Source organism: Exiguobacterium sp. s138, assembly GCF_018618775.1.
Lineage (GTDB): Bacteria > Bacillota > Bacilli > Exiguobacteriales > Exiguobacteriaceae > Exiguobacterium_A > Exiguobacterium_A artemiae.
The window spans coordinates 115,344-173,014 of sequence record NZ_JACSMW010000005.1 but is presented as its reverse complement, the minus strand read 5'-3'; the positions used below and the strand labels follow the sequence as shown (position 1 = coordinate 173,014).

Below are 57,671 nucleotides of genomic sequence, written 5' to 3'. Positions count from 1 at the left end.
CATCGATTTCGTCGAGTTGACGGCTAATTTTTCAGCGTGCTCGCCGAAGACCGTATGGATTGCTTTCGTCTCTAACACATCATTCATCGGTGTACTCGTTCCGTGTGCATTGATGTATTGAACGGCAGCCGGTTCGATACCTGCATCTTTAATCGCCATCGCCATTGCGCGCGCTCCGCCGTCGCCGTCTGGATCTGGTGCTGTGATATGGTAAGCATCGGCTGTTAATCCGTATCCGCTGACTTCTGCATAGATTTTGGCACCACGGGCGACCGCATGTTCATACTCTTCCAGTACCAGGATTCCGGCACCCTCTCCCATGACGAATCCGTCACGCCCTTCATCAAACGGACGGCTTGCCGTGTTTGGATCATGGTTCGTCGACATCGCTTTATTGGCACAAAAACCAGCAAATGCAAGATTGGTAATCGGTGCTTCTGCTCCACCGGCGATCATGACGTCCGCGTCACCGCGTTCAATGACACGTAACGCTTCACCAATCGCGTTTGTACCGGAAGCACATGCAGTGACGGAACAGTTATTCGGTCCTTTTGCGCCTGTATAAATCGAAACTTGGCCACTGGCCATGTTGGGAATCATCATTGGGATGAAGAATGGGCTGACACGACGATGGCCCCGTTCAAAATAGATTTTCGCCTGTTTTTCAATCGTCTCGACGCCGCCGATACCGGATCCGATCCAGACGCCGATACGTTCAGCATTGGCTTTAACATCCAAATCAGCATTTTTGACGGCTTCCATACTTGCGACGAGCGAATAATGAACGAAACGGTCCATTTTCCGGGCTTCCTTGGCTTCAATGAATTCCGTGACATCAAAATTCTGTAATTCTCCCGTTACTTTCGTCGGATACTCATCGATATCAAGACGTTCCATCGGACGAATCCCGTTTTCACCGGCTTTTAAGGCATTCCAGAATGTATCGACACCATTACCGATTGGCGTCAGTGCGCCCATACCTGTTACTACTACACGTTTTCTCATCATTTTATGTGTTCTCCCCTTTAGTCCAAGTAATGTAAGCTGCTCCCCATGTCAAACCTGCGCCGAATCCGGCGAGGACAAGTGTCGTCCCCGGTGACAATCTTCCTTGTCGCCGTGCCTCTTCTAGTGCAAGTGGTATTGACGCAGCAGATGTATTCGCATGTTCGTCAATCGTCACGATCACTTTCTCTTCTGCAATCCCAAGCCGTTCACGTGCTGCATCAATAATCCGTAAATTCGCTTGATGCGGAATCAGTAAATCAAGTTCGTCCAGGGTTCCGTCCACTTTTTGAATGACTTTCTCCACGATGTCCGGTAACTTGCGGACTGCGAACTTAAAGACTTCCCGACCGTTCATTTCAATCGGACCATCCAAGTTTTTAAATAACAGATGTGCTCCGCGGCCATCCGTGCCCAGTTCAAAGGCATTCAATCCTTGTTGCTCGGTTGGACCGAGGACAACTGCCCCGGCACCATCACCAAACAAGATAGCCGTCGACCGGTCTGACCAGTCAACGATGCTTGACATCTTCTCTGCTCCGATGACGAGTGCGTGTTTCGATCCCGTTGCCGTCATCATACTCGAAGCCGTCTGTAGGGCAAAAATGAATCCGCTGCAGGCTGCGCTGATATCAAAAGCTGTCGCACCGAGTGCACCGATCCGTTCCTGGACGATACAGGCAGTCGACGGGAAGGCACGTCCGGTTGCCGTTCCGACAACAATCAATCCGATGTCGTCTGCTGTCAGGTTAGCATCTGCTAATGCTTTTTGTGCTGCTTCCGTCGCTAAATCCGTGACATCAACTGCATCATCTGCAATCCGACGTGCGCCGATTCCTGTACGTGACCGAATCCATTCATCACTCGTATCGAGTGTCGCTGCTAAATCATCATTTGTCATCCGATGTTCGGGTAATGATGTACCGAGTCCTACAATTCCGATATTCATATGATTGCTCCTTTGAAATTAGTATCTGGTACTAATATAAAGCGTTAAACACATTTTGTCAAAGAGAAAAGAAGGCCTCCCGTTGAGAGACCTTCTTTTACGTAATCCAGATTACTCTGAATCAGCTAATGTGCGGACGACTTCCATGACCATCTTCGCTGAATTAATCGAAGCAATCTCCAAGAATTCATCAAATGAAAGGGACGCTTCTTCATCGGCACTGTCAGAAATCGAACGTGTCACGACGAACGGGACATCGAATTGATGGCAAACTTGTGCAATCGGTGCTGCTTCCATCTCAACTGCCGCGACATCCGGGAAGTTCGTTTTAATGAGGTTTGAACGCTCCGTATCATGGATGAACGAATCACCCGTCACGATTAAACCATGGACAACCCGAATCGCATCCATTCGTTCAATGACAGCTTCCGCTGTTGCAATCAATTTTGGATCCGCTGTATAGGCAGCCGGCATTCCCGGTACTTGACCATACTCGTAACCGAATGCTGTCACATCGACGTCGTGATGACGGACTTCCGTCGAAACGACGACATCACCGACTTTCAGACCGGCTCTGAATCCGCCGGCTGATCCGGTATTGATAACGGCACTTGGCTTGAAATGATCGAGTAACAACGTCGTTCCGATTGCCGCATTGACTTTTCCGATACCGGATTTCAAGATGACGACCGGTACACTGTTCAACAGCCCTTCATAAAAATGATAGTTGGCAATGACCGTATCTTTTCGTTCCGATAATTCATTTCGAAGTAAGTTTACTTCTTCTTCCATTGCTCCGATAATTGCGATCGGCATCTCTTTTTCCCCCGTTCAAACAGAAAACCGGATTGCTCCGGCTGCTGTTCATTCGTATTTACTTGATTGATGTAATTTTTACAGCAAAATCTCCGCCTGGTGCTTGAACGGAAACTTGCTCGCCAACACTGTGGCCGAACAGGCTTTTGGCAATCGGTGATTCGTTCGAGATTTTCCCGGTGAACGGATCTGCTTCTGCACTACCAACAATCGTATACGTTTCTTCTTCGTTGTCTTCAAGGATCAAGAATGTAACTGTCGTTCCGATACCAACTACCGAGATATCCTTCTCATCTTCCGAGATGATGGCAACGTTGCGTAACATCTCTTCCAGTTGAGCAATCCGGCCTTCGACCATTGCTTGTTCTTCTTTCGCTGAATCATATTCCGCGTTTTCCGACAAGTCACCAAATGAACGGGCGATTTTAATATTTTCGACAACTTCTTTACGGCGGACTGACTTCAGTTCGTTTAATTCGTTTTCAACATTCGCTTTACCTTCAAGCGTCATGTAATACTGTTTTTCTGCCATTTTTGTCACGCTCCTTTTTATTCCACTAGTATAGTATATTCACATCTTTTTTGGAATCAATATCCTCTTTGATCAAGAGAAGACCGATAATCGAGAATCGCACGGATCTTCGTGACGAGTAAGTCAATCGCCACGTGGTTTTCGCCACCTTCAGGAACAATGATGTCTGCATACCGTTTTGTCGGTTCACAAAACTGGAGATGCATCGGACGGACGACTTTCGTATACTGCTCGACAACGGAATCAATCGACCGTCCCCGTTCATTCATATCACGTTGCATCCGGCGTAGAATCCGAACATCGGCATCTGTATCAACGAAGACTTTAATATCCATCAATTCCCGTAAACGTTCGTCTTCAAGCGCCAAAATACCTTCGACGATGATGACGTCACGTGGATCAAGCGGAATCGTTTCCGTTGCACGTGTATGGGCAACGTAATCATAGACCGGTTTTTCAACCGCCTGGTTTTCGCGCAACGCTTTGATATGCTCGATCAGCAAATCATTGTCAAAAGCAAACGGATGATCATAGTTTGTTTGATAGCGCTCTTCCATCGATAATTCACTTTGGTCCTTATAGTAAGCATCCTGCTCGATCATGACGATGGATTCACTCGGGAATGCGTCGACAAGTGAACGTGCGACCGTCGTCTTTCCTGAACCTGTTCCTCCAGCCACACCAATTACAACCGGTTTTTGCATTGAATTCGTACCTCCATCATTCATTCCGACTTCACTTTCCGGCTGACGGACACACCGTCTCCAAGCGGGAAAATCGTCGTATCATATTGGTCTTGCTCCATCATCCATGCCGTAAATTCTTTGACCAGACGGACAAGCCGCCGTCTTCTCCGGTCAAACGTCTTCGGATCCGTCTCTAGGACATCCCCGTGCAAAAACAGGTTATCCGTATATAAAACTCCGCCTATTGGCACCAATCGCCCATAACCGTTAAAGAATTTTTTATACTGCCCTTTGGCCGCATCGATGAACACGGCATCAAATTGCTCGTCAAGGGTTTCGGCTAATTCTACTGCATCCGCAAAAACGATGTCAATTCGGTCCGCAACGTCCGAACGTTCAATGAACATCTTGGCCTCGGCGTATCGTTTCGCATTTCGTTCAACGGTCGTAATTCGGGCATCCGGCAAGGCGCGAGCCATCCGAATTGCACTGTACCCAATCGCTGTGCCGAGTTCGAGAATTCGTTTCGGTTGTTGTAACGTCAACAACGATAATAAAACTTCCGATCCCGTCAGTTCGATGATTGGAATATGGTGCTCTTTCGCGTATGCTTCCATTTCCTGTAACAAGGGATCACGTGGCCGAATCATCCCTTCGACATACGCTGTAAAATCATTCATTCGGAATTCACTCCTTCTGCGCATAAACAGGTTGACCGGGAACGAACATACCGTTCCCGATCAACCTCCTGTTCATTGCTCTTTACTTGCTTCGTATTCGACCCATTCCGGTTTGTACTTCACAACATTACGTTGATGTTCCTCATAAGTTTCCTCATAAAGAATCTGACCGCGTGGATTTTTATCACTTGGTGGTCGGGCAAAGAAATAAACGTATTTCGTCTTTTTAGGATTAAGGACGGCAAGAATTGAATCTTCACTGACGGTTGAAATCGGACCGATCGGAATACCCTCATACTTGTACGTATTGTATTTCGAATTGTTCTCAAGATCCTTTAATGTCGTCAATGCTGTATTCTCCCCTGTACCGTACCAGACCGTTGGATCCGATTGGAGTTTCATCCCGTCGTTCAGTCGGTTCGTAAAGACACCGGCAATCTCACGACGATCGTCTGGTGTCGCGGCTTCCCGCTCCACCATGGATCCGAGACTCAGCACTTCATGGAAAGTCATGCCTGATTTCTTAATGGCATCGGCATTCGCATCATAAATCTTTTCCATCTCATCTAACATCGTTTCGGCAATTTGATTGATGCTTTTTCCTTTGTCGAATTCGTATGTCGCCGGGAAGAGATAGCCTTCGAGTGAATAGAGGACGCCCTGCTTCGTCACTTCATCCGTCAACATCGGATACTTTTCAATCAATGTTTTAATATATACCTCATCTGTCAGGGATTTACGGATGGAGTCAGCTTTAAAACCGGTTGCTTTCGCGATGATGGCAATTTGACGATCCATTGTGATTCCTTCAGGGAGCGTGATTTTGACATCTGCTGCTTTCATGACTGTTCCGGTCTTCAATTCATTGATGATTTCGTCCGGTGTCATCGCTTGAGTCAACGTGTATGTCCCGGCTTGGAATGACGATTCATTCTTATAGCGGACATAATAGCGGAAAATCGTTTCGTTCGCGATTAAATCTTTTTCTTTAAGAATGCTTGAAATCGTACTTGTACCGGCGCCTAAAGGAATCTCAACCTTGACAGACTTCGTCGCCTCTTCGTTGACCGGTTCGAGTGAACTCTTTAAAAAGATGTAGATGGCTGCTCCTGCTACTAAGAAAATCGTGAACAATACTGAAAGGATGATTAACGTTATCCGGCGCGATGTCCGGCGACGTTTCTGTTCGATTTCAGCATTTTTCTTCCATTCATTCTCCATCGGTTCCTCCTTCTTCTCTTAAAACAAGGTGATATCGAAAGAGCCATTGCTCTGACGACACCACCTTATACACGAGTCGGTTTAGTCAAGCTCGTCTTCTAATGTATTAAAGACTTCTTCAATTTCATCCCAAGTTTCTGCATCGTCTTCTGCGATTGGAACGAGGTTGAAATCATCATCACCTTCACCGTACTCTTCTAACTCATAAACGAAGATGTCGACTTCTTCTGCTTCATCATAATCCGCGCCGACCGGCTCAAGGAAAATGTAAGTTTTGCTTGAGCGTGGGCTTTCATACCGTAAACGCTCGGCAAATTTAAATTCGTTGCCTTCCCCATCGGGAATTACGTAATGTGTAGGTTCATTCTGTTGCATCATTCATCCGCTCCTTTAATGCAGCCTCAAGTTCATCCCAAGTCTGCTCATCGTTTTCATCAATCAGGCTCAATTCAAAATCATCTTCGCCTTCGCCAAACTCGTCGATTTCGCAAATGATTAAATCATCTGCGCCCTCTTCCGGATGACCGATCATTTCGAGAAATAAATAGGTCTTGCCGGTTCGCTCACTGACATAACGGTACCATTCTTCGAAAAGATGTTCGCCACCGTCTTCATCAGGAAAGAGATACTGCCGTTTTTCTTCAGACATCTCATTTCCTCCTTATCGATTTGCCCGATCCAAATAAGATTGCAGGATCATGACTGCTGCCATCTTATCGATGACTTGTTTCCGTTTTTTCCGACTGACATCGGCATCGATCAGCATACGTTCTGCCTGCATCGTCGTCAGTCTCTCGTCGACAAGAACAGTCGAAAGGCCCGTCTGGGTTTCGATTTCACGCGCGAACGCTTCACTCGCCTCAGCTCTGGGACCAATTGATCCATTCATGTTTTTCGGATGTCCAATGACGATGATTTCGACACCGTATTCCTTAATAATTGCCTCGAGTCGTTTGAAGGCGACCGGGTATTCAGGTTCTGTCCATTTGATGGTTTCGACGCCCTGTGCTGTCCAGCCCATCAAATCACTCACCGCAACACCAATCGTCTTCGAACCGACATCAAGTCCGATGGCACGCTTCATTTTTTGTCTCCACTCTCCGATAGATAAGATTTCACGAGTTCTTCCAGTAGTTCATCACGCTCAATCTTTCGGATCATATTACGTGCATCGTTATGACGAGGAATGTAAGCAGGATCACCGGAAAGTAGATATCCGACGATTTGGTTGATCGGATGATAGCCTTTTTCTTCTAAAGCATGATAGACCGTCAGCAATACTTCGCGTGTCGCCGCCTGGCTATCGTCTTCTGGAAAATTAAATTTCATCGTTTGATCCATCTGACTCACGTTAATCACCTCTTTCATTTACACTACTTCTCTATTATGCCAGTGATTGCACGTAATGTGAAGTAAACGCAAGAGCTTCGTTTAATTTTGCAGGATCTTTTCCGCCGGCCTGTGCCATGTCCGGACGACCGCCACCACCGCCGCCGCAACGTGTGGCTACTTCCTTGATCAATTTACCGGCATGGTACCCTTGATCGATTAAGTCTTTTGAGACACTCGCAACGAGGTTGACTTTGTCTCCCTGCGCACTACCGAGGACGATGATTGCCGAACCGAGACTTGACTTCAGTTCGTCCATCATGCCGCGAAGGGCATCCATATCCGAGACGTCGACTTGCTTCGCAAGCACCTGGACGCCGTTGATCTGCTCGACATCATCTTTAAGTGACGCCGCTTCGATGTTTGCAAGTTTTGCCTGCAATGATTCGTGTGCCCGTTCCGTTTCGCGAAGCTGAACTTGAAGTGCTTCGATTCGTCCCGGTACTTCCGTCGTTTTCGTTTTCAGGACACGTGCTGCCTGCTCGAGTGTCTGCAGGTGACCGTTCATGACATGGTAAGCGCCTGCTCCTGTAACAGCTTCGATCCGTCGTGTGCCGGCTCCGATGCCTGATTCGGAAACAATCTTGAACAGACCGATTTCTGCTGTATTGCGGACGTGGATTCCGCCACAGAGTTCGATCGAATAGGTTCCAGCCGAAACGACACGAACCGTCTCGCCGTATTTTTCACCGAATAGTGCCATTGCCCCTTTTGCTTTTGCATCAGCAATGTTCATTTCTTCAATTTCGACTGCAAGTGATGCCCAAATTGCTTGGTTGACATCCTGTTCGATTGTTGCTAATTCTTCAGTCGTCACTGCTCCAAAGTGCGAGAAGTCAAAGCGCAGACGATCCGCTGAAACAAGTGAACCAGCTTGGTTGACGTGTGTTCCGAGTGTGTCTTTCAACGCTTTATGCAACAAGTGGGTTGCCGTATGGTTTTTCGTGATGGCTTGACGCGATGATGCTTCGACCGCGGCATGAACGGATGCATCAGCTAAAGCAATCCCTGTCCGGACCACAACGGTATGCAGATTTTGACCGTTTGGTGCTTTTTGAACATCTTTGACATCGAGGACGAAATCCGGACCCGTAATCGTTCCTGAGTCTGCCACTTCTCCGCCACTCTCTGCATAAAACGGTGTAACATCAAGCAACAATTGTGCTTCCTCGCCGGCAGCGACTTCTGTCACTCGTTCTCCATCATGCAACAAAGCAATGATTTTTGCATCCGTCTCAAGGTCCGTATAACCAACGAATTGACTTGAAACAGTCAAAGTTGCCAATACTTCTGATTGTTGTTGCATCGAACCGCCGTCTTCACGGGCAGCACGGGCACGTTTCCGTTGCTCATCCATCGCCCGTTTAAATCCTTCTTCATCGACCGACATCTGATGATCTTCCGCGTATTCAACCGTCAGTTCGAGCGGGAAACCGTACGTATCATACAAACGGAAAGCATCTTCTCCGCTGATGACATGTTCGCCGTTATTTTTGGCTGCTTGTGCCACTGTGTTCAGGATGGCAAGACCATCATGCAGTGTCTCGTGGAATCGCTCTTCCTCGTTTTTGATGACACGTTTGATGAAATCTGCTTTTTCCGGAACTTGCGGATAAAAATCGACCATGACGCTGCCGACTGTATCAACAAGTTCGTACATGAACGGACGTTCGATTCCGAGCATTTTTGCATAACGGACAGCACGACGGAGCAGTCGGCGTAAGACATAACCGCGTCCTTCGTTCGAAGGCAACGCTCCGTCTCCGATGGCAAAAGCAACCGTACGGATATGGTCCGCGATGACTTTGAACGCGACATCCAGTTTTGTGTCTTCGCGATAACGTTTACCGCTGATTTCTTCCGTTTTGTGGATGATCGGCATGAACAAGTCCGTGTCAAAGTTCGTCGGTACGTCCTGCATGACGCTCGCCATCCGCTCAAGACCCATTCCGGTATCGATGTTTTTACGCGGTAATTCTGTATAGTTGCCATGTCCGTCATGATTATATTGACTGAACACGATATTCCAGATTTCAAGGTATCGTTCGTTCTCGCCGCCCGGATAGAGTTCAGAGTCGTTCGGATCATCGCCGAAAGCCGGTCCACGGTCGAAGAAAATCTCCGTGTTCGGACCGGAAGGACCTTCACCGATTTCCCAGAAGTTATCTTCAAGCGGGATGATGCGCTCGGCCGGAACACCCAGTTCGAGCCAGATTTGCCGGGCAGCATCGTCTTCCGGGTGAATCGTTACAGAAAGACGATCCGGATCAAGACCGTACCATTCATCACTCGTCAAGAGTTCCCAGCCCCATTTGATCGCATCTTCGCGGAAGTAATCGCCGACCGAAAAGTTTCCGAGCATTTCAAAAAAAGTATGGTGACGTGCTGTTTTTCCGACGTTTTCGATATCGTTCGTCCGGATGGATTTCTGTGCGTTGACAATCCGGGGATTTTGCGGGATAACCCGTCCGTCAAAATATTTTTTTAACGTAGCAACACCTGAGTTGATCCAAAGTAACGTCGGATCCTCAATTGGAACGAGTGATGCGCTTGGTTCGATTGCGTGCCCTTTAGACTGGAAAAAGTCGAGATACATTTGACGGATTTGTGCACCCGTCAACGGTTTTAATGGTTTCATCGAAAATACCCCCATTGATTAATTTGTCCTGAACGCAAAAAAACGATACATTCATCCCTGAAAAGGGACGAAAGCATCGCTCTCGTGGTACCACCCTCGTTCGTAAAGACAATTGCTCCCTTTACCTCGAAAAATCCGTTAACGGAGATTACCCGCAAGTGTTTGCACTCGACTCCGGAAGGAGCTTCAATCGAATCGTCATGAAGATGGTTCCAGCAATTCCATCTCTCTCTGGTCATGAAAACTACGATTTACTTGTCTTCCATCAACGTTTTGCGTCCATTCATCTACCGTGATTATTACCTATCTGATGCATTCAGTCAAGTCTTTGTCATACCGCCGAGCCGTTCAATGAGCCGTGTCCGCCGGCGCGGTTCTTCCTCTTGTGACGCTTTATGGAAGGCACGGGGATCTCCGAACAACAGCAGACTGGCTTTGGCCCGAGTGACGGCTGTATAGATGAGATTCCGGGAATGCTTGAAGGCACCGGTGAAAAAGACCGGCATCAACACAATCGGAAACTCCGATCCTTGCGCTTTATGAATCGTAATCGCGTAAGCATGCGTAAATTGATCCCAGTCACTCCGGTTATATTCAACTTCCGTCTGATCGAACCGGGCAATGATTTTATCGACTTTATCCACGTTCTCCTTCGCAAAGAAGATATTGACGATTTCACCGATGTCACCGTTGTAGACATTCTCTTCCGCATTGTTGACGAGCTGAAGAATCTTGTCTCCGCTCCGGTAAATCCGTGTCCCCTGTTTGACTTCCCGTTTTTTCGGCGCTTCCGGATTGTAGACTTTTTGCAGAACGATATTCAATTCGTCGATGCCCACCTGTCCGCGGTACGTCGGCGCTAAAATTTGAACGTCAAACTTCGAATATCCTTTCGCCAGTGCTTTTTCTGCAAAAGCCGCGATACCGCGCAACGATTCCTGCGGAGCAAGCGAATAAAAACGACGGTCGGATAAAGGGGCCAGCAAATCAGCTGACGTGACCCGGTTTTTTAAATCGTGGGCCAACCGGAGAATCGAGGAATCTTCGGCCTGCCGATGGACGACGTTGAGCCGGACGACCGGAATACCGTCCGTATCCATCAAGTCGGCAAGGACTTGTCCCGGACCGACCGACGGCAGCTGGTCCCGGTCGCCGACGAATAAAATCTTCATGCCGTTTGGCACGGCCCGTAACAAACTCGATAACAGATAGATGTCGATCATGGACGATTCATCGATGATCAGTACTTTACCGGCAATCGGTTGGTCTTCGTCCAGCTGGAAGTTCGTCCCGTCATATTTTAATAAGCGGTGAATGGTCATCGCCGGAACGTCCGTTGCTTCCGACAGCCGTTTGGCCGCCCGTCCGGTTGGTGCGACGAGCACATACGGATAGACTTCGCCTGACTTGACCTGACTTTTTTCAAGCGGCCAATCATGGATTTCCTGAAGCGCATGCAAAATCCCTTTGATGACCGTCGTCTTCCCCGTACCGGGTCCGCCCGTCAGGACCATCAGCGGTGCCTTGACCGCAAGCTCAATCGCCTCCCGTTGCTGAACGGCGTATTCCATACCAAACCGTTCTTCGAGTTGACCGATGGCTGACAAAATTGTCGCCACATCGACTTCCTGCTCGGATCCGTTCGCCATGACACGGGCCAACTCTTTTGCCGCCCGGACTTCCGCATAGAAAATCGTCGGCAGATACAAACAACCTTCTTCGAGTTTGACCTTATCTTCCGTCAGCAACAGCTCGATGGCTTGTTCCAGGCGTTCACCCGGATCCTCACCGAGTAGACGCGGTGCCCGCTGTAACAGGGATTCGACCGTCGCGAATGCATGCCCTTCTCCCGCTTCCTGCTCCAGTATATGCATGATGGATGCCGCGACCCGTTCCGGATGCAATCCGACAAGTCCGAGATGCGAGGCAATTTGGTCGGCCGTCTTAAAACCGATTCCGCTGACCTCATACATCAAGGAATAAGGATTTTCACGAATTCTCGCCATCGCATCCCCTTCGTACGCTGCATAAATCTTTGCTGCGAGTTTTGGTGTGACATCAAACGGCGCTAAAAAAAGCATCAGTTGATCGACACCGTATAAGGTCGCGAGCCGGCTGAAGATGACATCCGCCTGCTTCTGTTTTAATGCGGGAACACGATCGAGTGCTTTACTGTCCTTTAAGATGATGTCAATGGCATCTTCACCAAGCGCATCAACGATGTTTTTCGCTGTTTTCGGACCAATGCCGGTAAACGACCCGTTCGTCAAAAAACGGACGGCGGCGTGTTTCGTCATCGGGACCGAACGCCGGATCAACTCTGCTTTTAGTTGTTTTCCGAATCGCGGATGATCAATCAACCGTCCGAACGCTTGATACGTTCCGCCGAGTTCGATTCCGACACCGGTTCCCGTAACGACAAGCTCCGTTTCTTTTAGTTCAAAGTTTTTTTCCTTGATCGCCATCAGGACGATGGAATGGGCTTCTTCTTCGGAGGAAAAAAGCACACGTTTGATACGACCGACTACTTGATGGGGGTGCTCCATCACTCCACCTGCTCTCTTTCTGGACTCCGTTACTCAGTTATTATCATAGCACTCGTTTAAGGGATTTTAAATGAGGGAAACATTCCTTGATATATTATCTGAATGGAGGAACAAACATGGGACGTTTACCGATCGCAGGATTATGTGAATTAGTTTTAGAAGTGCAGGACATGGACCGGGCCGTCGCCTTTTGGAACGGAACGCTCGGTATTCCAATCGTTGAACAATGGGCACCGGAAGATGCAGAGCCGAGTCATGAACAGGAAAAACAGGATGGGATTTGGGCGACATGGTTGTACATCGGAGGAAACACCCGTCTCGGGCTTTGGCTCAAACGGGACTTTATGATGGAAGAACGGACCGTCAAAAACCTTCCCGTGACAGAGTGGGACAGTCTGTATGATGAAGGCGGCGTTCATGTCCACTGTGCCTTTTATATTGAGAAAGACGAATTTAACGAAGCACTTGATTTGCTTCGGGGTGCATCGATTGACGTCAAGATTCGGGAATGGGATGAACAAGAGACGTCTAATGACAAGGAATACTCGGCTTATTTTAAAGATACGGAAAACAATGTTATTGAGCTTTATACGAAAAATATGGATGAAGCCTATGAGGAATTTTCCGGTCCGCCGCTTCGCATCGTCCGCGAAATCGGGCACTAAGAAAGACTCTGCTGTATCGATTGCCACAAGCCGTCGACAGCAGAGTCTTTTCCTGGTTATTTTAGTAAGGCATCCATTTTCGCTTTGGCATCCTGCGCCAGCGTATGGTTTGGTTGATAGGCAAGAACGGTTTCGAGCTCTGTATAACATGCTTCCTGCTGACCTAAAAAGGCCAGTGCGATGGCATAGTTGTAACGGGCATCCGTATGTGTTTCTTCGAGCAACAGAACTTGTTCGAAAATTTCAGCCGCTTCTTCGATCTGCTCGTTCTGAGCAAGAGCAAGACCATACTGGAAGGCGATTTCGACATCCACCCCGTTCAGTTCCGTCGCCTGTTTCAAACGCGGAATCCCCCGAACCGGATCCCCGAGCTTTTGATACGTCAGACCGAGCATGAAATGGAGATCGGCATCATCGAGTCCGTGCAGCAAAGCAAGACGTAATGACTCTTCCGCCTCTACCAATAAATCCGCCGAGAAGTATAAGGCGCCTTTGGCATAATGGGCACTGGCGAACGTCGGATCAATCGTCAAGGCTTTATCGTAAAACCGGAGTGCCCGGTCGGCATCGTCCATCGATTGGAGTAATGTCCCCAAGTTGACGTAACCGGTCGGGTCGTTCGGCTGTTCTTCAATGGCATCATTAAAAGCTTGAGCCGCTAATTCATAATTACCGGATTCTAAATGTCGGAATCCGACTTCGTTGTAATTCATCCCAATCTCTCCCTTATGCAAGATACGTTAATGCTTGACCTGCTTTGTAGGCATCGTCAATCGTTGCTCCGCCGAGACAGACATCTCCGTCATAAAAGACGACGGCTTGTCCGGGAGTAATCGCCCGTTGCCGTTCGTCGAATGCAACGTCCAGACGTCCGCCGTCGAGGACACGGACCGTGACCGGTGTATCCGTCTGACGGTAACGGAACTTCGCCGTACAGCGGAATTCTGTTCCGGCCGGCATCGTTGCCGTCCAGCTGATGTCAGAGGCATATAATCCTTCTGAATAAAGCAATTCATTGTGGAATCCTTGCTCAACGAACAAGATGTTGTCTTGCAGGTTTTTCCCGACGACGAACCACGGCTCACCGTCTCCACCAATTCCAAGACCGTGACGTTGTCCCATCGTGTAATACATCAGACCGTCATGACGCCCCATTGTTTTACCGTCGAGTGTCCGCATTTCACCCGGTTGTGCCGGCAGATACTGACTGAGGAACTGTTTGAAGTTCCGTTCCCCGATGAAACAAATACCGGTTGAATCTTTTTTCTTGGCCGTCGCAAGGTTCGCTTCCTCGGCGATTTTCCGGACTTCTGATTTTTCCATGTGTCCGATCGGGAACATCGCTTTCGCAATCTGATCCTGCGACAGTTGGTTCAGGAAATACGTTTGATCCTTGTTTGTATCGACGCCGCGCAATAATTTATGCTCCCCGTCTTCATAGACGGCACGGGCATAATGACCTGTCGCGACGAAATCGGCGCCTAAGCGCATCGCATGGTCAAGAAATGCCTTGAACTTGATTTCTTTATTACACATGACGTCCGGATTCGGTGTCCGGCCGAGTTTATATTCATCCAAGAAATACGTAAAGACTTTGTCCCAGTACTCTTTCTCGAAATTGACCGCATAATAGGGAATACCGATTTGATTGGCGACGGCGATGACATCTTCATAATCTTCCGTTGCTGTACAAAATCCGTTTTCATCTGTATCGTCCCAGTTTTTCATAAAAATCCCGATGACGTTGTATCCTTGTTCTTTTAATAAATAAGCCGTAACGGACGAATCGACACCGCCGGACATACCGACGACGACCGTTGTTTCCTCCGGTGCTTTAGCGCGTGTATTCATTATTTTCACCTCTTAATTGTTCTGAAACGATTTTACGACATCTATCAGGCCTTGCGCGAGCAGTTCGACTTGTGACACGTCGTTTCCCCGGCCAAAGCTGATCCGGACCGATTGTTTCGTCCGCGGATTTTCACCATACATTGCTGACAGGACATGTGACGGTTCGACCGATCCTGCCGTACAGGCACTTCCGCTCGAAACGGCAATCCCCCGCATGTCGAGCATAATCAAAAACGGTTCAATCTCGACGTCCGGGAAGTACAGGTTGAGAACTTGCGGCAATCCGTCTGTCCCGTTGACTTCAAACTCAATCGTTGAGGAACGAAGCCGTTCGAGCAATGTACGCCGCAACAGTTGATACTGTTCAAACTGTTCTTCGCGTTCCGTTGCCGTCAGCCGGACTGCTTCCGCAAAACCGACGATACCGGCAACATTTTCCGTTCCGGCACGACGCTTTCGTTCCTGTTCCCCGCCATACGATTGAGGAGCCAGTTTGACGGCAGAACGGATATATAATAAGCCGACGCCTTTTGGTCCGTTGATTTTATGACTTGATGCCGACAGCAAATCGATTTGCATCGCTTCCACGTCAATCGGCGACTTCGCAAAGACTTGGACGGCATCGGTATGGAAAATAATCTGTTGTTCCCGGAGGAAACGACCACATGCCGCAATCGGCTGGACCGTTCCGACCTCATTGTTTCCGAACATGATCGATACTAGAATCGTATCTGGCCGAACGGCTGCCCGTAACGCCTCTTCCGTTATGATGCCGGACTCCGGTATTTCAAGATACGTCACGTCGAATCCCCGCTTTTCCAGTTCCTCGAACGCATGGAGCACGGCATGGTGTTCAAACCGTGTCGTGATGACATGACGGCCTTTCGACTGATACTGCATCGCGGCACCGATGATGGCATAGTTATCCGACTCCGTGCCGCCGCTCGTAAAGAGAATTTCCGTCGGTTTGGCGTTCAGTTCCGTTGCCATCATTCTTCGCGCCGTGTCAATCGCAGCCCGTCCCGTCCGTCCGAATGTATGGACGCTTGACGGATTCCCGAATTGCTCGAGCATGTAAGGCGTCATCTTTTCCAAAACTTCCGGGCGCATCGGCGTTGTTGCCGCGTGATCAAAATACATCATCGTTTTTTCACCTCTCATATATAAAACATGTAACCCGTGTCATCTTCTTCGGCTAAATCTTTTAATGTCGTCGTATCCAAAACTTGATCGACGGCACTTTGAATTTTATCCCACAATTTTCGTTTCGTCACTTCGTCACAATTATCGCCTTCAACGACGACAAGCGGACCTTCAAGCAGACGGATGATATCCCCTGCTGTGATTTCTTCGGCCGAACGGCCTAATTTATATCCACCGTATGCTCCGCGGACACTTTTGACGAGACCGCCGTTTCGGAGCGGGGCAATCAATTGCTCCAGATAATGTTCAGACAGGTCGTACATCTGGGCAATTTTTTTTAAAGACAACGGCTTTGCCTCGCCTCCTTTGGCGAGTGCAATCATGATTGTCAGACCATAACGGCCTTTTGTCGAGATTTTCATCATGCGAAAAGACATCCTTTCTAGTATAGTAGTAGCTAAAAGTTGAAAGAAGGAACGCTACCTATGGCTAATTTATTTGAATCACATTCTCCGGCCGGTCCGCTCGCCAATCGGATGCGCCCTCAATCACTGGACGAAATCGTTGGCCAACGCCATTTGATCGGAGAATCAACCTTGTTGCGCCGGGCAATTCTCGCCGACCGGCTTGGGACGGTTATTTTTTACGGACCACCGGGAACCGGAAAAACGACGCTCGCCCGTGTCATTTCCAGTTATACGAAATCGGCATTCGAACAGCTGAATGCTGTCACGGCAAAACTGGATCAGTTGCGTGAAGTTTTAAAAGCAGCGGAATCTCGACTGCAGTTTGACCAACAAAAAACGATTTTATTTTTGGATGAAATTCATCGTTTCAATAAAATGCAACAGGATGCTTTACTGCCTGCACTCGAAGCCGGAACGATCACGCTGATTGGCGCGACGACGGAAAATCCGAGTTTTGAAGTCAATGCCGCTCTGTTATCGCGGGCAACTGTCTTCCGGTTTGAAACGCCGACGACAGAAGATTTACGGGTCGTCCTCCACCGGACGTTACACGATACAGAACGTGGTCTCGGCAAATATCCGATTACCGTCACAGAAGAAGCGGTCGATCATTATGTCAAACTGTCGGACGGGGATTACCGGGCACTGCTCAACGCACTCGAACTCGCCGTTTTGACGACACCGGAAATTGACGGTGAAATTACGATTGATCTTGCCGTAGCGGAAGAATCGATTCAGCAAAAAGCCTTGAAATACGATAAGGACGGAGACCGGCATTACGATGTCATCTCAGCTTTTATCAAATCAATTCGCGGCTCGGATCCCGATGCTGCCCTGTACTGGCTTGCCGTCATGATTGAGGCCGGGGAAAGCCCCCGCTTCATCGTCCGTCGCCTCTATGTCCACGCGGCAGAAGATATCGGATTATCGGATCCGCAGGCTTTGCTGATTGTGGACGCCTGTGCCCGGGCCTGTGAATACATCGGTTTTCCGGAGGCACGGATCCCGCTCGCCGAAACGGTGCTGTATCTTGCGACGGCACCGAAATCAAACACAGTCATTACCGCGATTGATCAGGCACTCGAACTCGTCCGTCGATCGGACGGCGGTCCGGTTCCACCGCATTTACGGGACGCTCATCATGCAGGTGCTGCAGCACTTGGTAATGGTGTCGAATATCAGTATCCACACCAGTTTCCGCATGCATATGTCAAACAGAACTACTGGCCGGAAAATCTGGCACGAACCAAGCCCGTTTTTTACAAGCCAAGTCCCCGCGGGTTCGAAAAACAATTGCAGGCCCGGCTCGACTTTTGGAAAAAACAACCGTAAACGATGAGAAAAAGCGACCTCAACAGGTCGCTTTTTTTAACGGACACGTTCGATGACGACGCCGGCTTCCCGGACAATCTCATTGATGACATAACTTGCCGCAATCAATCCGCCGACCGACGGGACAAACGCGTTTGAACTCGGCGGCATTTTAGCTTTTCGAATCACGGCTTCATCGTTTCCGACGACTTGACGAACTTCTTCGATGATTTTGACCGGTGGTTCATCCGAAAAGACGACCGGGACTCCTTTATGGATCCCTTCCTTACGCAGGCGCGTCCGGATCACTTTTGCGAGTGGATCGTAAGTCGTATCTTTAATATCAACGATCTTGATTCGTGTCGGATCCATCTTATTCGCCATTCCCATACTCGAAATGATTGGAATCTGACGTTGTTTACACTCTTTGATCAAATGAATCTTAAACGAGACGGTATCCGAAGCATCAATCACATAATCCGGATTTTCTGTGAAAAAGGTTTCATATGTTTCTTCGTTGTAGAACATTTTCAAACGGACGATTTCTAAATCCGGGTTGATTTGCATCAGGCGATCCGCCATTGCATCGACTTTCGGCTGACCGACCGTCGGAAGCAACGCATGGATTTGACGGTTGACGTTTGTGATATCAATATCATCTTTATCCACCAGAATCAAACGTCCGACACCGCTGCGTGCCAGGGCTTCCGCCGAAAACGAACCGACGCCGCCGATTCCTAAAATCGCTACAGACTTGGATGCCAATGCGTCAAGTCCGGTCTTACCGATTGCCAGTTCATTACGTGAAAATTGATTTAACATCTCATAACCTCACAATACTCATACTGTTTTACTCGGAATTATATCATAAAAAAAAACGTCATGCGACGTATGGTGTGATTCATCTAAAAAAGAAACGATGGGACCCGAAGTGCCGTGTCGATACCTTATTTTTGAACCTGCTGCGCAGGTGGGTGTCTTATCCGATTCCTATTCGTACGTCCTCCTGCTGTGTTACGAGGCATGTACTACTAGTTGGAACGTCAAACTCCCTATCAAAAAAGAGTGGCTCAAAGATAAAAGGCGGCTCTCGTACATCTCAGGAACCCCATCTGTTGCATTTAATATAGCATTCCCCTTATCGAAATGCAACTGGTTCCGACTCTTAAAATTTGATCATTTTTCAGTCGTTTCACTTGACATCCAACGTCGGATAAATGCTCTGCTCGGATCATATTTTTGTTGTTGAAATTCAGGATTAAACCGGGGTGTCCGGGTCGCATTTCCGACTCCTGCGATATACGCCCAGTTTCCGTAATTGGAGGCAACATCGTAATCAATCAACTGCTGTTCAAAGTACCGTGCGCCGATCCGCCAATCCTGTTTCAAGTCATGAATCAAATAACTGGCTGTAATTTGACGTCCCCGGTTTGACATCCAGCCGGTGTCCTTGATTTCCCGCATGAAGGCATCCACAAACGGTTCTCCCGTCTCGCCGGCCATCCACGAATCGATTGCCGCCTGATCCGTCTTCCACGTCAAGCGACCGTCCTTCAAACCGTTCGAGCGAAACAGCCGGTGTCCCGTCTCGCGCATCGTCAAATGGAAGAAGTCCCGCCACAATAATTCAAAGTATAGCCAGTAGGTCGATTCATTCGCGCCGTGTTCCTGTTCCGTCCGTTGCAGTTCTGCCATGACCCGTCGCGGGGACAGTGAACCGTTGGCAAGCCAGGCGGAGAGTTTGGAAGAATCATCAACGTTAAAACCGTTCCGTGTTTCTTTGTAGGTAAAAATCGGTTGTTCCAGATACGCTGCTAACCGGTTCCTGCCGGCCGCCTCGCCTCCGATGAACGGAAATGCGGTTCGCGGGTCATAACCACCTCTCGTTTGCGGCAGTTCGATATACTGTATGTTCCCGGGTGCTTCGATCGGCTCCGCGAACCGGCCATCTTGTTCGACTCGTTTCCGGAAAGCCGTAAAGACACGTTTCAGTTCGTCACTGCCGATATCGTCCCGGAGATGGAGCGTCTGGGTCTCGTACATTCTCGTGTTAAAACGCTTCTGTACTTCCTGTTCCTGTCGTGCTTCATATTCACCTGTCATCCGGTGAAAATAAACGACGTCTTCCGGTTGAATGAACGATGTCAGTTGTTCAACCGTCTCCCCTTGTAAAATCGTCAGTTCGATGCCGAGTTGTACCAAATGTTCGTTTAAGGATTGTAGAGTTTCCTCTTCAAATGTCATCTGCTGTTTGCCACGACCGTCTGCTGTCTGCCGAACGAAAACAGCACGGACTATCTTCTCTTCTTCGCATGCGCGTGTCAATGCCTCATGATCGTCGACCCGCAAATCTTTTCGGTACCATACAACTCCTGCCATATCCTCAGCTCCTTTCTCTTTTCTACCCGTACTATCTCAATCTTACTTCCTTTCGCAAAGAACCAATGTGCTAGAAAGGTTTTAAGTTTTTGTTTTCGTGGAATATGATTAGTACAACTTACTAAGGAGTGAAACATTTCATGGCTGCTAAAAAAGGGAAATTAAGAACATTGATCACGCTTGCTACGACGGTTGGACCGATCGTCTACAAATTCTATAAAAAGCAACAATCTAAAAAATCAATCAACACACCAAAACGATAAAACAGCAAACGTGTTTCTCTTCTTAGAGAAACACGTTTTTTGATGCCAGGATGTATCCATCAGCGGTACATCTTTTTTATACGGTTTATTTTTTACTGACCCCATTGCTTTCCCGTTCGTAAAACCGCCATGGATACGCTGTTGCTTCTCCCGCATTCGGAATCCCGATCCTCGTCGTCTGGACGATTTCAGTCGCTTGACCGTTCTCAATCTGAAACCGGTGATCCGTGTAGAGATCAGCACCTGAATCGTCCGTTCTCAATCCGAAGGCCTGACATAATTTAGCGGGACCGTTGACGAGATTTTTTTGCTCGGTTTTGGTCAGTTCCGCATACGGCTTCCCAAAACGGCGGTCAGCAACTAAATCGTGTCCGGTGATGATTTCCGCTCCGCGAAGCAAAATCCCATATCCTTGTCCGACTTCCCCGCAGACGATGTTCAAACAATGATGCATGCCATAGGTGAAATACACATAGATATGACCGGCCGGGCCAAACATCGGCGCGGTCCGTTTTGTCGGTCGTCCACTGTAGGAATGGGCGGCTTGATCGTGCGGACCAAGGTACGCCTCCACTTCGACAATCCGCATCGTAACGTGTTCGACCGTCAACAGACTCCCTAACAATTCTGGTGCCACCTCAACCGGTGACCGTTCAAAAAATATCCGTTCCATCTCCAGTCCCCCTTATAAAAAAAACAGATTCCCTTCAGGATCGAAGGAAATCTGTTGGTATTATGATTGTTTGACTGCTGTCCGAATCGACAGTTCATTCAATTGTGCGTCTGAAACCGGGCTTGGTGCCGCTGTCAACAGATCGCTCGCAGAAGCTGTTTTCGGGAACGCAATCGTATCGCGTAAGTTCGTCCGGCCTGCAAGCAGCATGATCAGACGGTCAAGACCAAGTGCGATACCGGCGTGCGGTGGTGTGCCGTACTCGAATGCTTCCATCAGGAAACCAAATTGTTCGTTTGCTTCTTCTTCCGTGAAGCCAAGCAATTTAAACATCCGCTCTTGAATATCACGTTCGTAAATCCGTTGTGATCCGCCACCGAGCTCATAACCGTTCAAGACAAGGTCATAGGCAACAGCGAGGACACTGCCCGGGTCTGTCTCGAGTTTATCGAGATCTTCCCGACGCGGCATCGTGAACGGGTGGTGGTTCGCATAAAAACGACTGTCCGCTTCTTCAAACGTCACGAGTGGGAAGTCCGTTACCCACAGGAAGTTGAAGACGGTTTCGTCAATCAAGCCGAGTTCTTTTCCTAGTTTTTGACGAAGGGCACCCAGACTGTCGGCAACAATTGATGCTTTTGCCGCGACGAACACAAGTAAGTCACCAGCTTCCGCTGTCGTCGCTTCGACGAGTCGGGCTGTTGCTGCCTCATCAAAGAACTTCGCAATCGGCCCGTTCAGTCCGTCAGCGGTCACTTTAACCCAAGCAAGGCCTTTGGCACCATAAATTGCTGTAAACTCTTGTAATTTATCGATGTCTTTACGGGAGAACTGATCGGCTGCCCCTTTGACATTCAAGGCTTTGACTTCGCCACCTGATTCAAGCGCCATGTCGAAGACTTTGAAGCCAGCTCCTGTGACGGCTTCCGCGACATCAATCAATTCAAGACCGAAACGCGTATCCGGTTTATCTGAACCGAACCGGCTCATCGCTTCCGCATACGGCATCCGCGGAAACGGCGTCGTGATGTCTTTTCCGAGTGTTTCTTTCATGACACGCGTCATCATCGATTCCATCATCGCATACAGATCTTCGACGTCCATGAAACTTGTTTCAATATCGACTTGTGTGAATTCCGGTTGACGGTCGGCCCGTAAATCTTCATCACGGAAACAACGGGCGATTTGGAAGTACCGCTCAAAGCCGGATACCATCAATAATTGCTTAAACAACTGCGGTGATTGCGGTAAGGCGTAAAACTCACCCGGGTGAACACGACTCGGAACGAGATAGTCACGCGCGCCTTCCGGTGTCGATTTCGTTAAGATCGGTGTTTCAACTTCGAGGAAGTCCTGTTCGTCGAGGAAGTTCCGCATGATATTCGAAGCTTTCGAACGCAGACGAAATGTTTCCTGTAATGACGGACGACGGAGATCCAGGTAGCGGTATTTCAGACGAAGGTCTTCCGATGTCTGTTCCGCTTCTTCACTGATCGGGAACGGCGTCATTTTCGAAGCGTTTAAGATGATGACTTCGTCTGCGACGACTTCGACTTGGCCGGTCGGGATGTTCGGGTTCGGATTTTCACGCTGGACGACTGTCCCTTTGATGTCGAGCACGTATTCCGAGCGAATCGATTCCGCCAAACGGTGTGCCTGTTCGTTTTCCGGTTGGAAGACGACTTGGACGATACCGGTCCGGTCACGAAGATCGAGGAAAATCAATCCCCCGAGGTCACGTCGTTTTTGGACCCATCCTTTTAGTTGAACGGCTTGGCCGATCGTTTCCTCTGTTACGGTTCCGTTCATGTGTGTACGTCCGATCATTGTACTTCCTCCTTTAATTTCGCGACAATCGTATCGGCAACAGCAGATAATGGTACATCAATCTGTTCGCCGGTCGACATGTCTTTTAACGCAGCCGCTCCGCGCTCGACTTCTTCGTCTCCGAGGATGACGGTGAAACGGGCTTTCAAACGGTCTGCCGATTTGAATTGCCCCTTAAACTTCCGTCCGAGATAATCACGGTCTGCGGCAAGTCCTTCAAGACGCATCAACTGCAACAGGCGTGTTGCCGTTTTTTCAACTTCATCGTTGCCTTGCGCGACGATGAAGACATCAATTGCATCATCGATTTCCGGCAGGACCCCTTCATTTTCAAGCGCCATCAACAGACGTTCGATTCCGATTCCAAATCCGATTCCCGGTGTGGCCGGTCCGCCGATTTGTTCAACGAGTCCGTTATAACGTCCGCCCCCGCAAAGTGTCGTAATCGCGCCGAACCCTTCTGCTTCCGACATGATTTCAAATGACGTGTGATTATAGTAATCCAGTCCGCGGACAAGGGTCGGATCAATCACGTATTCGATACCAAGCGCATCCAGATGCAACAGGACTTGATCGAAGTACTCTTTCGAAGCCGGATTCAAAAAGTCGAGAATCGATGGGGCTGTCGCCATACTCGGGTGATTCCGGTCGACTTTACAATCGAGTACGCGAAGCGGATTCGCTTCCAGACGGTTTTGACAATCCTGACATAACTCGTGAGCGACCGGCTTAAAGTGGTTGACGAGTGCTTCCCGGTGTGCGGCACGACTTTCGCTGTCTCCGAGCGAGTTGATGACGAGCTTCAGTTTTTTCAGTCCGAATGAGCGGTAAATGCTCATCGCCAGGCTGATGACTTCTGCATCGATGGCCGGCTCTTCACTGCCGAGTGCCTCGACACCGTATTGGTGCAGTTGACGGAAACGTCCGGCTTGCGGGCGTTCATAACGGAACATCGGTCCGATGTAAAAGAGTTTGACGGGCTGATTGGCAGCACCGTACAGTTTATTCGTCACGAATGACCGAACGACTGCTGCCGTCCCTTCCGGACGAAGCGTAAATTGTTCTTTGCCGCGCTTTTCAAGCATGAACATCTCTTTTTGAACGATGTCCGTCGTCTCACCGACACCGCGTTTAAACAGCTCTGTTTCTTCGAAAATCGGTGTCCGGATTTCTTTGTAGTTATACCGTTTACTGATCTCCCGCAATTGGTTTTCAATATACTGCCAACGTTCCACTGTACCGGGAAGTACATCAAACGTTCCGCGTGGTAATTTCATCCTAATTCCTCCTTTTGAATACAAAAAAAGCCCTCGTCCGCAAAGGGACGAGAACTTAAAGATCCCGTGGTACCACCCTGGTTGCTGAAAAATCTCAGCCACTCGGTGCAGTTAACGCCTGCCTACGATTTCCCCTACTCTGTTCGTTTCAGGAAAATACCTCAAAAGGGTCTTTCATCTAGTTCGTCTGATCGCCCTTTCAGCCGGGGAGCGACTCTCTATGCAGCCGAGATCTAAATTACTCTTCTTCGTCATCGGTTCTTAATTCGTTCTGTTATCCTTTATATTGCCTCGTCCAAAAGATCCTGTCAAGACTTTGGTCACTTTTCAAGAATCAACGTCACCGGTCCGTCATTGACGAGCGCAACGTCCATCATCGCTCCGAACTGTCCGGTCTCGACGATGATTCCCTGCTGACGTAAACGAGCGTTGAACGCTTCATACAACTCATTTGCAACATCAGGTTTGGCCGCTTCTGTAAAAGCAGGGCGACGGCCCTTTTTGACGTCTCCGTATAAGGTGAACTGGGACACCGATAAAATCTTCCCCTCGACATCCTGAAGCGACCGGTTCATCCGTTCTTCTTCATCCTCGAACACACGTAACCCGGCAATCTTGTCCGCCAACCAGTTGACTTGCTCCAGCGTATCGTCATGCGTGACCCCGACGAGTAAAAGAAATCCTTGATCGATTTGACCGGCAACCGTCCCTTCGACCGTCACGCTTGCTTCTTTGACCCGTTGTAATACGACTCGCATTTCTATCCGCTCCTTATGTCATCATGACGCGATGCACGGCATACACGTCTGATATTTGTTTAATTCGATCGACGACCTTTTGCAGGTGATTGACGTTGTCGATTGCGATCGTCATTGAAATCTTGGCCTGTTTGCTGTCGTCTCCCTTACCGCTGACAGCTACGATATTCGTGTTCATCGCGGACACCGATTGGAGGACATCATTTAACAGACCCGCCCGGTCAAAACCGGAAATTTCGATTTCGACGTTATAACTCTTGACCGTCTTGCCTTCATGTTCCCATTCGACTTCAAGCAACCGTTCCGGATTCTGTTCATGAATCACATTCAGACAATCGGACCGGTGAATCGAAACACCGCGACCGCGGGTAATATACCCGACGATATCATCACCCGGAACCGGGTTGCAGCAACGGCTCATGCGGACCAGCATGTTGTCGATGCCTTTGACACGAACGCCTTCCGGATTTTGTTTCTTCGGTCGGTCAAACGTCTTCATTTCACTGATGGCTTCGTTTAATTCAAGATTTTTTGACTCTTTGTCTTTGCGCAATTTTTCCGTCAATTTATGCGCGACTTGGGCAGCGGTCAGACCGTGATATCCGACGGCAGCATACATATCTTCTTCTTGACCGAAGTTGAACTTCCGTGTCACGTCCTCAAGTGTCTTATCGTTGATGACATCCTTTGGTTCAAAGCCGAGTTTTTTTACTTCCGCCTCAATCAGTTCCCGACCTTTCGAGACGTTTTCTTCCCGTTGTTGCCGTTTGAACCATTGACGGATTTTATTTTTCGCCTGACTCGATACACAAATCTTGAGCCAATCCTTGCTTGGTCCATAACTGTGTTTCGACGTAACGATTTCAATGATGTCACCGGTCTTCAGTTTGTAATCGATCGGCACCATCCGTCCGTTGACTTTTGCTCCAATCGTCCGGTGTCCGATTTCCGTATGGATCCGGTAGGCATAATCAATCGGCACCGACCCTTTCGGCAATTCGATGACGTCACCCTTTGGTGTAAAGACGTACAGCATATCGCTGAAGAAGTCGACTTTGACCGACTCCATGAATTCTTCCGCATCGGCGGTATCTTTTTGTAACTCCAGAATTTCACGGAAGTGGGCGATTTTATCTTCAAAACCTGACTTCGCCTCTTGCTCTTTTCCTTCTTTGTAAGCCCAGTGTGCGGCAATTCCGTATTCGGCGATGAAATGCATATCGCGTGTCCGAATTTGCACTTCAAGCGGTTCACCCTTCGGCCCGATAACCGTTGTATGCAACGACTGGTACATGTTCGGTTTAGGCATCGCGATATAGTCCTTGAAGCGTCCCGGCATCGGTTTGTATTGGGTGTGAATGATTCCGAGAACCGCGTAACAATCCTTGATGGAGTCGACGATGATTCGCACGGCCATCAAATCATAGATTTCGCTGAATTCTTTTTTCGAGTTCTGCATCTTGTTGTAGATCGAGTAGATATGTTTCGGACGACCATCCACCTCGGCTGCGATCTCGACTTCTTCGAGTACTTCGTTGACTTCATCGATGACAGACGTGACGAGCGCTTCGCGTTCCGTCCGCTTTTGTTTCATCATCGAGACAATCCGGTAGTATTGTTGCGGATTGATGTAACGCAGACTGATGTCTTCGAGTTCCCATTTAATCGTCGAAATCCCGAGTCGATGCGCGAGCGGCGCAAAGATTTCAAGCGTTTCTTCTGCTTTTTGGACTTGTTTCTCTTTGACCATATGTTGAAGCGTCCGCATGTTGTGCAGGCGGTCGGCTAACTTGATCAAAATCACGCGGATGTCTTCTGCCATCGCAATAAACATCTTCCGGTGATTTTCTGCCAATTCTTCTCGTTTGGACTTGTATTTGATCTTCCCGAGTTTCGTCACGCCATCGACCAGCATCGCGACATCTGCTCCGAATCGTTCCGTGAGTTCTTCCAGCGTAATGTCAGTGTCTTCGACGACATCATGAAGAAGAGCGGCAACAATCGTCGTCGCGTCGAGTCCGATATCTACCAGTATCCCAGCCACTTGAACCGGGTGAATGATATAAGGTTCACCCGATCGACGAAATTGTCCTTCATGCTCGTCTTTTGCGAATTGATAGGCACGTTCGATATCTTTGACTTCTGCCTCTGTCATGTACTCCGCACATCGAGCGAGAAGGTCTTCTACATTTACGATTTGTTTATTTGTCATCCCTTATCCTCACCCAGTCCCCGGGATTGATTACGCTGAATCCCTAATATATATCCTCTATTATCGTGAAATTTTGATAATATGTCAAAATAAAAAGAAATACCCCCCCGACCACTGCCGAGAAGGTATTGCTTATTCATTAATCTGCGTAACGAATCAAGGATAAAATATCGTATCCTTCTAATTTTTCACGTCCGCCTAAACCGTCAAGTTCAATCAGGAATCCGATTCCGGCAACCGTTCCACCGAGTTGCTCAATCATTTTGATTGTCGCTTCGATCGTGCCGCCTGTTGCCAGTAGGTCATCGAGAATGACGACGCGTTGTCCTGGTTGGATTGCATCGTGGTGCATCGTCAAGACATCTTTCCCGTACTCAAGACCATACTCGACACGGACTGTCTCACGCGGTAATTTTCCTTCTTTACGAACTGGAACAAATCCGATTTCCATCGCGTATGCTGCTGGGCATCCGACAACGAATCCGCGTGCTTCCGGTCCGGCGATGACGTCCGCGCCTTGCTTACGGGCATAGTCGATCAATGCATCGACTGACTGCTTATAAGCAGGACCGTTCTGCATCAGGGATGTGATATCTTTGAAACTGATTCCTTCTTTCGGCCAGTTTTCGACCTCTTTTATATGCTGTTTGAACTCCATGTCATTTCCTCCTGCTTCGCCGCTTCTACCAAAGTATCAAAACGCTCTTTCAACTGAGCGAGTGACGAATAAATGTATTGTTGCTCAAGACGTTGACGTTCCTCATGACGCTTGTACGTCGTTGCTTCCGTCAAGTCCCGTTTTTCAGCATTCGGGTTTACACCCGGCAGCCCGTCCTCCATTGTAACAAGAAAATCAAGTTCCGAAAACACTGAATGCATAAAGTTAATCGAACGTTTCGACCATTTTCGCGATTTCGACAAACGAACAAGCCCGATTCGGAGCTCGGCACGGGGACATTTCGCAAAGTAATTGAAATAATGTTTAAACTCTTCCCGTGACGGAATCGTCTCGAAATAGTACCCTTCATCCTTAAACGCACAGTAAATCCGTTCGGCATCTTTTAAATACGGCAAGAAAGCTGCTTCTTCTTCGGGCAAATCCAAAAAGACAACATTTGCCTTCGCCTCTCCGTTCAGCGGACGCTCGGCATATTTGGATTGTGTTTCTTCCGAAAATGCAACAAATGTCGTCGTGTCGTGCGGAAGTTCAAATAAATCCGTTAATGGTTTTTTCCCACCGCGGTAATCGAACAATTGATAATCCACGACGGCCAGATCCTGAATCATCAGTTGCGGTTTACGGAAACCGTTCCATTCGTTGATGTTCAGACTCCCCATCAATGAAACTTCAGCGAGCGATGATACTTCGTCAACGGCATCTCCAAACCCGAATCCGATACCATCGAGTTCCGTTTTCCCGTCCGTCACAAGAACCTTCAAGTGCGTTAAATCACGCCCGATTCGTTTCAAGTCCCGAATGTTGGCGCCTTCGACGACGACACGCGGCGACGGATTTCCCATACCAAACGGAGACAACCGTCCCATTTCTTCAATCAAGCCAATCGAGACATCCGAGACACGTAAACGTAAATCAATCTCCGTCGTGGCGATAAACGCTTCGTCCGGCAGACTTGCCGCTTGGGCATTCAACCGTTCTCGTAACACCGGGACGTTTTCTGATGACAATGTCATCCCGGCAGCCGCCGGATGTCCTCCGAAGTGCGGTAAGATGTCAGCCGTCTGATTCAACTCGGCAAAGAGGTCAAAGGCTGCAATCGAACGTCCTGATCCTTTAGCCGTCCCTTTTTCTGCATCGTGACACAACAGAATGACCGGACGATGGTACTTTTCAACGAGCCGGGATGCGACGATTCCGACGACACCGGGATTCCATTGATCGGAATCAACGACTAAAACACGATCGGACAGATAATGTTGCTCCACGAGTGCCGTCGCTTCTTCGGCAATTTTTTTGACGATATCCTGCCGTTGTTTGTTTTGCTGATCGAGTTGCTCGGCGAGCGGTTCCGCTTCTTCCATCGTTTCCGCAAGCAGCATCTCAAGCGCTGGCATCGCCGAGTCAAGACGTCCGGCCGCATTGATCCGGGGTCCAAAGGCAAATCCGACCGATTCTTCCGTCAGTTCGTCTTCGACGAGACTGCAAACTTTCCGTAACGCCAGGATGCCAGGCCGTTCACTGGCATTCAATGCTTCAATTCCTTTTGCTGCAAGCAAACGGTTTTCGCCGATAAGCGGGACTAAATCGGCAATCGTTCCGAGTACAGCCAAATCAAGCAATTCTTCCGGCACACGCCCAAGCAGCGCGTGAGCGACCTTAAAGGCTACACCGGCTCCGGCGAGCTTCGAATACGGATAGTTGGAATCGACACCCGGATGAATCATAGCAAAAGCGTCCGGCAGGACATCTTTTGCTTCATGGTGATCGGTAATGATTAAATCGACGCCGAGTTCTTTTAAAACAGCCGCTTCCTCGATGCCGGAAATCCCGCAGTCGACCGTGATGACGAGACCGAATCCTTCTTCTGCTGCCCAGCGGAACGCCGCCTCGTTCGGTCCATAACCTTCCGTAAAACGATTCGGGATATAACATTCCGCCATCGCACCGATTTCAATCAGCGCATGCCATAAAATCGCAGCGGAACTCACACCGTCAACATCGTAGTCGCCGTAAATCAAAATCATTTCACCTTCATCTGCCGCCTGCTGAATTCGGGTGATCACTTTGGTCATATCCTGGAACAAAAAAGGATCGTGAAATGCCGTTTGATCCGTTTCCAAAAATGCCTTGGCTTGATCGGCGGTATCAAATCCCCGCTGAACAAGCAAGTGCGCAACTTGCCGGGATACGTTCACCTGGTCGGCTAACTCGTCTATTTTAAGCGAATCGACGTCTTTGTCGATCCATGTTTTCTTTGAATGATACATCCAATCCCTCCAATCAACTCCATCATTATAGAACAAAACCCGCGTTAGCGATAGCTAACACGGGTCAGGTCATGAGGCTTGTTTAGATGATTTGAGCGTCCGGCCTTTCATGACGAGCCACAATTGGGCTGCGATGAAAATTGAAGAATACATCCCCATGATCAGACCCACCAATAAGGCAAGGCTGAATCCACGAATCGCTTCACTGCCGAAGATATAGAGCGCCGCTGCCGTCATGATGACTGTGACGACAGTATTGATTGAACGAATGATTGTCTGTTGAATCGATTCGTTGACAATATGCGACAATTCGCTGAACGTCACTTGTCGGCCGCCTTTTTCAGCATGGGCGAGATTTTCCCGAACCCTGTCGAACGTAACAATCGTATCATTGACCGAATACCCGATGATGGTCAAGATCGCTGCGATGAAGTACAGATTGACTTCAATCTGGAACAGCGAGAAGAAGGCGATGATCATCAAGGCGTCATGGAGCAACGCAAGAACAGTCGCAATCCCGTATAACGGTTGGAAACGGAACGAGACGTAGATGACGATCCCAAGCGACGCCAGTAAAACGGCATAAATTGCATTACGGGCAATCTCCTGACCGACCTGGGCAGATACAGTCGAGATGCTTGGTTCTTTCTTGTATTTCGCTTCAATCGCTTGTTTCATTTTCGAGATTTGTTGCTGATCGAATTCTCCGACGAACGTCACGTTCGCGAGCTTGCCGCCTTGCGCAAATTGAACACCGTTAATTTCCGCTGCGTCAATTCCGGCATCTTCGATAACGGAACGAACCTCTGATTCCTTAATCGTGTTCGTTGAAGAAATTTCAACCCGTGTTCCTTCTGTAAAGTCAATTCCGAGGTTCAGGCCGCGGAGTGTGAGCAACAAAACAGAAATGACGACAAGGGCAATCGTGATGATAAAGTAAATGTTCCGGTGTTTTACATAATCAAATTTCGTAGGATTAAAGTTCACGAATTTCACTCTCCTTTACGCCAAACCAGGTTTTCTTCTTATCAAACCATCGGCTGCTGACGAGAAGTTGCATCAGGTAACGTGAGATGAAAACATTCGTGACGAACGTGACGGCAATCGAGACCATCAGCATGATCGCGAATCCTTTGACGGTACTCGTTCCGAAGTAATACAACACGCCTGCAGAAATCAACGTCGTCAAGTTGGCATCAAGAATCGTACCAAATGAGCGGCGGTTACCGGCTTTGAAAGCAGACAAGACAGATTTCCCGCTTCGGAGTTCATCTTTGATCCGTTCTGCCGTGATGATGTTGGCATCTACCGCCATCCCGACTCCAAGGACAAGGGCCGCGATTCCCGGTAAGGTCAGGACGGCGTTAATTCCGTTAAAGAAGATCATGACGAGATAGATGTAGAACAACAAGGTAATGATCGATACGAAACCGGATACCCGGTAAAACAGCAACATGAACAAGAAGACGGCTGCGACACCGATCATCGACGCAAACAAAGTCTGGTCGAGGGCATCTTGACCAAATGCGGCCGAGACAGACGTCGAGTAGATTTCATCCAGCTTAACCGGTAGTGCTCCGGCGTTTAAGATGGAGGATAGTTGCTTCCCGTATTCTGCTGTAATGTCACCACCGGAGATGATGGCTTTATCCGAGTTGATCGGCTGTTGGACCGATGCATCGGAGACAATTTTAGAGTTTTCTTTTTGAATCTCTTTTTCGTACGTATCGCCTTTCTCATAGTCGAGCCAAATGACAAGACGATTGGCGGGCGGTTGCATTTTTGATACTTGTTGTGTCACTTCATAAAATTTTTCTTTCGACTTCATTGTCAGTTCGACGAGCGGTGCATTTGTTTGCGGATCGTATCCGACTTTTGCGCCTTTAGCCTTTAAGTCTGAACCATCAAGTAACACTTTGTCGTTGATGTCCCGGAATGACAATTCGGCTGTCGAGGATAGAATCTGACGGGCTTCACTCTGATTTTTGACACCGGCTAGTTGAACACGAATCCGGTTGTCTCCTTCAATCCGGATATCCGGCTCTGAGACACCCAGTACGTTGACCCGGTTTTCGATTGCCGTCAGTGTTGCGCTCATCGCATTGGCATCGATGACGTCACCTTTTTTCAACGGTTGTACTTCATACAACACTTCAAATCCGCCTTTTAAGTCCAGACCGAGTTTTGTGTCTTTTAAGAGCCAATTCGATGTCGTGCCAATCAAAACGAGCAGCGCGGCAACGATGATGAAGAACGTGGCCAGTTTTCCCTTCTTAATCATGCTACATTGTCCTTTCTCTCAATCCCAGTATATTTTCAGACAACTTTCTTATCCTATCCTAGCTTACATAAGAATTAGTAATCTTAGCAATCGTTTTTCTCATATAAAAACAGAAAAGACGCTTCCGAATTCGGAAAGCGTCTTTTTCTAGCCTTATTCGACGATTTCGTCGTCCATGACAGTCGTAGTTTTTTTCGTAACTTCTGCGACCGCACTACGGTTGAACGTCAATTGAGCGTTACCCGATTTCAATGTGACTGTCGTCTCATCTACTTTTTGTACGACCCCATGAAGGCCACCGATCGTTACGATCGAGTCACCGCGTGATAACTGGGTTTGCATCTCACGCACTTGCTTCTGGCGTTTGTTCTGTGGACGAATCAACAAGAAATAAAACACCACGAAGATCAAGATCATCGGGAGGAATGTCAATAATTGTTGCATCTGAGTCAGCTCCTTTTCATTCAAATCACGTTCATTATACCGTAAAAAGAATAGAATTGTCAGACCATTTATCAGAAATTCTTCGCGTTCGGTAAATTATAACCGTATTCTTCGAAGAATTCGTCTTTGAAATCAAGCAGACGATCTTCGCGAATCGCTTGACGGACGCCTTCCATCAACTTGACGAGGAAGTGAAGATTATGTGTCGAACAAAGGTGAAGACCAAATGTTTCCTGTGCCCGGATTAAGTGATGGATATAAGCACGCGAGTAATTCTTACAGGCGTAGCAATCACACTTTTCGTCGAGCGGACGGAAATCACGCGCGTATTTGGCATTCCGGACGACGAGACGTCCGCTTGATGTCATCAACGTACCATTGCGGGCAATCCGGGTCGGCAAGACACAGTCAAACATGTCAATCCCGCGGATGGCTCCTTCGATCAAGGCATCCGGCGAACCGACGCCCATCAAATAACGCGGCTTGTCTTCCGGCATGAGTGGTGTCGTGAAATCAAGGGCACGATACATGACGTCTTTCGGCTCTCCGACCGACAGACCGCCGACTGCATAACCCGGGAAATCAAGCGATGCGAGATCGCGTGCGCTTTGGCGGCGTAAATCTTCATACTCTCCGCCTTGAATAATCCCGAACAATGCTTGATCCTGCGGCCGTTCATGAGCTTCAAGGCAACGTTCCGCCCAGCGGCTTGTCCGCTCGACTGAAGCTTTCATGTATTCGTGAGAAGCCGGGAATGGCGGACACTCATCAAAGGCCATCATGATATCCGAACCGAGGGCATTCTGGATTTCCATCGCTTTTTCCGGTGACAGGAATAGTTTGTCTCCGTTCAAGTGGTTGCGGAAGTTGACACCCTCTTCCGTGATGTTGCGCAAATCAGCGAGTGAAAAGACTTGGAATCCGCCCGAATCGGTTAAAATCGCACCGTCCCAGTTCATGAATTTATGGAGACCGCCGGCTTCCTTGATGACATCATGTCCCGGACGGACCCACAAATGATACGTATTTGACAAAATGATGTTCGCGTTCATGTCTTTGATCTGTTCCGGCGCCATTGTCTTGACTGTCGCTTGTGTCCCGACCGGCATGAAAACAGGAGTCTCGAAGCTGCCGTGCGGCGTATGGACGATTCCTAACCGCGCACCAGATTGTTTACAAGTCTTGATATGTTCGTACGTTACTGCATGTTTTGTCATCGGTTTAATTCCTCTCTCGTTAAGAACATTGCGTCTCCGAAACTAAAGAATCGGTAGTTTTGTGCAACAGCTTCTTCATAGGCATGTAATATGTGTTCGCGGGTCGATAAAGCGGATACGAGCATGATCAACGTCGACTTCGGCAAGTGGAAGTTCGTAATCAATCCGTCGATTCCTTTAATTTCCTGACCGGGATAGATGAAAATATCCGTCCAACCGGAAGCTTCAACAAAATCCCCATGATCGCGGATGACGGTCTCAAGCGTTCGTGTCGAAGTCGTTCCGACAGCAATGATCCGTCCGCCGTTTTTGCGGGTCTCGCGTAAAATCTTTGCGGAAGACTCCGGTAACTCGTAGTATTCACTGTGCATTTTGTGGCTGTCGACGTCATCAACAGAGACCGGACGGAATGTCCCGAGTCCGACGTGCAACGTCAACGGCGCAAGCTGAACCCCTTTATCCGTCAGGGCCTGCAACAGTTCCGGCGTAAAGTGAAGACCGGCTGTCGGAGCTGCCGCACTTCCCCGTTCCCGGGCGTAAACGGTCTGGTAACGATCCTGATCTTCAAGCTGCTCGTGGATATAAGGCGGCAACGGCATCGTCCCGAGTTGATCGAGTACTTCATAAAAAATCCCTGTATACGAGAACTTCAGGATCCGTCCGCCGTCGTCGAGTGCTTCGACACATTCCGCGCGGAGCAATCCGTCACCAAAGGACAGGACGGTTCCCGGTTTGACGCGTTTCGCCGGTTTCGCGAGTGTCTCCCAGACGTCATCGCTTGTCTGTTTGAGTAACAACAGTTCGATTTTGCCGCCGGTCTCTTCCTTGACACCAAATAGGCGTGCCGGCAAGACCTTTGTATCATTGATGACAAGAGTATCCCCCGCATTAAAATACGAGACGATATCATGAAATTTTTCATGCCGAAGGGCGCCGGTTTCCCGGTTGACGACCATCAGCTTCGAACTTGTCCGATCGAGCAAAGGCACTTGCGCAATCTGCTCTTCCGGTAAATGAAAATCAAATAAATTTACATCCATCTTTAGTTTCCTTCTTTCAATCCTAAATGTTGCCGCGCAAACGGCGTCAAAACACGACCGCGTGGTGTACGTTGTAAAAATCCTTGCTGCAGCAAGTATGGTTCATAGACATCTTCAATCGTCTGGGCATCTTCACCGATCGTCGCAGCAATCGTTTCAAGGCCGACCGGTCCGCCGGCAAAACGTTCGGCAAGCGAACGTAACAGACGGTGATCGACGTCATCCAGCCCGAGTGCATCCACATGCAGACGATCAAGGGCGCCCGTCGCAAGTGTCGCATCGATTGCCGTTTGGTGTGCGACTTGTGCAAAATCACGGACACGCCGCAACAGACGGTTGGCGACACGGGGTGTTCCCCGGGAACGGAGCGCAATCGCTTCCGCTGCCATCCGGTCCGCTTCAAAACCAAACAAGCGGGACGTCCGTGTAACAATCGCCGACAATTCCGGCATCGTATAGTACTCGAGTTTCAGCGTCACTCCAAACCGGTCACGAAGCGGAGCCGATAACATACCGGCCCGCGTCGTTGCTCCGACGAGGGTAAACGGCGGTAAATCAATCCGCACACTGCGGGCGAGTTCGCCTTGACCGATGACGATATCGAGGCAATAGTCTTCCATCGCCGGATAAAGAATTTCCTCAATCGACCGGCTTAACCGGTGAATCTCATCGATGAACAAGACATCTCCCGGTTCGAGCGAAGATAAAATAGCAGCCAAATCGCCCGGACGTTCAATCGCCGGTCCGGCTGTCGTCTTGATACCGACCCCCATCTCATTGGCAATGATTGTCGCAAGCGTCGTCTTACCAAGACCGGGAGGACCGTATAAAAGTACGTGGTCCAGTGTTTCCTGACGGATTTTTGCCGCTTGGATAAAGACACTTAAGTTGCCTTTTGCCTTCTCTTGACCAATATATTGATCAAGTGTCTGAGGACGCAAACTCCACTCTTCCTGATCTTCCGCATGTGCGGATTCTGACAAAATCCGTTCTTCCACGTTCTCACCTCACATTCAATAACAACTGCAACGCCCGCTTCACATATTGATCCGTCGACAACACTTCACCTTGAAGTGCTTTTTTGACTTTTTCGACTTCCCGTTCACTGTATCCGAGTGCCGTCAACGCTTCACATGCTTCATTTAATTCCGCATTTCCTTGGGCAAATAATCCTTCGCTCGGAATATAATCCGGTGCGAGCTCTGCCAACTTCCCTTTTAAATCAAGGGTCATCTGCTTCGCAGTCTTTTTGCCGACACCGGGGAACTTGATCAAATAACTTTCCTTTTCCTGCTCAATCGCTTCAACAAGCGCATCGACGTCTCCGGACGCCACAATGGCGAGTGATCCTTTAGGACCGATTCCCGTTACGCCAAGCAATTTTGTGAACAGCGCCCGTTCCCGTCTTGAACGGAATCCGAACAAAACTTCCTGGTCTTCTCTGACATAATGATACGTATATACGATAACCTGTTCGTCTCCGGTCCGATAAAAAAACGGGTTCGGTGCTACGATTTTGTAGCCAATCCCCCCGACCTCGATCGTCACGAATTCCGCACAGACATAAGCGACTTCGCCGCGTACGAATTCTATCACTTTAGAACGCTCCCATCCATTAACAAACTCTCGTGTTATTGTAGCATATAATGAGGAGGCTCTTCAAAACGTAATTCTTTAAACGGAAGACGGTCACGATGGAAATTCATCTCTTCTAAACTACTAAAAAAACGAACCAGAAAAACGGAATGCGACATTCCTTTCTCTGGTTCGTAGTGCGTAAATGGTTCAGATTGACTTTTCTTTTCGGACGATCAAGAACGTTCAAGCATCCGTTCGAGTGCAAGTACCGCATATCGCGTCGTTTCCGGATCAACGGTGATGATATTGACCGGCTGACCGGCTTCGATTTGTTCGAGCGACCAGGCGAGGTGTCGTAAATCAATCCGGTTCATCGTCAGACAGGGACACATGAAGGGATTCAAGGAGACGATATCGAGTTGCGGATAATCGTTCGCCAGTCGTTGGACTAAGTTCATCTCTGTACCGATCGCCCATTTCGTCCCCGGTTCCGCCCGTTTGATTTGATCGATGATATAGGCTGTCGAACTGTTCAGGTCCGATGCTGCCACGACCTCAAAGGAACACTCCGGATGAACAAGAATTTTCCGCTCGGGGTCCGCTTGACGGAACTGTTCAATTTGTCCGACCGTAAACTTCTCATGGACGGAACAATGTCCTTTCCACAGGACGACCCGGATGTCCTCATCCGCTCCGTCGAATATCAGCCGATCCGCAATCGGATCCCAGACTGCCATCTGTTCCAGGGGAATCCCCAAAGCATGTGCCGTATTTCGCCCGAGATGTTGGTCAGGCAGGAAAAAAAGAATCTCGCGTTCCCCGAGTGCCCATTCGACCATCGGAACGGCATTCGAGGACGTGACCGTCGCTCCACCGTGCCGTCCGACAAACGCTTTGATTTCAGCCGTTGAATTGACATAGGTCAGCGGGAGAATCGATCGGCCCAACCGGTTCGTCAATATCTCATATGCCCGTTCCGTCTGAAATCCATTTGCCATATCAGCCATTGAACAACCGGCCCGCATGTCCGGTAAGACGACTGTATGTGTTTGATCCGTCAGCATATCTGCCGTCTCTGCCATGAAATGAACGCCGCAAAAAACAGTATATTCTGCGTCTGTCATCTGTTTCGCCAGTTGGGCGAGCTGGAGTGAATCTCCGGTCGCATCGGCGAACTGAACGACCTCATCTTTCTGATAATGATGTGCCGGTAAAAATAACCGTGAGCCCATCCGTTCTTTGATACCTTTAATGATTGTCACTAATTGTGCATCCGTTTTTTCTGAGTACGTTTTTGGAATCCCCTGCTCTGTAAATAAATCAAGACTCATCTTTTTTTCCTCCCGCAATTTTCATACTGATGTCTAACGCCGGTGCCGAATGGGTCAATGCTCCGAGTGAGATGTAATCTGCCCCGCACTCACTATAGGCTGGCAACGTATCCAGCGTGATCCCGCCGGACAATTCAACGGTGATTGATTTCGGAATCCATGACCGGAACCGCTTAATTTCTTCCGGTGTCCGGTTGTCGAGCATGATAATGTCGACCCCTGCTGCAACTGCTTCCTTGACCTCTTCACCGGTCTCGACTTCGACTTCAATCGGTGTCGTATGACCGACTTGCGCCTTCGCCCGACGGACAGCTGCTGTAATCGAACCGGCGACGGTGATGTGATTATCTTTGATCATGACGGCGTCATCGAGTCGACCGCGGTGATTGAATCCGCCTCCGACTCGAACCGCATGTTTCTCAAGCATCCGGAGTCCCGGTGTTGTTTTACGGGTATCCGCAATCCGGACGTTCCCGGCGACCAGACGGACAGCCTGATGCGTCAATGTCGCGATTCCGGACGTCCGCTGAATCAGATTCAATGCGACCCGCTCTCCCGTTAAAATCGCTTGTAACCGCCCGGTCCACTTCGCAACGACTTGTCCCCGGACTATCGGTTCTCCGTCACGGACAAGTGTTTCGTGTTCGACTCCCAGCAGTCGTGCTAGTTCGACCAATACCGCTTCGCCGCAAAAAATACCGTCCTCTTTCGTCATGAAGTGACCGGTTCCTAGTTCATCGCCGGTTAAACACACCTCACTCGTCACATCCTGATGCCCGATGTCTTCCACCAAAAAATCCTCAAGCTGTCGTCGTAGATACCATCTGTTCATGTTGTCGGTCTCCTTTTAATCGTTGAATTGCACCTTCAAGCAACAGCTTTGCCGTCATCAGATGCAGGCGCCTCAGTTCAGCGTCCCGTCCTGTTGCCCGTTCCTCCGGTTGGTTTTTGAAGGTTTCCAAGGTTTGTTTAAGTACGGTTTCATCAAGATGGACGGCCAGCGCTTCTGTCCATGATGGGTCAAGTGCCACCTTCTCTTCATCTTCTTTGAACTGATTTTCAGACAACGGCAGACGGGGCGGCAACTGGAGTCGTAACGCCAGTTCCTTGCCCATCACAAAACATTCGAGAAGTGAGTTCGAGGCTAATCGATTTTTTCCGTGCAATCCTGTTGAAGCGACCTCTCCGACTGCATACAGTCCCGGAACAGTTGTCCGTCCGAGACGATCCGTTTTAATCCCGCCCATTAAAAAGTGCACACCGGTCGTCACTTCGACGATATCAGGTGATATGTTCAATATTTCACATTTTTCAACAAATGTTGGAAAGTGTGTTTGCAGATGTTCGACAGGCGTCGTATTGAGATAGACCGCTTCCTGTTCTCGTACCGTCGTGATTCTCATCGCCACTTCATCCCGGGCCGCCAAGTCGCCTTGCGGATGATCCGCCATCACGCGCCGACCGTCTGCCGTCATTAAAAAAGCACCGGCGCCCCGTAAAGCTTCCGTAATCAAGCCGTGACTGACGCCGTCATGCAACAGAACGGTCGGGTGATGTTGGATATAACCTAAATCCGATAGACCGGCGCCAACTTGAGCAGCGAGTGCCAGACCGTCACCGGTCAAGCTCGGTTCGTTCGTCGAGGCTGTAAACAATCCGCCGATGCCGCCTGTCGCCAGGATGACAGCCCGGGCTGAAAAGACGACCGGCTTTTGACCCCGATATCCCCGTGCTCCGACGACCTGTTGTCTGTTCGTCAACAATTCTGTAATGACGGTATCCTCGATGACGGGATGAACGAGTTGCTGAAGCAGTTGCGTCATGATACGTTCGCCCGTCCGGTCTCCTCCACTGTGAAAAATACGTGGTCTCGAGTGTGCCCCTTCCTGACCTAAAGCGTATGCTCCTGTCACCTGTCGATCAAACCTAACACCAAACGCTTCGAGTTCCGGAATCACCTGCTTTCCGGTTGCGGTGATAAAAGAAATGATCGTTTCATCGGTCCGCCCTTTTGCCGCCTGCTTCGTATCCGCTTGATGGCTGACATGGTCGGCTTCGAGATACGCTGACGCAATTCCGCCTTGCGCCCGCATCGAATTTGTTTCTGTCCTTGTTCCTTTTGAGACAAGAATGACATTCAGATCAGCCGGAAGATGCAGGGCAACCGAGACGGCGGCTAGTCCTGTCCCGATGATTAAGACATCCACTTCTTCTGTTTTATGTAAAGACATATGAAAAACACCTCTGTACATTTATATTTACTATTGACTTGACAATAAGTTTGGCATATTTTTAGCTGAGTGACAAGATGAAAGGATACGATAATTGATGATTTATTTAGACCATGCGGCAACGACACCTATGCACCCGGATGCCATCGAACAGTATCGGGACACGGCAGAACGGTTCTACGGCAACAGTTCTTCGCTCCATGACACGGGAGAAGACGCCCTTCAACTGCTGGAACAGGCACGGAATAAATTAATGCAATGGCTCGGTGTAACGGAAGGAACGATTATATTTACGGGCAGCGGTTCTGAAGCTAATTACATCGCTTTAAGCCATCTTCTCCGCCAAACCAATAAGACAACTGTCTTGACACTTAAATCGGAACACGATTCCGTTTTACTTCCTTTGCAACGGTGGGCAGTCCATTGGCAGGCACTCGATTTAAAGACGACCGGTGAATTCGACTGGGACTTATTCGAACAAGCATGTACGGAAGAGGTCGGTGTCGTCTCTATCCAGCAGGTAAACTCAGAAACAGGATTCATCTTTCCGATTGCCGCGATTGCCGCCTTTTGCCGAAAAAAAGGTATTCTGTTCCACTGTGACGGGATTCAAGGCTTTTTGAAGAACCCGGTTGATTTGACCGACGTCGAAGCTTATACGATCAGCAGTCATAAAGTGTATGGACCGAAAGGACTCGGTGCCGTCTATTTGCGTCATCCCCTGTTCAGTCCCTATTATGAGGCGCACCACGAATTCGGAATCCGGCCGGGAACCGTCGATGTCCCGGGAATTGCTGCTTTCATGATGGCATGTCACCGTTATCTTCAGGAAAATCAACAGATCCAGACATCGAGCAAAAGATTTCGTGGTATGCTAAAAAAAAGACTTCCAGCTGCTTATTATCAAATCATTGAGTCCCCTCAGCAACTTCATTCGATTTGTGCCATTCATACGAAACAACGGGATGGTCAATTCGTCCTCCTCGCCCTGAACCGTGCCGGAATTGCCGTCTCGGCGGGAAGCGCTTGTCGTGCAGGTGAAAATGGCCCCAACTCGACTTTACGGGCGATTGGTTTTGATGAGTCGGCGGCTCATGGATTGATTCGACTCAGTTTCGGTCGGATGACAACAGCCGAGGAAGTAGAGCGATGTATCGATGTTCTATGTTCTCTGGAGGAATCAGATTAATTGGAAAGGCAGGAATAATCATGGGAAGAAGACAGTCCGGAGAAGAACGCCGGCAAGAGTTGTTAGAAATCATTCAACAAAGCGAACAACCCGTCACAGGAACGAAGTTGGCGAAGCAGGCAGGTGTCAGCCGCCAGGTCATCGTGCAGGATTTATCATTGCTAAAAGCAAAAGGACATCCTGTCGTTGCGACTGCCCGGGGATATCTATTAAATCATCCGGAGCTTGACGAATCCCGCCATATGAGAAAAGTCGTTTGCCGGCACGGTAGTGATCAATTAAAAGCAGAGTGTGACGCCGTCGTCGATGAAGGTGTCATCATCCGTGATGTCATCGTCGAACATCCCGTCTACGGCTTTTTAACAGGAGAATTGATGCTGAAAAGCCGCCGCGATGTCCGGGCGTTGATCGAACAACTGGAAGAAACGCAGGCGACCCCTTTATCCACTTTGACGGATGGTGTCCACATTCATACGCTGGAAGCTGATAACGAAGAAGCGTTAAATGCCGCAATCGATGCGCTCGACCGTTTGGGTATTCTTGTTTCAGAACTCGATGTTTAATCACGAGGATGCCTTTTAAATACATCCTTTCATAACAAAAAGGCCCATTCCTAATCGGAACGGGCCTTTTGTTATGCAGATCAGACGTTTAAATCGTCCGTTCCTTCTGATGGTTCATGTTGTGAGAATACGGCTGAAACGGTCCGGACCCGCCGGTTTTCGACGTGCAGGACAGTCAAGGTCAACGGTCCATACACCATCTGAGTCCCCACTTCCGGAATATGACCGACATCTTCCATGATCCAGCCTCCAAGCGACTGCGCTTCCGTTTCCGGCATCGCCAAGTCAAATTGATGACAAAAATCTTCGATGTCGTATTCCGCCAGACATTCATACCGGTTCGGGCTCACCTGTTTCGTGTACTCGAGTGATTCATCATGTTCATCCCAGATCTCTCCGACCAGTTCCTCGAGAATATCCTCCAGTGTAATCAAACCGGCTGTTCCTCCGAATTCATCCAGTACAACAGCCATATGTGACTGTTTGACTTTTAATTCCGGCAGCAAATCAATGATGTGGGTTTGCGGAACGACAAACGAAACCGGACGGATCAATTCGCGAATTTCGACACGTCCGTGCTTGACGAATTCCCGTAAAAAGTCACGTTCTGATAAAACTCCGATGATGTGATCAATCGAATCCTTATAGACCGGCAAACGCGAGAATCCGCCTTTTTGCACTTCACGTAAAATTTCATCAAAACCGGCATCAATGTCGATTGCCTGAATATTCGTTCGCGGTGTCAGTGCTTCTTCGACCGTGACATTCTTAAAGTCAACCGCCCGATGCACGATTTCTGCTCCCGCTTCGTCCATGACACCTTCTTCTTCACTGATATCGACTAAAGCCCGTAATTCCTGTTCGGTGACAAGCGGTCCTTTCGGATCGGCCCCAATCAGCAACAACGCAACCTGTCGTAACTTCAGAAACAGGAAAATCGCCGGTTTAAAGAGACTCAGACAGACATGCAACGGACCACTGATCCAAAACACATACGTTTCCGCATGTTCCCGAGCATAGGATTTAGGAATGAGCTCCCCAAATAACAAGATGAACAGAAACGTCAGAAAAACAATACTGATTTGTACCAATAGATCCGTCGATACCGTCATCGCCAACCAGCCACCGATCATCGCGACACCGAGGTTAGACAAGGTGTTTCCGATTAAGATGGCGGTCAGCGTCTCCTCATACCGTTGCAACAGACGAAGAGCTTGGGTCGCACGACGGCTCCCCTCCTCCGACTGATGCAAAATCCGTAACCGGTTTGCACTCGACAAGGCGGTTTCAGACGAGGAGAAAAAGGCCGAGATGACAAGCAGGACGAAAAACCAGATGAACTGAATCGCGGGAAGTGGGTCCACGATGCTCTCACACTCCATTTCTCAAATGAACTTGTTGTATTTTAGAACGAAGACTCGATGAATTCGAATTCGAAGTCGCGGATTCGAACGACGTCACCGTCAATCGCACCCATCTTACGAAGTTCTTCATCGACACCCATTTGACGCAACGTCCGGGCAAAGCGTTTGATGGATTCTTCACGCATGAAGTTTGTCATTGTAAACAGCTTCTCGATCCGTGGTCCTTTGATGACGAAGCAATCATCTTCATCTTTCGAAACCGTAAATCCGGCTTCCGGTGCTTCATATCCGTAAACGACACGTGGTGTCGCTGTTTTTTCTTCGAGTTCTTCGAGACCGAATTCCGGCGTCGCATCAACAAGATCAGCGATGCGGAACAAGAGGTCGCGTAACCCTTGGCGTGTTGCAGCCGAGATGGCAAACACTTCAAGATCCGGGAATGCTTCTTTGAATGCTTCGAGATTCGCTTCCGCATCCGGCATATCCATTTTGTTGGCGACAACGACTTGTGGTCGTTCTGTCAGACGAAGGTTGTAGTCCGCAAGCTCCTTGTTGATGATATTGTAATCGTCAATCGGATCGCGTCCTTCCATACCACTCATATCGATGACGTGCACGATGACTTTCGTCCGCTCGACGTGACGGAGGAACTGGTGACCAAGACCTACACCTTCGCTTGCCCCTTCAATCAGACCCGGTAAATCGGCCATGACGAAGCTGCGGCTGTCTTCCGTTTCAACGACACCGATGTTCGGCGTAATCGTCGTAAAGTGATACGCCCCGATTTTCGGACGGGCTGCTGAGACGATCGACAGCATCGTTGATTTCCCGACACTTGGGAAGCCGACAAGTCCGACATCTGCGAGCATTTTCAATTCGAGTTTCAAGTATTTCTCTTCACCGGGTTCACCATTCTCTGCATGTTCCGGAGCCGGGTTCGCTGGTGTTGCGAAACGTGAGTTACCACGTCCGCCGCGTCCGCCTTTTGCCACGATGGCTTGTTGTCCGTGATGAACAAGGTCAGCGATGACTGCATCCGTATCATCGTCATACACGACGGTGCCGGGTGGGACTTTAACGACAAGGTGCTCGGCTTTACGTCCGTGCATGCCTTTCGACATCCCGTTTTCACCCTGAACGGCTTTAAAATGACGTTTGTAACGGAAATCCATCAACGTCCGAAGTCCTTCATCCACTTCGAGAACGACGTGAGCACCATGCCCACCGTCTCCTCCGGCTGGTCCGCCGTCTGGAACATATTTCTCGCGACGGAACGCTACTTGCCCGCGTCCTCCATCTCCTGCTTTTACATAAATATTTACCTGATCGACAAACATGTCAGATCCCTCCTATTACTTTTCTTCCTCGACAGGAAGACTTTCGATTTCAATCACACACTCATGTTCTGTCTGTGACTCGATCTCCATCGGCGTCACTAGATCTTTAAGGCGCGACATATCTAGTAGATCCCGATAGATCTCGATGGTCACGCCCTCATGGAAGGTCACGGATACTTCTCCATTCCCCACTTCTATCATGTCAAACGCAGCTTCAAGAATAGACGCCAAGCGTGAATCCTCGATCTGCTTTGGTATTTCGATTACATCATATTCGACAGTTAGGCCTGTCCAATCTGCTCGTTGCAGTGCGAGTGCCGTTTTCGGTAGTCCAATCAGGGAAAGTCGTCCTTCTCGCGACGCTTGTTCCCGATACATTGAACAAATCGATTCAACAGCCGCCTCGTCACCCATCGCGCTATATGAACGAACAAGTTGTAACCGATTCAACCATTCGTGACGAAGTGACTTCAAAAGATCCAGTACCTGTTCATCCTTCATCAGTCGTTCCCTCCTAAAAAAAACAGACCCTAACCCCTGAAAGTGGCTAGAGTCTGCTTCATCGATCACTTATGCTGGGTAAACGCTGACTTGTTTTTTGTCGCGTCCGAGACGTTCGAAACGAACGACACCAGTTGCAGTTGCGAAAAGTGTATCATCGCCACCACGTCCGACGTTCATACCTGGGTGAATCTTCGTACCGCGTTGGCGGTAGAGGATTGAACCAGCAGAAACAGTTTGACCGTCTGCACGTTTCGCCCCAAGGCGTTTCGATTGCGAGTCACGACCGTTCTTTGTCGAACCTACCCCTTTTTTCGATGCGAAGAACTGAAGATTAAGTTTCAACATGTGGAATCCACCTCCTATATTTGTTCAAGTTGGATAAACTCACCGTAACTGTCGGCGATGGTTCCAAGCTGGACCAACATCGCTTCCAGTAACAATTGGGTGCGTTCACTGACATCCGGTGCTAAGTCAGCATACGGTTCTACGTAAAAGTAGCCACCTTCTTGTTGTTCTGCCATTTCAAGGAGCAGGACCTGCCCGAGCAGTGATTCGATGGCATTATATGCCCCGAAGATCACACTTGATGTGCCGGCACAGACTAAATCTAAACCAGGCTCAGCGAACTCGGCATGTCCTGTCACTTCGATGGAACGGATCAAATCCGCTTCATCTCGTCGAATCTTGACACGTATCATGGCTTACGCTTCGATTTTCTCGATGCGGACCTTCGTGTAAGGTTGACGGTGACCTTGCTTACGACGGTAGTTCTTTTTAGCTTTCATTTTGAAGACTGTGATCTTTTTCGCGCGAGCGTGTTTGATGACCGTTGCTACGACCTTCGCACCTTCTACGAGTGGAGCGCCGACTTTAACATCGTCACCACCAAGGATCAAGACTTCGCCGAATTCTACTGTGCTGTCGACGTCTGCGTTTAATTTCTCAACGTAGATCTCTTGGCCAGCTTCGACTTTAACTTGTTTACCACCAGTTTTAATAATTGCGTACATTACGTGCACCTCCTCTTAGGAACTCAGACTCGCCATCACGGGCAGCGGATGCTTTAAAACCCGGTCTGTGCGGTTGTAGTCATTTGGGTGCTTTCCAAACGAACTAACGTTATTCAGAATACCAAACGATGCTGACTGTTGTCAATAACGTTCTCCTTTATTCTTATTGTCTTTTGACGAAATCGTCACAATCGGCTTTCGTGCCGGTAAATAGAATCCCCGGTTCGCCTTCTACCAGAAGCAATTCGAGAGGACTTTCGGCAAGAAGCAACGGACTGAGCAAAGCGAGCGGAGCACGCACGACCGCCGCCTCCGCATGAGTTGCCAGTTCCATCAGCCGCGGTTCGAGTTGCCGGTGGATGGCAATCCTAGACGGCTGACCGTGATCCCGGGACCGTTCGAATAAGGACTTTCCGTGCCGCTGACGCGTCAATTCACATAATCCCATCTTCGTAAAACCGTATACTTCAATCTGTTTTGACTCATGTGCGGCCCGTTCCTTCAACAGTTGCGTCACCCGTGTCTGCCCTTTACTGGAACCCCTTAAAAAATCGACGGCAATCATGCCGCTAATATTCCGCAAACGGAGTTGCCGCATGATTTCAACAGCAGCTGCTTCATTGATTTGATCAAATGTCCGCTTTTGTTCTTTGACGGAAACCGTTTTCCCGCTGTTGACATCAATCACGGTCATCGTCTCGACTTCTTCAATCAACAGGTAAGCACCACCATCAAGCCAAACGACCCGGTCCAGTGCCTTCTCAATCGCCCGGTCGACCTGTTCCATGACCGGCAGGCGCCCTTTGATGACCGGACGCTCGACTTGCAACCCCATCTGCTCGAGCCGCTCTTTCTCCGCTCTGGTCGTGACAAGCGCTTCGGCGACATGACTTAACCGTTTCGCTTCCTGAATGATCAACGGCTCATCCTGTTCCAGCGTCGCCTGCTGTAGCATGTGTTGATGACGCGCACGCAATTGCTTTAATTCCGTCATCAACACTCCGACCTCGGCTTGTGCCGCTTCTGTCCGGTATAAAATCCCTTCTTCTTCCGCTACCGGAATCACTTTCGCCAGCTGCTGCTGGACGACGAGATCCAGTTTGCGGCTGAAGCGTACACGGCGTCCATACGGGAAATAGACGAGAAACCGTCCGCCGTAGGTGATGTTTTGTGTGACTTTATGCTGTTTCGGCGCAGCCCCTTCTTTCACCACCTGTACGAGTAAGGTTTGACCGACCTGAACGGCTTGGCCGATTGTCGGAACTTCCGGATAACGGCGTAACGTCTCGAGCGTCTCATTGATCGGTAAATAAAGCGGCGTCCCATCCGTCGCAATCAAAAATGCCGCTTCCAGTGTCGGATGCAACCGATCGACTTTGGCATGCAGCAACGTACCGACCCGAATCTCATCCCGCATCTGTTCATGGTACTCGACGACCCGTCCTCCTTCGACCAATGCCACCCGTTCCAGGGACGGAGTCTGTTCACTAATCCATTTCATCTTCATTCCTCCATGAAAAATAGACTAGAAGCATCAAAACCCTTCTAGTCTATTTTTCCCCATCTTATTTCATGCCAAGCATTTTTTTAAGTTTCACGAAAAATCCTTTTTGCGGCTGTTCCATGATGTCGAGCAACGGAACAGACTCTCCGAGAATCCGGCGGGTGATGTTCCGGTAGCCGAGACCAGCCCGGTTATCCGGATTCATCGTCACAGGTACACCACGATGTGAAGCCGCGATGACTTCTTCATCATCGACGATCAGACCAAGCAGATCAATCGACAGAATACGCATGATTTCGTCGATATCGAGCATATCTCCAGACGCCATCATATGCGAACGGACACGGTTGACGACGAGCTTCGGTACGATTTGACGTTCCGAGCGCTCAAGCATTCCGATGATCCGGTCTGCATCCTGAACCGCTGCTTTTTCCGGTGTCGTGACGATGACCGCTTCATCTGCACCGGCAATCGCATTCATGAATCCTTGTTCGATTCCTGCCGGGCAGTCAATCAAAACAAAGTCATACTCGAGTTTCAACGAATCAATGATGCCTTTTACCTGTTCCGGTGTGACGGATGATTTATCCTTGGACTGGGCAGCAGGTAACAGATACATTTCTTCAAAACGTTTGTCACGGACGAGGGCTTGATGCAGTTTGCACTGTCCGGTCACGACGTCAACGATATTATAGATACTCCGGTTGTCGAGGCCAAGAACGATATCCAGATTCCGAAGACCGATATCTGTATCAACGAGACAAACCGAATGCCCCATCAGCGCAAGTGCCGTCCCGATGTTAGCCGTTGTCGTCGTCTTACCGACGCCACCTTTACCAGATGTGACGACGATGGCACGTCCCACATGCGTTTTCGCATCCTTATGTACCTGTTCTTTCACTTGTTCCATATCTGTCACCCTCTTTCACTATCAATCGCAAATTGATCCATCCGCGCAAGCGGAACGGTTTGAAGACGAGAAAATTCTACTCCTGTTTCCCCGACAAACGCACAGCCCATGTCCAGTGCCTGAATCGGCGCATCGTCCGGATCTTCATAAACAAAATCAGAAATTGAAATCCATTTCGGTTGTAAGACACTGGCAGCAATGACAGCCTGATGATTCCCGCCTTTTCCTGCATGAACCGTCCCCCGTAACGCACCGAGGCAATAAATACTGCCGGTTGCGTGAACGACGGCTCCCGGATTGATGTCGCCAATGACGACAATCGATCCTTCAACGTCTACGACATGCCCGCTGCGGGCCGTGCCGCCAAAGTAATGAAATGTTCGTTCCCCGTACAGGGCTTTTGCTTCATCCTTCGTCAGACACTCGCTGTCGTACCCATTAAATGAAAATGAATCATGACGCGCGACGATGGACTCGACGGCCGTCACAACGCCTTCGTCGACATAACGGCGACCAAAGAAGAAGGTAATCGGAACGGCGCGTCCGTTCTCGACGGATTTGTCGGCAAGCGTCAATTCTAAATCGTCAAGAAATTCATCCACACTGCACCTTTCATTTACATAGACGGCGAGGCCACCACGATGGCCCTTCATCGTTACATAACGCTTACGCTCAATCATGACTCATCCTCTTTTCTCATCAAATGTGGATTGCACCAGTCGCGTCATCGGATAATACAGCACGATGATCCCAATCAACTGCGCAATGAGACTCCTTGGAATGATTTGTGTCGCGAGTTCCTTGAAGGGAACACCGACCCCTACGACCGAAGCCGTGAAGAAATAAATATCCAGTTCAAACAAAATAGCGCTGAACGTAAAGGTGACGATAATCGTTAATACGTTCTCCTTTACATATTTTAGCACGAAGCTACTAAAAAGCGGAATGGCAGATAGCGCAAATAAATAAATTCCGATGATATCCGAATAGACGAAATCATATAACAGACCGAACAGCAGTCCAAAACCAAGCGCTTGCTCAATTTTCCCGTAACGCCCTAAAAACATCAACGCGATCAACGTGACATGAATGACGTAAGGAGAGCCGTCTCCAAGCGGACCTGCGAACAACGTTCCTTCCAAGATAAAAAGAAGGAACACGGCGAAAAACAACTTGATGTTATTCACTAGTGTCCCCTCCCTTGTCGGTCTCAGCGAAAGGTTCCTTCGCTTCGCGTTGAATCACGAAAACGTGACCAAACTGTTCGAAGTCTGCTGCCGGTTTGACGTATGCGATTTTCGAAGCACCGTATTGATCCGATTTCACTTGTTCGATCTTTCCGACCACGATACCACTCGGATACTTACCACCGAGTCCGGATGTCGTAACAATCTGACCTTTTTTCAGTTTGGCATCGTTCGGAATCTTCGTGAATTTCAAGAGATTCGTCTCTTCATCAAATCCTTCGATCGTACCGAAGACACTTTTTCCTTTCGTATCGTCAGCAACTGCTGAGACATTGTTCGTCCGGCTCGTATCTGATAACAATTGAACGAGTGATGTGTAGGCACTTGTCTGAATGACACGGCCAATTAAACCATCTGCTGTCACGACGGCCATATTGGCTTTGACACCTTGTTCTTTTCCGATATTGACCGTGACGAAGCGTTGCCATTCGGATGACGTTCGACCAATCATTTCTGCCGGCAATAACGTATAGTCCCGAATCGATCCTTTTAGCTTCAACATGTCTTTTAATTCATTGTTCTCACGTTCCAGGTCGCGGACTTTGACGGAATTTCCGGCATAGTCGCCCAGTCGTGATTTTAAATACTCATTTTCCTTATACACATCGCGCACTTCTTTAACCGAAGTGACCGTATCATCAATCCAGCCAATCGGTGTCGCAAAAAGACGTTGGCCAACCCCGACGGTATCGCGGACAAAACTTTGATACCAGTGGGTCTGGTTACGTCCTTGGAGCGAAATTCCGATTAAAATCACCAAAAGGAGAAAACTAAGGAGTGTGATGAGCAGTTTTCGATTATTTAAAAATCGCTTCATCGCTCATCCCGTCCTTATCTTTTTTGTGAGATGCCTGATTTCGAACGTAACACATTCATCATCTCCAATGATTTACCTGTACCGATTGCGACACAGTCAAGCGCGTTTTCCGCAACGAGTGTCAAGATGCGTGTTTCATCTTCAATCACGGCATCCAAGTTTTTCAGAAGGGCTCCGCCGCCTGTCAAGACAATTCCGCGATCCATGACGTCTGCTGATAATTCCGGCGGTGTTTGTTCGAGCGTGTGTTTGACACCGGCTAAAATTGCATCGACCGTATCTGACAACGCATCACAAATTTCTGCGCTTGTGACTTCGATTTGTTTTGGAAGTCCCGTCACGAGATCACGTCCACGAATTTCCATCGTCTCGTTTTCCGATTCTTCATCAATCCGGGCATACCCGATCGTCATTTTCAACGTTTCAGCCGTCCGTTCACCGATCATCAGGTTGTATTTTGATTTGATGTAACGAATGATCGACTCGTCCATCTCATCTCCACCGACACGAATCGATTGGCTTGTCACGATACCGCCAAGTGAGATGACCGCGACTTCCGTCGTTCCGCCACCGATATCGACGACCATTGAGCCCGTTGGTTCAGAAACCGGAAGACCTGCTCCGATTGCTGCTGCAAACGGTTCTTCAATCGTATAGGCTTCACGTGCACCAGCAAGTTTCGCCGCATCTTCGACCGCACGTTTTTCCACGGACGTAATCCCGCTCGGTACACAAATCATGACGTTTGTTTTAGAAGAAAATAATCCTTTTTTCTTTGTTGCTTGATCCATAAAGTATTTGATCATCGTAGCCGTTGTTTCATAATCGGCGATAACCCCATCTTTCATCGGGCGTCGTGCCGTCACGTTTCCCGGTGTCCGTCCAATCATGTTTTTTGCTGCATTACCTACTGCTTCAATCTTACCTGTATCGGTACGGAATGCGACGACAGAAGGTTCGCGCACGACGATGCCTTGCCCCTTCACATAAACGAGCGTATTTGCCGTACCTAAGTCAATGCCGATTTCACGGCTAAATGATCCAAACATTATTCAAAAAACCCCTCTCTGAGAATACACTTCACTAATTATAACGGAAAAGCCTTCCTTGGAAAGCGTTAAAACGTTACAGCTTGTTTACAGTTCAATGGTTGTTACAAAAGTAAAAACGCCTGAGGTCGGGAAGCACAGTTCCCCCTCAGACGTTATTCTTACATAAATCCACGCTGTTTCATACTAATAAATTGTCCGTGTCCGATGACAAGGTGATCGATGCAACTGATTCCGATCAATCTCCCGGCCTCGACCATTCGTTCCGAGACTTCGATATCTTCCCGGCTCGGCGTCGGATCACCGGACGGATGGTTATGGACGGCAATGAAGCTTGCCGCCGAACAACGGATGGCTTCCCGAAATATGTCGCGCGGGTGAACAATCGATGTATTGAGTCCGCCGATGAACAGTGTTTTCTTCGAGATGACTTCGTTTTTCGTGTTCAGATACAGACAGATGAAGTGTTCCTGTTGGTACAACCGCATCTCCTCCATCAGCAATTCCGCGGCATCATCCGGTGAGCGGACGACCGGGCGGACCCATTTCGGTTCCGTGACGAGTCGACGGCCGAGCTCCAGTCCGGCCATGATCTGGAGCGCCTTTGCTTTTCCGACGCCCGGTGCCTTCTCCAGTCCACCGACACCTGCCGCTTCCAGTTCGATCAGCGATGGATAGATCTCGAGTAAATCTTCGGCGATTTCAAGCGGACACCGGTTCCGTGTTCCGCTGCGGACGAGACACGCTAATAATTCCACTGTCGTCGCCTGTGCCAACCCTTTTAATTGAATCATATCCTTTGGCCATTCAATCACTTCATCCGACCTTTCTGTACAAGGAATTACGCGAACATCGGCTCGATTCCAAATGCCTCAAGACGGCGGCTGATCGGATTGATCGGCAGACCGACGACGTTATAATAGTCGCCGTCAATCGCTTCGACAAACAGACCGCCTTTCCCCTGAATCCCGTATCCGCCCGCCTTGTCATACGGCTCGTCTGTCGCGGCATAGGACAACATCCAGCTTTCCGGAATCTCGCAGAACCGGACCGTCGTCGTGACAGTAAACGTCTCCTCCCGTTCATCCTGTAAAAGGGTCACGCCGGTCACGACTTCATGTGTCCGTCCGGATAACAGCCGGAACATTTCGAGGGCAGCCGGTTGATCTGCCGGTTTTTCAAGAATCTGCTGATCCAGGGCGACAACGGTATCTGCTGCCAGGACGATTTCACCGGGCTTTGCCACAGCCCGGGCTTTTTTCCGTGATAAATACATCACGTACTCCTCGGCTGCCATCGGATACGGTGCTTCCTCCAGGACATCCGCCGGCCGTATCGTATGGGGTACACCGATCTGCCGTAACAGTTCCGTCCGTCTCGGAGAGGCTGAAGCCAGAATCAATGAGTGTTGCGTTATCATCAGTATCACGCTCTTTTCCTTCTTTTTCGACCAGTCTTACTGGAATCAACTTTTAGTATAACGAAAAACAAGTGCCGCTCCGAGTCAGAGCAACACCTGTCTTTCGGTTAATTATCTGTAACATCGACAAACGGATCCGACTTCGGCGTCGTCTCTTGAAGTGGCGTCTGTTTATCCGGAATCAACTTCGTCAAATCCGGTCGGTAGTAACTTTCAATCTCGACCGTAAAGGACATCAGTTCGTCTTCGAGGACAATCGTCTGGCTTCCGGGACCCGGTTCATCCGGACCGGTCAACTGGATTTGACGTAAGATCGTAATCCGGTCTGTCCGTTCAATCTGTTTGAGGAAAGCCATCAGTTCAAGATAGGATGGCGCCTCGACTGTCAATGAAGCAGGTAATGCCGTCGCCGTTGTCGTCGCAACCGGTGTCTCTGCTGTTGCAGCAGCTTCCGTCTCGGATTCCGTCGCCATCGCACCATCGACGGCAGGTGTCGATTGAACCGGTGAGGCAGGGGCCGTTTCGGTCGCAGTGGCACCAAATGTGATTCCCTGGACTTTTACACCGGCAATCTGACTTGCTGCATTGATGGCATCAATCACGTCATCATTTGCCGGTACGACCGGGACTTGTTTTTGGAGGAAGCTGGATTCAGCGACATCGACCTTCTGCTCATTCGCTTTTGCCGCTTCCAGCGCCATCTGCTCCCGTTCGAGCGTCGCTTCGGTTTGTTTCATTTCCTGGTACGTCGTATACGTCGTATAGCCGAAGTAAGAAAGGCCGCCGACAATCAGGACGATCGTCAGGGCAAGAAGAATGAGACCACTATATCGTTTCAATTTTCTTCCACCTCCTCTACTTCAGTCGACACCGGTTCGTTTGCATCTGTACCGCTGTCTGTCGTCGGCGGTTCCACCGTTTCCGTTGCTTCCGCTTCCGGATCGACCACGGCATCCGTCGCCGCGTCTTCCTTCGGCGCATCAGGATCCGCCTGGTTCGTTTCCCCTTTGATGACTTCCGCCGGAACGACCGTCAGACCGAATTGTCCGATGTAACGGGGTTCTTCCGTCGCCGTCTCATCCGTCGGTGTAATCGTCGTCGTCGGAATCTCTGCCCCGGTCGTCGGATCGATTGTCGTCGAAGTGACGACTTCCGCTTGCTCATTCATCGTTTTTGTCGTGACGTTCGTTAACGTCACCCCCGTAAAGGCTGTATCCGTCAACAGTTGACGGTAAAATCCGTTTAACTCATCTAACGTCTCGAACTGGGCATTCATCGTGACAAGGTGATCCGCCCCATAAGCAAACTGCAGGATGTAACCGCGTTCCGGCAAATAACGCGTAATCCGTTCAAGGGCCGGAACAGCCGGACGTGGTGTTGCTTCAAGACCATCCACTGTTTGTTTCAGCTGCGCGACTTCTTGTTTGGCGGATTGGTCCGATTCTGATTGTAGCGCCCGGACGATTTGAATCTGATTGTTCGCCGTCTCGATCCGGTCGGCAAATTGATCGGTCTGCCAGTAAAGGTATCCGCCGATCATGCCGCCAAATAGCAGCAGGATCAACGAGGCGACGAGCGGAAACTTCGGTGCGACATCGCTGTCCGGCAACAAATTGATCCGCTCTTTATGGCTGGTCGCGAGACCGGCCAGGGGTAAGTATGCCTTTGGAATCGATTGACCCGCCACATCGAGGACATCCGGCACTTGTTCCAACCGCACATCAAAGTTTGTTTCGAACCGGCGGACCAACTCCTCTTGAAACGGAAAATCTCCGGTCAGCATGACACGACTAATTTCGCGCCCGTCACGTGCTAACGAAAAACGATAGAAATCAAGCACGCGGGAAAATTCCAGTAACATCTCTTCGAGGATGAAGTCGACGTTGCCATCGTCCGATTGATACCGATAATGCAACCGGTCCTCGATGACGTCCACTTCCCAGGCATTCGCGACAAACGTGTCGACCGAACGAATCAGACGCGGGACTTTGTCTTCAATGATGATCAACTGGTGATTCGTCGCATTGACGTTCCAAATTAACAGATTGCTGTCGTCTTCGACCTCATAGAGCGAATCGAGACCAAAAAACGTCGCCAGTGGTTGCGGTTCTGCTGCGACGAGGCGGATATGTTTTTTCCGGAACAGTTCCATATACTGTTTTAATGCTTCGTTTGGTGCCGCATACAACATGATTTCCCGTTTGCCGTCTTCTTCGAGCAACGTATAATCAAAATACGGTTCTTCAAACGGCAGGACGATACTGTGTCCCAGTTCCATAAACAAATAACCGCGAATCTGATTCGTCTCGACTGTCTCCGGAATTTCGAGTTTCCGGGCCAGGACGAGGGATCCGTCAATCGCGAGAACCGCTTGCGAACCGCGGGGCACCTTCAGCTTTGCAAGTAAGCTGTCAAAGATCATATCGAGCGATGCTTCCGGTTGGAGCCATCCTCCCTGAAGCGTTCCGGGCGGCAAGGAGACGACACCGCGTCGTTTAATGACACCTTTTTTGACGACTGCTCCAAAAATCCCGACATCTGTGAAATTAAAGTAAATATAGGTACCTCTGCGCCGAGCTTGCGCCATATGTATGTTCTTCCTTTCCTAGAGGAACAGATCGAGATAAAGCTTCACCCAATCGTCCGCGAAGTAATATGTCAGTAACGTTCCGACGGCAATCGAAGGAACAAACGGAATCGGTTGCTTTCGTTCCACTCGTTTGAGTCCGAGTAACCCGAGGCCGATGATCGATCCGACGAATGCGGAAACGAAGAACGCGATGACGACGTGTAACGGACCTAAAAAGATCCCGAGCACCCCGAACAGTTTAACATCCCCGGCCCCCATTCCTTGTCGTGACGCAAGAAAAATCACGAACAATAGAAAGAACCCGACGAATCCGCCAATAATTGGATTATACCAGTTCTCAAGGGGAGAAAGGTAGCGAACAATCAGACTAATCGGTAAAAAGAATAATAAGATTTTGTTCGGAATCAGCATGTAGGTAAGATCCGACATGACGAGGATACTGAGCAGGCTCGTCAGCAGGATCGACAGGACGAATTGCATCGACCAGCCGAACTGATAAAAAGCGTACGCATATAACATACCGCCGAGTAATTCGAGTGCCGGATACTTGATTGAAATCGGCAGCTGACACGTCCGGCATTTCCCTCCGAGTGCGAGATAACCGATGACCGGTGTCAGTTCAAGCGGACCGAGGACATGACCGCAGTTCGGACAATGCGAGCGCGGACGGACAATCGATTCCCCGACCGGTATCCGTAAGCCGACAACGTTCGTAAATGAGGTCACGAGCATCCCGATTAGAAAAAAGTAAACGGTAAAGACGACTGTCATCATACAGTTCCCTCCTTAAAAAAGTTCAGAAAAAAACCCCCGAGATGGGGGTAAATAACTGATTAATTAGACGCTGTTTCTTTTACTCCAGAACGTTTAAGATCATCAGGTGCTTTTTTCGAGAAGTATGTGTAATCACTTGATTGACTTGTTAACGTTACCTCATATGTGTAAGTACCATTTTTTTCAGTAACGACTACGAAAGAATCTTTATAAGGTTTATCTGAGTTTAAAGCATCTTTCATAGAATCAATATATTTCCCAAGAGAATCTTCACGTGGCGCAGTTGCAGTTCCAGCCTTTTCTTTCATATCAGCATCATTATCTTTGATACCTAGTTTGACTTTTTCACCCGGTTGAATTGGGTTTGAAGATGTATACAGTTTTGCTGCTGCTACCAATTGTTTCGCATCGGATACAACCGCATCCTTACGTGAGTTCTCAATCAATCCGCCGATAGCGACGACAGCGATTGCTGCAATGATACCTAAGATAACGACAACTACGAGTAACTCGATCAATGTCAAGCCACGCTCATCGCGCATTTGTTTGGCATCTAACCAGATTTCTTTCATACGTTCTAACATGTTTAATATTCCTCCCTAGCACTTTTTTACTATTTCCGGCGTATAGGTCATACTGTCCAGATGAATACTATTATAGTAGCACCATATTTTTTGTAGAAAATGGTTTTTTTCTACATCAGGTAAATGTTTTTACAGTTGTCAACTTGCTTGAATATCGGAATAGATTTTAAACATTGGGACAACGACAGCGATGACGATGACACCGACGATAACAGCTAATACTACAATCAATAACGGTTCGATAATGGACTTCAAGCGATCTGTTGTCGTCTCGACTTCCGTTTCGTAAAAATCGGCGACTTCCGTCAGCATTGAGTCAAGTCGTCCTGACTCCTCCCCGATCGCAATCATCTGTGTGACGAGGGGTGGAAAATATTTGTTTTTCGCCAACGGTTCGTGCATCGGAATTCCGCGGGCCATCGCTTCGTTCGCTGCGGCAATCCCTTTGCGGAT

Annotated in this window: 58 protein-coding genes, 1 other RNA gene, 1 pseudogene and 3 other annotated features (2 of these 63 cut by a window edge); of the genes and pseudogenes, 5 read left to right on the top strand and 55 right to left on the bottom strand. The window is 49.0% G+C overall.

Annotated elements, in window-relative coordinates:
* The 13 genes from fabF to recD2 all read right to left on the bottom strand — a co-directional run.
* Positions 1-1,008 carry the 5' portion of a beta-ketoacyl-ACP synthase II gene (gene fabF, locus KNP91_RS12180; RefSeq protein ID WP_214850255.1) on the bottom strand. The gene continues 231 nt to the left of window position 1, outside the view, so 1,008 of the gene's 1,239 nt are visible here — the first part of the coding sequence; its start codon is at positions 1,006-1,008; its stop codon lies beyond the left edge, outside the window.
* Position 1,009: 1 nt separating this feature from the next.
* Positions 1,010-1,954 carry a beta-ketoacyl-ACP synthase III gene (locus KNP91_RS12175; RefSeq protein ID WP_214850253.1) on the bottom strand — a complete coding sequence of 315 codons (945 nt, stop codon included), beginning with the start codon at positions 1,952-1,954 and terminating at the stop codon, positions 1,010-1,012.
* A gap of 111 nt (positions 1,955-2,065) precedes the next feature.
* Positions 2,066-2,770 (bottom strand): 5'-methylthioadenosine/S-adenosylhomocysteine nucleosidase, encoded by a 705-nt coding sequence (mtnN, locus tag KNP91_RS12170; RefSeq protein WP_131502701.1) that lies wholly within the window; start codon positions 2,768-2,770, stop codon positions 2,066-2,068.
* 58 nt (positions 2,771-2,828) lie between these two features.
* Positions 2,829-3,302, bottom strand: coding sequence for a transcription elongation factor GreA (gene greA, locus KNP91_RS12165; protein ID WP_012370935.1), 474 nt, complete (start codon positions 3,300-3,302; stop codon positions 2,829-2,831).
* A gap of 56 nt (positions 3,303-3,358) precedes the next feature.
* Entirely contained in the window at positions 3,359-4,006 is a 648-nt protein-coding gene (gene udk / locus KNP91_RS12160; protein WP_012370936.1) for a uridine kinase, read from the bottom strand.
* A gap of 20 nt (positions 4,007-4,026) precedes the next feature.
* Positions 4,027-4,668 (bottom strand): O-methyltransferase, encoded by a 642-nt coding sequence (locus tag KNP91_RS12155; protein ID WP_214763564.1) that lies wholly within the window; start codon positions 4,666-4,668, stop codon positions 4,027-4,029.
* 72 nt (positions 4,669-4,740) lie between these two features.
* Positions 4,741-5,889: an endolytic transglycosylase MltG gene (gene mltG / locus KNP91_RS12150; RefSeq protein ID WP_214850251.1), complete on the bottom strand. Its 1,149-nt coding sequence runs from the start codon at positions 5,887-5,889 to the stop codon at positions 4,741-4,743.
* 81 nt (positions 5,890-5,970) lie between these two features.
* On the bottom strand, positions 5,971-6,264 hold the full coding sequence (locus tag KNP91_RS12145) for a DUF1292 domain-containing protein (protein ID WP_012370939.1): 294 nt from the start codon (positions 6,262-6,264) through the stop codon (positions 5,971-5,973).
* Positions 6,251-6,538: a DUF1292 domain-containing protein gene (locus KNP91_RS12140; RefSeq protein ID WP_012370940.1), complete on the bottom strand. Its 288-nt coding sequence runs from the start codon at positions 6,536-6,538 to the stop codon at positions 6,251-6,253. Before KNP91_RS12140 ends, KNP91_RS12145 begins: the two co-directional genes overlap by 14 nt.
* A 12-nt stretch (positions 6,539-6,550) precedes the next feature.
* Positions 6,551-6,973, bottom strand: coding sequence for a Holliday junction resolvase RuvX (ruvX, locus tag KNP91_RS12135; protein WP_012370941.1), 423 nt, complete (start codon positions 6,971-6,973; stop codon positions 6,551-6,553).
* Positions 6,970-7,239 carry an IreB family regulatory phosphoprotein gene (locus KNP91_RS12130; protein WP_026827846.1) on the bottom strand — a complete coding sequence of 90 codons (270 nt, stop codon included), beginning with the start codon at positions 7,237-7,239 and terminating at the stop codon, positions 6,970-6,972. Before KNP91_RS12130 ends, ruvX begins: the two co-directional genes overlap by 4 nt.
* Before the next feature lie 34 nt (positions 7,240-7,273).
* The gene (alaS, locus tag KNP91_RS12125) at positions 7,274-9,916 is read right to left on the bottom strand and encodes an alanine--tRNA ligase (RefSeq protein ID WP_214850249.1); all 2,643 of its coding nucleotides are present in this window, start codon (positions 9,914-9,916) and stop codon (positions 7,274-7,276) included.
* A gap of 60 nt (positions 9,917-9,976) precedes the next feature.
* Positions 9,977-10,194 (bottom strand) — a binding site (T-box leader).
* A 42-nt stretch (positions 10,195-10,236) separates the two neighbouring features.
* Positions 10,237-12,462: an SF1B family DNA helicase RecD2 gene (gene recD2, locus KNP91_RS12120; RefSeq protein WP_214850247.1), complete on the bottom strand. Its 2,226-nt coding sequence runs from the start codon at positions 12,460-12,462 to the stop codon at positions 10,237-10,239.
* A 116-nt stretch (positions 12,463-12,578) separates the two neighbouring features.
* On the opposite strand from recD2, the gene KNP91_RS12115 reads away from it, so the two are divergent.
* A complete protein-coding gene (locus KNP91_RS12115; protein WP_214763555.1) occupies positions 12,579-13,127 on the top strand; it encodes a VOC family protein in 549 nt (182 codons plus the stop codon).
* Positions 13,128-13,183: 56 nt separating this feature from the next.
* On the opposite strand, the gene KNP91_RS12110 is transcribed toward KNP91_RS12115, so the two are convergent.
* Genes KNP91_RS12110 through cymR form a run of 4 tightly spaced genes read right to left on the bottom strand, consistent with a single transcriptional unit; the run spans position 13,184 to position 16,543 of the window.
* Entirely contained in the window at positions 13,184-13,840 is a 657-nt protein-coding gene (locus KNP91_RS12110) for a tetratricopeptide repeat protein (RefSeq protein ID WP_012370946.1), read from the bottom strand.
* Positions 13,841-13,853: 13 nt separating this feature from the next.
* On the bottom strand, positions 13,854-14,978 hold the full coding sequence (gene mnmA / locus KNP91_RS12105) for a tRNA 2-thiouridine(34) synthase MnmA (protein WP_214763553.1): 1,125 nt from the start codon (positions 14,976-14,978) through the stop codon (positions 13,854-13,856).
* Between the two features lie 12 nt (positions 14,979-14,990).
* Positions 14,991-16,121 carry a cysteine desulfurase family protein gene (locus KNP91_RS12100; RefSeq protein WP_214850245.1) on the bottom strand — a complete coding sequence of 377 codons (1,131 nt, stop codon included), beginning with the start codon at positions 16,119-16,121 and terminating at the stop codon, positions 14,991-14,993.
* A 14-nt stretch (positions 16,122-16,135) separates the two neighbouring features.
* On the bottom strand, positions 16,136-16,543 hold the full coding sequence (gene cymR / locus KNP91_RS12095; protein WP_041261991.1) for a cysteine metabolism transcriptional regulator CymR: 408 nt from the start codon (positions 16,541-16,543) through the stop codon (positions 16,136-16,138).
* Positions 16,544-16,606: 63 nt separating this feature from the next.
* Here cymR and KNP91_RS12090 point away from each other — a divergent pair, with 63 nt between their 5' ends.
* Positions 16,607-17,920, top strand: coding sequence for a replication-associated recombination protein A (locus tag KNP91_RS12090; protein ID WP_214850243.1), 1,314 nt, complete (start codon positions 16,607-16,609; stop codon positions 17,918-17,920).
* Positions 17,921-17,956: 36 nt separating this feature from the next.
* Here the strand turns inward: KNP91_RS12090 and KNP91_RS12085 are convergent, their stop codons facing one another.
* From KNP91_RS12085 to KNP91_RS12075, 3 genes are all read right to left on the bottom strand, one after another.
* Positions 17,957-18,721: a tRNA threonylcarbamoyladenosine dehydratase gene (locus tag KNP91_RS12085; protein WP_214850241.1), complete on the bottom strand. Its 765-nt coding sequence runs from the start codon at positions 18,719-18,721 to the stop codon at positions 17,957-17,959.
* 97 nt (positions 18,722-18,818) lie between these two features.
* Positions 18,819-19,008: non-coding RNA, 6S RNA (gene ssrS / locus KNP91_RS12080), on the bottom strand.
* A gap of 67 nt (positions 19,009-19,075) precedes the next feature.
* Positions 19,076-20,278, bottom strand: coding sequence for a DASH family cryptochrome (locus tag KNP91_RS12075; protein ID WP_214850239.1), 1,203 nt, complete (start codon positions 20,276-20,278; stop codon positions 19,076-19,078).
* A gap of 140 nt (positions 20,279-20,418) precedes the next feature.
* Between KNP91_RS12075 and KNP91_RS15825 the strand changes: the two genes are divergently transcribed.
* Positions 20,419-20,541 carry a hypothetical protein gene (locus tag KNP91_RS15825; RefSeq protein ID WP_012370953.1) on the top strand — a complete coding sequence of 41 codons (123 nt, stop codon included), beginning with the start codon at positions 20,419-20,421 and terminating at the stop codon, positions 20,539-20,541.
* A gap of 85 nt (positions 20,542-20,626) precedes the next feature.
* On the opposite strand, the gene KNP91_RS12070 is transcribed toward KNP91_RS15825, so the two are convergent.
* The 16 genes and pseudogenes from KNP91_RS12070 to KNP91_RS11990 all read right to left on the bottom strand — a co-directional run bounded on the left by KNP91_RS12070 (position 20,627) and on the right by KNP91_RS11990 (position 40,356).
* Complete coding sequence (locus KNP91_RS12070) at positions 20,627-21,214, bottom strand: DNA-3-methyladenine glycosylase (protein WP_012370954.1); 588 nt, start codon at positions 21,212-21,214, stop codon at positions 20,627-20,629.
* A 60-nt stretch (positions 21,215-21,274) separates the two neighbouring features.
* Positions 21,275-23,041, bottom strand: coding sequence for an aspartate--tRNA ligase (aspS, locus tag KNP91_RS12065; protein WP_012370955.1), 1,767 nt, complete (start codon positions 23,039-23,041; stop codon positions 21,275-21,277).
* Entirely contained in the window at positions 23,038-24,318 is a 1,281-nt protein-coding gene (gene hisS, locus KNP91_RS12060) for a histidine--tRNA ligase (protein WP_251136027.1), read from the bottom strand. The genes aspS and hisS overlap by 4 nt, the downstream gene beginning before the upstream one ends.
* A gap of 40 nt (positions 24,319-24,358) precedes the next feature.
* Positions 24,359-24,582, bottom strand: a binding site (T-box leader).
* 56 nt (positions 24,583-24,638) lie between these two features.
* The gene (gene dtd / locus KNP91_RS12055; protein WP_012370957.1) at positions 24,639-25,076 is read right to left on the bottom strand and encodes a D-aminoacyl-tRNA deacylase; all 438 of its coding nucleotides are present in this window, start codon (positions 25,074-25,076) and stop codon (positions 24,639-24,641) included.
* A 13-nt stretch (positions 25,077-25,089) separates the two neighbouring features.
* A complete protein-coding gene (locus tag KNP91_RS12050) occupies positions 25,090-27,288 on the bottom strand; it encodes a RelA/SpoT family protein (RefSeq protein WP_214763538.1) in 2,199 nt (732 codons plus the stop codon).
* 139 nt (positions 27,289-27,427) lie between these two features.
* Positions 27,428-27,946, bottom strand: a complete 519-nt coding sequence (locus KNP91_RS12045) for an adenine phosphoribosyltransferase (protein ID WP_012370959.1) — start codon at positions 27,944-27,946, stop codon at positions 27,428-27,430.
* On the bottom strand, positions 27,925-30,234 hold the full coding sequence (gene recJ, locus KNP91_RS12040; protein WP_214850236.1) for a single-stranded-DNA-specific exonuclease RecJ: 2,310 nt from the start codon (positions 30,232-30,234) through the stop codon (positions 27,925-27,927). Before recJ ends, KNP91_RS12045 begins: the two co-directional genes overlap by 22 nt.
* Positions 30,235-30,303: 69 nt before the next feature.
* Positions 30,304-32,515 (bottom strand): annotated as a pseudogene (secD, locus tag KNP91_RS15730) (protein translocase subunit SecD).
* A 153-nt stretch (positions 32,516-32,668) separates the two neighbouring features.
* Positions 32,669-32,959 (bottom strand): preprotein translocase subunit YajC, encoded by a 291-nt coding sequence (gene yajC / locus KNP91_RS12025; protein ID WP_012370963.1) that lies wholly within the window; start codon positions 32,957-32,959, stop codon positions 32,669-32,671.
* A 71-nt stretch (positions 32,960-33,030) separates the two neighbouring features.
* Entirely contained in the window at positions 33,031-34,176 is a 1,146-nt protein-coding gene (gene tgt / locus KNP91_RS12020; RefSeq protein ID WP_026827829.1) for a tRNA guanosine(34) transglycosylase Tgt, read from the bottom strand.
* The gene (gene queA, locus KNP91_RS12015; RefSeq protein ID WP_012370965.1) at positions 34,173-35,216 is read right to left on the bottom strand and encodes a tRNA preQ1(34) S-adenosylmethionine ribosyltransferase-isomerase QueA; all 1,044 of its coding nucleotides are present in this window, start codon (positions 35,214-35,216) and stop codon (positions 34,173-34,175) included. The genes tgt and queA overlap by 4 nt, the downstream gene beginning before the upstream one ends.
* Positions 35,217-35,218: 2 nt before the next feature.
* Entirely contained in the window at positions 35,219-36,214 is a 996-nt protein-coding gene (gene ruvB, locus KNP91_RS12010) for a Holliday junction branch migration DNA helicase RuvB (protein WP_214763533.1), read from the bottom strand.
* A 4-nt stretch (positions 36,215-36,218) separates the two neighbouring features.
* Positions 36,219-36,812, bottom strand: coding sequence for a Holliday junction branch migration protein RuvA (ruvA, locus tag KNP91_RS12005; RefSeq protein ID WP_012370967.1), 594 nt, complete (start codon positions 36,810-36,812; stop codon positions 36,219-36,221).
* Positions 36,813-37,027: 215 nt separating this feature from the next.
* On the bottom strand, positions 37,028-38,125 hold the full coding sequence (nadA, locus tag KNP91_RS12000; RefSeq protein WP_214850233.1) for a quinolinate synthase NadA: 1,098 nt from the start codon (positions 38,123-38,125) through the stop codon (positions 37,028-37,030).
* A complete protein-coding gene (gene nadC / locus KNP91_RS11995) occupies positions 38,115-38,957 on the bottom strand; it encodes a carboxylating nicotinate-nucleotide diphosphorylase (protein ID WP_214850230.1) in 843 nt (280 codons plus the stop codon). The genes nadA and nadC overlap by 11 nt, the downstream gene beginning before the upstream one ends.
* Positions 38,926-40,356, bottom strand: a complete 1,431-nt coding sequence (locus tag KNP91_RS11990; protein ID WP_214850228.1) for an L-aspartate oxidase — start codon at positions 40,354-40,356, stop codon at positions 38,926-38,928. Before KNP91_RS11990 ends, nadC begins: the two co-directional genes overlap by 32 nt.
* A 97-nt stretch (positions 40,357-40,453) precedes the next feature.
* Between KNP91_RS11990 and KNP91_RS11985 the strand changes: the two genes are divergently transcribed.
* Positions 40,454-41,545, top strand: a complete 1,092-nt coding sequence (locus KNP91_RS11985; RefSeq protein ID WP_214850225.1) for a cysteine desulfurase family protein — start codon at positions 40,454-40,456, stop codon at positions 41,543-41,545.
* A 20-nt stretch (positions 41,546-41,565) separates the two neighbouring features.
* Positions 41,566-42,108 (top strand): transcription repressor NadR, encoded by a 543-nt coding sequence (locus tag KNP91_RS11980; RefSeq protein ID WP_214850221.1) that lies wholly within the window; start codon positions 41,566-41,568, stop codon positions 42,106-42,108.
* Positions 42,109-42,188: 80 nt separating this feature from the next.
* Here the strand turns inward: KNP91_RS11980 and KNP91_RS11975 are convergent, their stop codons facing one another.
* From KNP91_RS11975 to KNP91_RS11885, 19 genes are all read right to left on the bottom strand, one after another.
* A complete protein-coding gene (locus tag KNP91_RS11975; RefSeq protein ID WP_214763523.1) occupies positions 42,189-43,472 on the bottom strand; it encodes a hemolysin family protein in 1,284 nt (427 codons plus the stop codon).
* 41 nt (positions 43,473-43,513) lie between these two features.
* Entirely contained in the window at positions 43,514-44,809 is a 1,296-nt protein-coding gene (gene obgE / locus KNP91_RS11970; RefSeq protein WP_012370974.1) for a GTPase ObgE, read from the bottom strand.
* Positions 44,810-44,824: 15 nt separating this feature from the next.
* Complete coding sequence (locus KNP91_RS11965) at positions 44,825-45,310, bottom strand: Spo0B domain-containing protein (RefSeq protein WP_012370975.1); 486 nt, start codon at positions 45,308-45,310, stop codon at positions 44,825-44,827.
* Between the two features lie 69 nt (positions 45,311-45,379).
* On the bottom strand, positions 45,380-45,658 hold the full coding sequence (gene rpmA / locus KNP91_RS11960) for a 50S ribosomal protein L27 (protein ID WP_012370976.1): 279 nt from the start codon (positions 45,656-45,658) through the stop codon (positions 45,380-45,382).
* 14 nt (positions 45,659-45,672) lie between these two features.
* On the bottom strand, positions 45,673-46,011 hold the full coding sequence (locus tag KNP91_RS11955) for a ribosomal-processing cysteine protease Prp (protein WP_012370977.1): 339 nt from the start codon (positions 46,009-46,011) through the stop codon (positions 45,673-45,675).
* Between the two features lie 3 nt (positions 46,012-46,014).
* Positions 46,015-46,323, bottom strand: coding sequence for a 50S ribosomal protein L21 (rplU, locus tag KNP91_RS11950; protein ID WP_012370978.1), 309 nt, complete (start codon positions 46,321-46,323; stop codon positions 46,015-46,017).
* 15 nt (positions 46,324-46,338) lie between these two features.
* Positions 46,339-46,408 (bottom strand) — a sequence feature (ribosomal protein L21 leader region).
* A 78-nt stretch (positions 46,409-46,486) separates the two neighbouring features.
* Positions 46,487-47,824, bottom strand: a complete 1,338-nt coding sequence (locus KNP91_RS11945) for a ribonuclease E/G (RefSeq protein WP_214850218.1) — start codon at positions 47,822-47,824, stop codon at positions 46,487-46,489.
* 64 nt (positions 47,825-47,888) lie between these two features.
* Entirely contained in the window at positions 47,889-48,692 is an 804-nt protein-coding gene (gene minD / locus KNP91_RS11940; protein ID WP_041261996.1) for a septum site-determining protein MinD, read from the bottom strand.
* A gap of 50 nt (positions 48,693-48,742) precedes the next feature.
* Complete coding sequence (locus tag KNP91_RS11935; protein WP_012370981.1) at positions 48,743-49,417, bottom strand: septum site-determining protein MinC; 675 nt, start codon at positions 49,415-49,417, stop codon at positions 48,743-48,745.
* A gap of 3 nt (positions 49,418-49,420) precedes the next feature.
* Entirely contained in the window at positions 49,421-49,924 is a 504-nt protein-coding gene (gene mreD / locus KNP91_RS11930) for a rod shape-determining protein MreD (RefSeq protein ID WP_012370982.1), read from the bottom strand.
* Positions 49,917-50,801, bottom strand: coding sequence for a rod shape-determining protein MreC (gene mreC / locus KNP91_RS11925; RefSeq protein ID WP_214850215.1), 885 nt, complete (start codon positions 50,799-50,801; stop codon positions 49,917-49,919). The genes mreD and mreC overlap by 8 nt, the downstream gene beginning before the upstream one ends.
* 14 nt (positions 50,802-50,815) lie before the next feature.
* Positions 50,816-51,850, bottom strand: a complete 1,035-nt coding sequence (locus KNP91_RS11920; protein ID WP_012370984.1) for a rod shape-determining protein — start codon at positions 51,848-51,850, stop codon at positions 50,816-50,818.
* Positions 51,851-52,011: 161 nt separating this feature from the next.
* Entirely contained in the window at positions 52,012-52,644 is a 633-nt protein-coding gene (gene radC, locus KNP91_RS11915; protein ID WP_200859019.1) for a RadC family protein, read from the bottom strand.
* A 47-nt stretch (positions 52,645-52,691) separates the two neighbouring features.
* Positions 52,692-53,270, bottom strand: a complete 579-nt coding sequence (locus KNP91_RS11910; protein ID WP_214850258.1) for a Maf family protein — start codon at positions 53,268-53,270, stop codon at positions 52,692-52,694.
* A gap of 107 nt (positions 53,271-53,377) precedes the next feature.
* On the bottom strand, positions 53,378-54,109 hold the full coding sequence (locus tag KNP91_RS11905) for a hypothetical protein (RefSeq protein ID WP_214850212.1): 732 nt from the start codon (positions 54,107-54,109) through the stop codon (positions 53,378-53,380).
* Positions 54,106-55,857: a type IV pilus biogenesis protein PilM gene (locus KNP91_RS11900; RefSeq protein WP_214850209.1), complete on the bottom strand. Its 1,752-nt coding sequence runs from the start codon at positions 55,855-55,857 to the stop codon at positions 54,106-54,108. The genes KNP91_RS11905 and KNP91_RS11900 overlap by 4 nt, the downstream gene beginning before the upstream one ends.
* Before the next feature lie 18 nt (positions 55,858-55,875).
* Positions 55,876-56,634: a prepilin peptidase gene (locus KNP91_RS11895; protein WP_214850208.1), complete on the bottom strand. Its 759-nt coding sequence runs from the start codon at positions 56,632-56,634 to the stop codon at positions 55,876-55,878.
* Between the two features lie 59 nt (positions 56,635-56,693).
* On the bottom strand, positions 56,694-57,218 hold the full coding sequence (locus KNP91_RS11890; protein ID WP_214850206.1) for a type II secretion system protein: 525 nt from the start codon (positions 57,216-57,218) through the stop codon (positions 56,694-56,696).
* A gap of 138 nt (positions 57,219-57,356) precedes the next feature.
* Positions 57,357-57,671, bottom strand: partial view of a type II secretion system F family protein gene (locus KNP91_RS11885; RefSeq protein WP_214850204.1) — the 3' end only. It continues 903 nt past the right edge of the window; only the last 315 of its 1,218 coding nucleotides appear in the window; the start codon falls outside the window, past its right edge — the gene reads right to left on this strand; its stop codon occupies positions 57,357-57,359.

Coding starts and splice junctions, on each gene's coding strand:
- KNP91_RS12175 (WP_214850253.1), bottom strand. CDS start 1,954: ATGAATATCGGAATTGTAGGACTCGGTACATCATTACCCGAACATCGG.
- mtnN (WP_131502701.1), bottom strand. CDS start 2,770: ATGCCGATCGCAATTATCGGAGCAATGGAAGAAGAAGTAAACTTACTT.
- greA (WP_012370935.1), bottom strand. CDS start 3,302: ATGGCAGAAAAACAGTATTACATGACGCTTGAAGGTAAAGCGAATGTT.
- udk (WP_012370936.1), bottom strand. CDS start 4,006: ATGCAAAAACCGGTTGTAATTGGTGTGGCTGGAGGAACAGGTTCAGGA.
- KNP91_RS12155 (WP_214763564.1), bottom strand. CDS start 4,668: ATGAATGATTTTACAGCGTATGTCGAAGGGATGATTCGGCCACGTGAT.
- mltG (WP_214850251.1), bottom strand. CDS start 5,889: ATGGAGAATGAATGGAAGAAAAATGCTGAAATCGAACAGAAACGTCGC.
- KNP91_RS12145 (WP_012370939.1), bottom strand. CDS start 6,264: ATGCAACAGAATGAACCTACACATTACGTAATTCCCGATGGGGAAGGC.
- KNP91_RS12140 (WP_012370940.1), bottom strand. CDS start 6,538: ATGTCTGAAGAAAAACGGCAGTATCTCTTTCCTGATGAAGACGGTGGC.
- ruvX (WP_012370941.1), bottom strand. CDS start 6,973: ATGAAGCGTGCCATCGGACTTGATGTCGGTTCGAAGACGATTGGTGTT.
- alaS (WP_214850249.1), bottom strand. CDS start 9,916: ATGAAACCATTAAAACCGTTGACGGGTGCACAAATCCGTCAAATGTAT.
- recD2 (WP_214850247.1), bottom strand. CDS start 12,462: ATGGAGCACCCCCATCAAGTAGTCGGTCGTATCAAACGTGTGCTTTTT.
- KNP91_RS12115 (WP_214763555.1), top strand. CDS start 12,579: ATGGGACGTTTACCGATCGCAGGATTATGTGAATTAGTTTTAGAAGTG.
- KNP91_RS12110 (WP_012370946.1), bottom strand. CDS start 13,840: ATGAATTACAACGAAGTCGGATTCCGACATTTAGAATCCGGTAATTAT.
- mnmA (WP_214763553.1), bottom strand. CDS start 14,978: ATGAATACACGCGCTAAAGCACCGGAGGAAACAACGGTCGTCGTCGGT.
- KNP91_RS12100 (WP_214850245.1), bottom strand. CDS start 16,121: ATGATGTATTTTGATCACGCGGCAACAACGCCGATGCGCCCGGAAGTT.
- cymR (WP_041261991.1), bottom strand. CDS start 16,543: ATGAAAATCTCGACAAAAGGCCGTTATGGTCTGACAATCATGATTGCA.
- KNP91_RS12090 (WP_214850243.1), top strand. CDS start 16,607: ATGGCTAATTTATTTGAATCACATTCTCCGGCCGGTCCGCTCGCCAAT.
- KNP91_RS12085 (WP_214850241.1), bottom strand. CDS start 18,721: ATGTTAAATCAATTTTCACGTAATGAACTGGCAATCGGTAAGACCGGA.
- KNP91_RS12075 (WP_214850239.1), bottom strand. CDS start 20,278: ATGGCAGGAGTTGTATGGTACCGAAAAGATTTGCGGGTCGACGATCAT.
- KNP91_RS15825 (WP_012370953.1), top strand. CDS start 20,419: ATGGCTGCTAAAAAAGGGAAATTAAGAACATTGATCACGCTTGCTACG.
- KNP91_RS12070 (WP_012370954.1), bottom strand. CDS start 21,214: ATGGAACGGATATTTTTTGAACGGTCACCGGTTGAGGTGGCACCAGAA.
- aspS (WP_012370955.1), bottom strand. CDS start 23,041: ATGATCGGACGTACACACATGAACGGAACCGTAACAGAGGAAACGATC.
- hisS (WP_251136027.1), bottom strand. CDS start 24,318: ATGAAATTACCACGCGGAACGTTTGATGTACTTCCCGGTACAGTGGAA.
- dtd (WP_012370957.1), bottom strand. CDS start 25,076: ATGCGAGTCGTATTACAACGGGTCAAAGAAGCAAGCGTGACGGTCGAA.
- KNP91_RS12050 (WP_214763538.1), bottom strand. CDS start 27,288: ATGACAAATAAACAAATCGTAAATGTAGAAGACCTTCTCGCTCGATGT.
- KNP91_RS12045 (WP_012370959.1), bottom strand. CDS start 27,946: ATGGAGTTCAAACAGCATATAAAAGAGGTCGAAAACTGGCCGAAAGAA.
- recJ (WP_214850236.1), bottom strand. CDS start 30,234: ATGTATCATTCAAAGAAAACATGGATCGACAAAGACGTCGATTCGCTT.
- yajC (WP_012370963.1), bottom strand. CDS start 32,959: ATGCAACAATTATTGACATTCCTCCCGATGATCTTGATCTTCGTGGTG.
- tgt (WP_026827829.1), bottom strand. CDS start 34,176: ATGACAAAACATGCAGTAACGTACGAACATATCAAGACTTGTAAACAA.
- queA (WP_012370965.1), bottom strand. CDS start 35,216: ATGGATGTAAATTTATTTGATTTTCATTTACCGGAAGAGCAGATTGCG.
- nadA (WP_214850233.1), bottom strand. CDS start 38,125: ATGAGTCTTGATTTATTTACAGAGCAGGGGATTCCAAAAACGTACTCA.
- nadC (WP_214850230.1), bottom strand. CDS start 38,957: ATGAACAGATGGTATCTACGACGACAGCTTGAGGATTTTTTGGTGGAA.
- KNP91_RS11990 (WP_214850228.1), bottom strand. CDS start 40,356: ATGTCTTTACATAAAACAGAAGAAGTGGATGTCTTAATCATCGGGACA.
- KNP91_RS11985 (WP_214850225.1), top strand. CDS start 40,454: ATGATTTATTTAGACCATGCGGCAACGACACCTATGCACCCGGATGCC.
- KNP91_RS11980 (WP_214850221.1), top strand. CDS start 41,566: ATGGGAAGAAGACAGTCCGGAGAAGAACGCCGGCAAGAGTTGTTAGAA.
- obgE (WP_012370974.1), bottom strand. CDS start 44,809: ATGTTTGTCGATCAGGTAAATATTTATGTAAAAGCAGGAGATGGAGGA.
- KNP91_RS11965 (WP_012370975.1), bottom strand. CDS start 45,310: ATGAAGGATGAACAGGTACTGGATCTTTTGAAGTCACTTCGTCACGAA.
- rpmA (WP_012370976.1), bottom strand. CDS start 45,658: ATGTTGAAACTTAATCTTCAGTTCTTCGCATCGAAAAAAGGGGTAGGT.
- KNP91_RS11955 (WP_012370977.1), bottom strand. CDS start 46,011: ATGATACGTGTCAAGATTCGACGAGATGAAGCGGATTTGATCCGTTCC.
- rplU (WP_012370978.1), bottom strand. CDS start 46,323: ATGTACGCAATTATTAAAACTGGTGGTAAACAAGTTAAAGTCGAAGCT.
- KNP91_RS11945 (WP_214850218.1), bottom strand. CDS start 47,824: ATGAAATGGATTAGTGAACAGACTCCGTCCCTGGAACGGGTGGCATTG.
- KNP91_RS11935 (WP_012370981.1), bottom strand. CDS start 49,417: ATGATTGAGCGTAAGCGTTATGTAACGATGAAGGGCCATCGTGGTGGC.
- mreC (WP_214850215.1), bottom strand. CDS start 50,801: ATGAAGCGATTTTTAAATAATCGAAAACTGCTCATCACACTCCTTAGT.
- KNP91_RS11920 (WP_012370984.1), bottom strand. CDS start 51,850: ATGTTTGGATCATTTAGCCGTGAAATCGGCATTGACTTAGGTACGGCA.
- radC (WP_200859019.1), bottom strand. CDS start 52,644: ATGATTCAATTAAAAGGGTTGGCACAGGCGACGACAGTGGAATTATTA.
- KNP91_RS11910 (WP_214850258.1), bottom strand. CDS start 53,270: ATGATAACGCAACACTCATTGATTCTGGCTTCAGCCTCTCCGAGACGG.
- KNP91_RS11900 (WP_214850209.1), bottom strand. CDS start 55,857: ATGGCGCAAGCTCGGCGCAGAGGTACCTATATTTACTTTAATTTCACA.
- KNP91_RS11895 (WP_214850208.1), bottom strand. CDS start 56,634: ATGATGACAGTCGTCTTTACCGTTTACTTTTTTCTAATCGGGATGCTC.
- KNP91_RS11890 (WP_214850206.1), bottom strand. CDS start 57,218: ATGTTAGAACGTATGAAAGAAATCTGGTTAGATGCCAAACAAATGCGC.